At 59.6% G+C, this 57,671-nt stretch carries 47 protein-coding genes (1 of these 47 running past the window's edge); 24 read left to right on the forward strand and 23 right to left on the reverse strand.

The window, feature by feature from the left end; genetic code table 11:
- The 3 genes from AOA62_RS32205 to AOA62_RS07620 all read left to right on the forward strand — a co-directional run.
- The coding region (locus AOA62_RS32205) for a hypothetical protein (protein WP_218244100.1) at positions 1 to 212 on the forward strand (212 nt) is incomplete at its 5' end.
- A gap of 126 nt (positions 213 to 338) precedes the next feature.
- A complete protein-coding gene (locus AOA62_RS07615) occupies positions 339 to 2,369 on the forward strand; it encodes a methyl-accepting chemotaxis protein (RefSeq protein WP_099548336.1) in 2,031 nt (676 codons plus the stop codon).
- Between the two features lie 126 nt (positions 2,370 to 2,495).
- Entirely contained in the window at positions 2,496 to 2,924 is a 429-nt protein-coding gene (locus tag AOA62_RS07620) for a hypothetical protein (RefSeq protein WP_017138307.1), read from the forward strand.
- Here the strand turns inward: AOA62_RS07620 and AOA62_RS07625 are convergent.
- On the reverse strand, positions 2,871 to 3,647 hold the full coding sequence (locus AOA62_RS07625; protein ID WP_017138306.1) for a TatD family hydrolase: 777 nt from the start codon (positions 3,645 to 3,647) through the stop codon (positions 2,871 to 2,873). The two genes, AOA62_RS07620 and AOA62_RS07625, sit on opposite strands and share 54 nt — an antisense overlap.
- A gap of 2 nt (positions 3,648 to 3,649) precedes the next feature.
- Positions 3,650 to 4,645, reverse strand: coding sequence for a catabolite repressor/activator (gene cra / locus AOA62_RS07630; protein ID WP_017138305.1), 996 nt, complete (start codon positions 4,643 to 4,645; stop codon positions 3,650 to 3,652).
- A 294-nt stretch (positions 4,646 to 4,939) separates the two neighbouring features.
- Here cra and ptsP point away from each other — a divergent pair, with 294 nt between their 5' ends.
- The 4 genes from ptsP to AOA62_RS07650 all read left to right on the forward strand — a co-directional run bounded on the left by ptsP (position 4,940) and on the right by AOA62_RS07650 (position 12,203).
- Positions 4,940 to 7,798: a phosphoenolpyruvate--protein phosphotransferase gene (ptsP, locus tag AOA62_RS07635; RefSeq protein WP_099548339.1), complete on the forward strand. Its 2,859-nt coding sequence runs from the start codon at positions 4,940 to 4,942 to the stop codon at positions 7,796 to 7,798.
- Complete coding sequence (gene pfkB, locus AOA62_RS07640; RefSeq protein WP_099548341.1) at positions 7,799 to 8,740, forward strand: 1-phosphofructokinase; 942 nt, start codon at positions 7,799 to 7,801, stop codon at positions 8,738 to 8,740.
- 11 nt (positions 8,741 to 8,751) lie between these two features.
- Positions 8,752 to 10,470, forward strand: coding sequence for a PTS fructose-like transporter subunit IIB (locus tag AOA62_RS07645; protein WP_099548343.1), 1,719 nt, complete (start codon positions 8,752 to 8,754; stop codon positions 10,468 to 10,470).
- 191 nt (positions 10,471 to 10,661) lie between these two features.
- The gene (locus AOA62_RS07650; protein ID WP_099548346.1) at positions 10,662 to 12,203 is read left to right on the forward strand and encodes an alkaline phosphatase; all 1,542 of its coding nucleotides are present in this window, start codon (positions 10,662 to 10,664) and stop codon (positions 12,201 to 12,203) included.
- Positions 12,204 to 12,334: 131 nt separating this feature from the next.
- Here the strand turns inward: AOA62_RS07650 and AOA62_RS07655 are convergent, their stop codons facing one another.
- Positions 12,335 to 14,860: a sulfite reductase flavoprotein subunit alpha gene (locus AOA62_RS07655; RefSeq protein WP_099548349.1), complete on the reverse strand. Its 2,526-nt coding sequence runs from the start codon at positions 14,858 to 14,860 to the stop codon at positions 12,335 to 12,337.
- Positions 14,861 to 14,996: 136 nt separating this feature from the next.
- Entirely contained in the window at positions 14,997 to 17,282 is a 2,286-nt protein-coding gene (locus AOA62_RS07660; RefSeq protein ID WP_017138299.1) for a TonB-dependent siderophore receptor, read from the reverse strand.
- A 206-nt stretch (positions 17,283 to 17,488) separates the two neighbouring features.
- Between AOA62_RS07660 and AOA62_RS07665 the strand changes: the two genes are divergently transcribed.
- The 4 genes from AOA62_RS07665 (at position 17,489) to AOA62_RS07680 (ending at position 19,564) form a co-directional block, all read left to right on the forward strand.
- Positions 17,489 to 18,169 carry a Fe2+-dependent dioxygenase gene (locus AOA62_RS07665; protein ID WP_099548350.1) on the forward strand — a complete coding sequence of 227 codons (681 nt, stop codon included), beginning with the start codon at positions 17,489 to 17,491 and terminating at the stop codon, positions 18,167 to 18,169.
- Positions 18,170 to 18,171: 2 nt separating this feature from the next.
- Complete coding sequence (locus AOA62_RS07670; RefSeq protein WP_099548352.1) at positions 18,172 to 18,957, forward strand: tetratricopeptide repeat protein; 786 nt, start codon at positions 18,172 to 18,174, stop codon at positions 18,955 to 18,957.
- Positions 18,958 to 19,022: 65 nt separating this feature from the next.
- Complete coding sequence (locus tag AOA62_RS07675) at positions 19,023 to 19,289, forward strand: CopG family ribbon-helix-helix protein (protein WP_017138296.1); 267 nt, start codon at positions 19,023 to 19,025, stop codon at positions 19,287 to 19,289.
- The gene (locus AOA62_RS07680; protein ID WP_099548354.1) at positions 19,289 to 19,564 is read left to right on the forward strand and encodes a type II toxin-antitoxin system RelE/ParE family toxin; all 276 of its coding nucleotides are present in this window, start codon (positions 19,289 to 19,291) and stop codon (positions 19,562 to 19,564) included. Before AOA62_RS07675 ends, AOA62_RS07680 begins: the two co-directional genes overlap by 1 nt.
- Before the next feature lie 59 nt (positions 19,565 to 19,623).
- Here the strand turns inward: AOA62_RS07680 and AOA62_RS07685 are convergent, their stop codons facing one another.
- From AOA62_RS07685 to AOA62_RS07705, 5 genes are all read right to left on the reverse strand, one after another.
- Positions 19,624 to 20,787, reverse strand: coding sequence for a type III PLP-dependent enzyme (locus AOA62_RS07685; RefSeq protein WP_017138295.1), 1,164 nt, complete (start codon positions 20,785 to 20,787; stop codon positions 19,624 to 19,626).
- Between the two features lie 494 nt (positions 20,788 to 21,281).
- Entirely contained in the window at positions 21,282 to 22,439 is a 1,158-nt protein-coding gene (locus AOA62_RS07690) for a betaine/proline/choline family ABC transporter ATP-binding protein (protein ID WP_053131666.1), read from the reverse strand.
- The gene (locus tag AOA62_RS07695) at positions 22,436 to 23,089 is read right to left on the reverse strand and encodes an ABC transporter permease (RefSeq protein ID WP_017138293.1); all 654 of its coding nucleotides are present in this window, start codon (positions 23,087 to 23,089) and stop codon (positions 22,436 to 22,438) included. The genes AOA62_RS07690 and AOA62_RS07695 overlap by 4 nt, the downstream gene beginning before the upstream one ends.
- An 11-nt stretch (positions 23,090 to 23,100) precedes the next feature.
- Positions 23,101 to 23,997: a glycine betaine ABC transporter substrate-binding protein gene (locus AOA62_RS07700; RefSeq protein WP_017138292.1), complete on the reverse strand. Its 897-nt coding sequence runs from the start codon at positions 23,995 to 23,997 to the stop codon at positions 23,101 to 23,103.
- Between the two features lie 20 nt (positions 23,998 to 24,017).
- Positions 24,018 to 24,734: an ABC transporter permease gene (locus AOA62_RS07705; protein ID WP_017138291.1), complete on the reverse strand. Its 717-nt coding sequence runs from the start codon at positions 24,732 to 24,734 to the stop codon at positions 24,018 to 24,020.
- Positions 24,735 to 25,066: 332 nt separating this feature from the next.
- Here AOA62_RS07705 and AOA62_RS07710 point away from each other — a divergent pair, with 332 nt between their 5' ends.
- Together AOA62_RS07710 and AOA62_RS07715 are read left to right on the forward strand one after the other, a co-directional pair.
- Positions 25,067 to 26,650, forward strand: a complete 1,584-nt coding sequence (locus tag AOA62_RS07710) for a peptide chain release factor 3 (protein WP_017138290.1) — start codon at positions 25,067 to 25,069, stop codon at positions 26,648 to 26,650.
- Positions 26,651 to 27,120: 470 nt separating this feature from the next.
- Positions 27,121 to 27,384, forward strand: a complete 264-nt coding sequence (locus AOA62_RS07715; protein WP_017138289.1) for a hypothetical protein — start codon at positions 27,121 to 27,123, stop codon at positions 27,382 to 27,384.
- A 205-nt stretch (positions 27,385 to 27,589) separates the two neighbouring features.
- Here the strand turns inward: AOA62_RS07715 and AOA62_RS07720 are convergent, their stop codons facing one another.
- The 11 genes from AOA62_RS07720 to AOA62_RS07770 all read right to left on the reverse strand — a co-directional run bounded on the left by AOA62_RS07720 (position 27,590) and on the right by AOA62_RS07770 (position 43,957).
- Positions 27,590 to 28,561 (reverse strand): peptide ABC transporter ATP-binding protein, encoded by a 972-nt coding sequence (locus AOA62_RS07720; protein WP_017138288.1) that lies wholly within the window; start codon positions 28,559 to 28,561, stop codon positions 27,590 to 27,592.
- Positions 28,561 to 29,529, reverse strand: a complete 969-nt coding sequence (locus AOA62_RS07725; RefSeq protein ID WP_017138287.1) for an ABC transporter ATP-binding protein — start codon at positions 29,527 to 29,529, stop codon at positions 28,561 to 28,563. The genes AOA62_RS07720 and AOA62_RS07725 overlap by 1 nt, the downstream gene beginning before the upstream one ends.
- 10 nt (positions 29,530 to 29,539) lie before the next feature.
- Positions 29,540 to 30,451 carry an ABC transporter permease subunit gene (locus AOA62_RS07730; RefSeq protein ID WP_017138286.1) on the reverse strand — a complete coding sequence of 304 codons (912 nt, stop codon included), beginning with the start codon at positions 30,449 to 30,451 and terminating at the stop codon, positions 29,540 to 29,542.
- A gap of 10 nt (positions 30,452 to 30,461) precedes the next feature.
- Positions 30,462 to 31,472, reverse strand: coding sequence for an ABC transporter permease subunit (locus AOA62_RS07735; protein WP_026013789.1), 1,011 nt, complete (start codon positions 31,470 to 31,472; stop codon positions 30,462 to 30,464).
- Between the two features lie 77 nt (positions 31,473 to 31,549).
- The gene (locus tag AOA62_RS07740) at positions 31,550 to 33,148 is read right to left on the reverse strand and encodes an ABC transporter substrate-binding protein (RefSeq protein WP_017138284.1); all 1,599 of its coding nucleotides are present in this window, start codon (positions 33,146 to 33,148) and stop codon (positions 31,550 to 31,552) included.
- An 80-nt stretch (positions 33,149 to 33,228) separates the two neighbouring features.
- A complete protein-coding gene (locus AOA62_RS07745) occupies positions 33,229 to 34,623 on the reverse strand; it encodes an OprD family porin (protein WP_017138283.1) in 1,395 nt (464 codons plus the stop codon).
- A gap of 170 nt (positions 34,624 to 34,793) precedes the next feature.
- Entirely contained in the window at positions 34,794 to 36,398 is a 1,605-nt protein-coding gene (locus tag AOA62_RS07750; protein WP_017138282.1) for an ABC transporter substrate-binding protein, read from the reverse strand.
- 304 nt (positions 36,399 to 36,702) lie between these two features.
- Entirely contained in the window at positions 36,703 to 38,331 is a 1,629-nt protein-coding gene (locus tag AOA62_RS07755; RefSeq protein ID WP_017138281.1) for an ABC transporter substrate-binding protein, read from the reverse strand.
- A 258-nt stretch (positions 38,332 to 38,589) separates the two neighbouring features.
- Positions 38,590 to 40,191, reverse strand: a complete 1,602-nt coding sequence (locus tag AOA62_RS07760) for an ABC transporter substrate-binding protein (protein ID WP_099548357.1) — start codon at positions 40,189 to 40,191, stop codon at positions 38,590 to 38,592.
- A 142-nt stretch (positions 40,192 to 40,333) separates the two neighbouring features.
- A complete protein-coding gene (locus AOA62_RS07765; protein ID WP_099548359.1) occupies positions 40,334 to 42,478 on the reverse strand; it encodes a hypothetical protein in 2,145 nt (714 codons plus the stop codon).
- 765 nt (positions 42,479 to 43,243) lie between these two features.
- Positions 43,244 to 43,957, reverse strand: coding sequence for an SIMPL domain-containing protein (locus AOA62_RS07770; protein WP_017138278.1), 714 nt, complete (start codon positions 43,955 to 43,957; stop codon positions 43,244 to 43,246).
- 205 nt (positions 43,958 to 44,162) lie between these two features.
- Here AOA62_RS07770 and AOA62_RS07775 point away from each other — a divergent pair, with 205 nt between their 5' ends.
- The 3 genes from AOA62_RS07775 (at position 44,163) to AOA62_RS07785 (ending at position 47,802) form a co-directional block, all read left to right on the forward strand.
- A complete protein-coding gene (locus AOA62_RS07775; RefSeq protein WP_017138277.1) occupies positions 44,163 to 45,425 on the forward strand; it encodes an ATP-binding protein in 1,263 nt (420 codons plus the stop codon).
- Entirely contained in the window at positions 45,418 to 45,978 is a 561-nt protein-coding gene (locus AOA62_RS07780) for a response regulator transcription factor (RefSeq protein WP_003171731.1), read from the forward strand. The genes AOA62_RS07775 and AOA62_RS07780 overlap by 8 nt, the downstream gene beginning before the upstream one ends.
- 99 nt (positions 45,979 to 46,077) lie before the next feature.
- Entirely contained in the window at positions 46,078 to 47,802 is a 1,725-nt protein-coding gene (locus AOA62_RS07785; protein ID WP_099548362.1) for an ABC transporter ATP-binding protein/permease, read from the forward strand.
- Between the two features lie 193 nt (positions 47,803 to 47,995).
- On the opposite strand, the gene AOA62_RS07795 is transcribed toward AOA62_RS07785, so the two are convergent.
- Entirely contained in the window at positions 47,996 to 48,433 is a 438-nt protein-coding gene (locus tag AOA62_RS07795) for a YhcB family protein (protein ID WP_017138275.1), read from the reverse strand.
- A gap of 147 nt (positions 48,434 to 48,580) precedes the next feature.
- Between AOA62_RS07795 and AOA62_RS07800 the strand changes: the two genes are divergently transcribed.
- The 3 genes from AOA62_RS07800 (at position 48,581) to zapE (ending at position 51,764) form a co-directional block, all read left to right on the forward strand.
- Positions 48,581 to 49,210 carry an alpha/beta hydrolase gene (locus tag AOA62_RS07800; RefSeq protein ID WP_099548364.1) on the forward strand — a complete coding sequence of 210 codons (630 nt, stop codon included), beginning with the start codon at positions 48,581 to 48,583 and terminating at the stop codon, positions 49,208 to 49,210.
- A 24-nt stretch (positions 49,211 to 49,234) separates the two neighbouring features.
- Positions 49,235 to 50,590 carry a tryptophan--tRNA ligase gene (locus AOA62_RS07805; RefSeq protein WP_099548366.1) on the forward strand — a complete coding sequence of 452 codons (1,356 nt, stop codon included), beginning with the start codon at positions 49,235 to 49,237 and terminating at the stop codon, positions 50,588 to 50,590.
- A 79-nt stretch (positions 50,591 to 50,669) separates the two neighbouring features.
- Positions 50,670 to 51,764 carry a cell division protein ZapE gene (gene zapE, locus AOA62_RS07810; protein ID WP_099548367.1) on the forward strand — a complete coding sequence of 365 codons (1,095 nt, stop codon included), beginning with the start codon at positions 50,670 to 50,672 and terminating at the stop codon, positions 51,762 to 51,764.
- 364 nt (positions 51,765 to 52,128) lie between these two features.
- On the opposite strand, the gene AOA62_RS07815 is transcribed toward zapE, so the two are convergent.
- Entirely contained in the window at positions 52,129 to 53,049 is a 921-nt protein-coding gene (locus AOA62_RS07815) for a GlxA family transcriptional regulator (protein WP_170875816.1), read from the reverse strand.
- Positions 53,050 to 53,269: 220 nt separating this feature from the next.
- On the opposite strand from AOA62_RS07815, the gene AOA62_RS07820 reads away from it, so the two are divergent.
- The gene (locus AOA62_RS07820; RefSeq protein WP_099548369.1) at positions 53,270 to 54,406 is read left to right on the forward strand and encodes an acyl-CoA dehydrogenase family protein; all 1,137 of its coding nucleotides are present in this window, start codon (positions 53,270 to 53,272) and stop codon (positions 54,404 to 54,406) included.
- A gap of 134 nt (positions 54,407 to 54,540) precedes the next feature.
- On the opposite strand, the gene AOA62_RS07825 is transcribed toward AOA62_RS07820, so the two are convergent.
- Complete coding sequence (locus AOA62_RS07825) at positions 54,541 to 55,581, reverse strand: NADP(H)-dependent aldo-keto reductase (protein ID WP_099548370.1); 1,041 nt, start codon at positions 55,579 to 55,581, stop codon at positions 54,541 to 54,543.
- A gap of 248 nt (positions 55,582 to 55,829) precedes the next feature.
- Here AOA62_RS07825 and rplM point away from each other — a divergent pair, with 248 nt between their 5' ends.
- From rplM to AOA62_RS07845, 4 genes are all read left to right on the forward strand, one after another.
- Positions 55,830 to 56,258 carry a 50S ribosomal protein L13 gene (gene rplM, locus AOA62_RS07830; RefSeq protein WP_003171742.1) on the forward strand — a complete coding sequence of 143 codons (429 nt, stop codon included), beginning with the start codon at positions 55,830 to 55,832 and terminating at the stop codon, positions 56,256 to 56,258.
- A gap of 14 nt (positions 56,259 to 56,272) precedes the next feature.
- Positions 56,273 to 56,665: a 30S ribosomal protein S9 gene (gene rpsI / locus AOA62_RS07835; protein ID WP_003216038.1), complete on the forward strand. Its 393-nt coding sequence runs from the start codon at positions 56,273 to 56,275 to the stop codon at positions 56,663 to 56,665.
- A gap of 265 nt (positions 56,666 to 56,930) precedes the next feature.
- Entirely contained in the window at positions 56,931 to 57,527 is a 597-nt protein-coding gene (gene petA, locus AOA62_RS07840; RefSeq protein ID WP_099548371.1) for a ubiquinol-cytochrome c reductase iron-sulfur subunit, read from the forward strand.
- Positions 57,527 to 57,671, forward strand: partial view of a cytochrome bc complex cytochrome b subunit gene (locus AOA62_RS07845; RefSeq protein WP_017138268.1) — the 5' end (the start) only. It continues 1,067 nt past the right edge of the window; 145 of the gene's 1,212 nt are visible here — the first part of the coding sequence; it begins with the start codon at positions 57,527 to 57,529; the stop codon falls past the right edge of the window. The genes petA and AOA62_RS07845 overlap by 1 nt, the downstream gene beginning before the upstream one ends.

The following is a 57,671-nucleotide window of genomic DNA, read 5'->3' on the forward strand; positions in this document are numbered from 1 at the left end:
GATTTCAGATCAAGATCAAGATCAAAAGCGTAGATCAAAAGACCGCTGACTTCGTCATCGAAAAGGATGTAAGGGCCAGAGCAACAGCAACAGCAACAGCAACAGCAGAGTCATACTCGGTCAACTGTGGGAGCTGGCTTGCCTGCGATGGCATCAACTCGGTATGCCTGATACACCAAGGTGCCTGCATCCCCACATTGGGTCTGTGGTGAATTTCCAAGCCATTAACCTTACGTTACAAAACTCCCTTTCAAATTGAGCTATACAGTCAGAGCGCCAAATAGTGGCTATCTGCCGCCGCCCTGCGCCTCAATAAAAATAAGAAAGGGAGCTCACCCGTGAAGCGCTTGCTCTATCCCGCTGTCGCCCTGATGAACCGCCTGAGTTTTGGCATGAAGTTCAGCCTGATCAGCGTGCTGTTCCTGCTGCCGATGCTGGCGACCAACTATTTTCTGGTGCGTGACTCCTGGTCGCAATTCCAGGGCACCCGCATTGAACTGCAAAGCCTCGATTTGCTCGGCAGCAGCCTGGCCCTGCGGCGCGATCTGGAGACCCTGAACAATCAGGTGCAGATCAACGCGGTGCTGGGGCAATCAGGTAAGGCCGGCGACCTCGAAGGCAAGATCAGTGCCCTTGAGCAGAACGTACTGAGCCGCCTGCAAAGCCTCAACGCCATGACCGTCGACCCTGAGCAAGCCAGCGCCTTCGAGGGCAAACGCGACGAGTTGATCGCCGCCTTCAAGGCCCAGCAGCAGGAAACCTCGCTGCTGAGCAAAAGCGCGCTGATCGGCAAATTACTCAACAAGGCGCAGATGTTGAGCCAGATCATCGCCAGCCAGTCCGGCTTGAGCCGCGACCCTCAGAGTGATTTGCGCCAGCTCAGTGAGCTGCTCACCAGCGTCACCGCGCAAGTCACCCAAACCCTCGGCGAGGGGCGGGCCATGGGCGCGTACTCCCTCGGCCAGGGCTTTCTCAATTCATCCTCCAGCACGCGCTTTGACGAACTGTTGCAACAGTTGGAAAAACTCCAGGCTGAATACGCCTTGAAGCTGCAGGATGCCCTGGGCGCCAGTACCGCCGCGCACACGGCGCTCGACAGCTTGGCCCAGGCCAGCAGTGCCAGCCTCAAACAAGGCAGCGAGTTGTTTGAAGAGCAGGTCGTCATGGCGCAAACCCTCGACACGCCGTGGCAGGGGTTCTACGACGATGTCAGCCGACTGATGGCCCAGACCTACCAGCTTAATGACGCCACCCTGACGTTCCTTGAGCAGCAACTGCAGCAGCGCTTGGCGCAAAACCGCACGCACATGGTGGTGCTGGTGTGCGCCCTGGTGGCGGTGTTCTTGCTGATCTTCTATTTGTATGCAGGCTTCTATGCCTCCACGCGCACTACCTTGCGCCGATTGGGCGCGATGATGGACAAAGTGGCGGCCGGCGACATGACCGTCACGTTTGTGGCCCACAGTCGCGATGAACTGGGCGACCTGGGCCAAGTGTTCAACGGCACCGTGGCCAAGATTCACGACTTGATCGAACGCGTGGGGCACACCGTTAGCCAGGTCGAGCTGCAAGCCGGCCAGGTGCAGGCCGTGTCTTCGCAAAGCAATCAGGCGGTGTCCGGCCAGCGCAGCCAGATTGAACAGGTGGCGACGGCGATGAACCAGATGTCTTCCACGGCTCAGGAAGTGGCACGCAGCGCGGCGGCGGCGGTCAACAGCGCCCATAGCGTCAACGACGAAACCGTCACCGGCCGTGGCCTGGTGCAATCCCAGCAGGGCAGCATTGCGCGCCTGGCGTCGGAGATTGATGAATCGGTGCGGGTGATCAATCAACTGGCCGCCGACAGCCAGTCCATCAGCAGCGTGCTGGAAGTGATCAAAAGCATCGCCGAGCAAACCAACCTGCTGGCGCTCAATGCGGCGATCGAGGCGGCGCGCGCCGGTGAGCAGGGGCGCGGTTTTGCGGTGGTGGCCGATGAGGTGCGCACCCTGGCCCGGCGCACGCAGCATTCCACCGAAGAAATCGAACAGATGATCAGCCGTTTGCACAGCGGTGTAGGCGCAGCGGTGAAGGCCATGGGCACCAGCCATACCATGGCCGATGGCACCGTGGCTCAGTCGGAAAAGGTCCAGCAGGCCCTGGAAAATATCCTTGGCGCCGTGGGCATGATCGTCGATCAGAACCAGCAGATCGCCGCCGCCGTCGAGCAGCAAACCGCAGTCGCGCAGGATATCGACCAAAACATCGTCGAAATCAATCGAGCCGGCGAACATGCGGCCCAGGGCGCGCAGCAGACCGAGGCCGCCAGCCGGCAGCTGTCGTTGCAGGTCATTGAACTGAAGCACTTGATCGGGGCGTTTCGTGTGTAAGACCTGCGCGTAGGAATAGGCTTGATGGTTTGTGGTGCCTGTCCTTATTTTTCGGTGTGCCTGTTTTGATCATGTGATTGGGTGAGAATTTGTTTCACCCAATCCGGGTACTCGGGAGGCAACGCGATGACGGCGGTTATCGGCATCAAAGGGCACTGCGCCCATTGCGACATCACCTTCGAACTCAAGCCCTGGCAATTGAACGCCATTGCCATCCGTGAGCCGTTTGATTGCCCGTATTGTCAGCGGGTCCTGGAGTTGAACTGCCCCAGGCAACTGCGCCAGTTCAAATCCTTGGACCACTGGGCCATGGTGCACCCCAGCATGATGGTACTGACCAGCGCGGTGCTGATCGTGGCGATGGTGGCCGAGTGGCTCGGCCTGATCAGTATGGTCGGGCAGCTCAACGTTTCATTGATAGTGGTACTTATGCACTTTCTGACACTGCGTTACGTGCGCCACCGGCAGCGACTGACCTTGGATTTGCAGGTGGTCAACGTGCTACCAGTTGAACAGCTCGCACGCGTTGCGTGTGCTCGTTTCGGCCAGCACTGAAGGGCTGATGCCCATGCGTTCGGCCAAGGCGTCGCAGATAGCCGGCAGATGTTGCGGGCTGTTGCGCTGGCCGGGGTACATGGCCGGCGCCATGTCCGGCGAATCGGTTTCCAGCACCAGCGCCTCAAGCGGCAGCTGGGTCAGCACCTTGTGCATACGCAGCGCCTGGGGCCAAGTGGCCGCGCCGCCCAGGCCCAGTTTAAAGCCGAGTTTGATGTATTCGCGGGCCTCCTCAACGCTGCCGGCAAACGCATGAATGATGCCGCCGCGCGGCAGGCGGATGCGTTTGAGGGTGGCGATCACTGCCGCGTGGCTGCGGCGCACGTGCAGCAGGGCTGGAAGCTGGAAATCCACAGCCAGTTTCAGCTGCGCTTCAAACAGGCTTTGCTGACGTTCGCGGTCCAACTGTTCGAGGAAGTAATCCAGCCCGATCTCACCGACGGCGCACAGTTGCCGATGGCCCTGTAGACGGGTCAGCCAATCACCCAACTCGATCAGGTCGGCGGGGCGATGATCCTCCAGATACACCGGGTGCAGGCCGAAGGCGGCAAATAAACTTTCATCGTCCTGCACCAGATCCCACAGCCGTTGCCAGTTCTGCTGATACACACCCAGCACCACCATGCGCTGCACGCCGAGTTGGCGGCTGTGGGCGAGGACTGCCCGGCGATCCGTGTCGAAATCCGGGAAGTCCAGGTGGGTGTGGGTGTCGATCAGCTCCACGCTCAAGCCTCGTGAATGCGCTGCTTGAAGGTCCGGCCGATGGCATGCACGCCGGGCTCATACTGTTCTTCTTCGATGGCCGCCAGGGCCAGGCGCAGGGCGGTGTCGGCGATCAGTTGATGTTGCTGGGCCATGGCGTTGACCGGCAAGGGCAGGAAGTCGAGCAGTTGGGTGTCGCCGAACGTGCCCAGGCGCAACGGCCGGGACTTGAGCGGGAAGTCATGCAACGCGTCGAACACACCTTGCAGCAGCACGTAGGAAGTCGTCACCAGCGCGTCAGGCAAATGCCCCAGGCGTTGCAGGAGTTCTTCCATCAGTTGGCGGCCACAGTCACGGCTGAAGGCTTCACCCTGCTCGATCAGCACGTCGCCCTTGAAGTCTCTCAAGGCTTCACGGAAACCGGCAGCGCGTTCCTGGCTGATGCTCAGTTCGGGGTGTGCGCCGATCAGCGCGATCTGCTTGGGCAGCGGCTGCAACAGGCTGCTGGTGAGTTGCTGGCAGGCCTGGCGGTCGTCGCTGACCACCGAGCAGAACTGCCCGGGTTCCATCACCCGGTCGATGGCGATCACCGGCAGGCCCTTGGCTTGCAGCTCACGGTAGCTGTCATCGCTGGCCGGCAAACAACTGGCCACGAACAGTGCATCGCAGCGCCGCGCGCGGAACAGTTGCAGCAGTTGGCGTTCGCTGTCGGCTTCATCATCGGAGCTGGCGATCAGCAGTTGGTAGCCGCGCGCCCGCGCGCCTTGTTCCAACAGCTTGGCGATGCGTGCGTAGCTGGGGTTTTCCAGGTCGGGCAAGATAAAGCCCAAGGTGCGCGTGTGCCGACTGCGCAGCCCGGCGGCCTGAGGGTTGGGCGTAAAGCCATGGGCTTCGACCACAGCACGCACACGCTCGACGGTGGCGCTGCTGATGCGTTGCTGTTCGGCCTTGCCGTTGATGACATAGCTGGCGGTGGTAACGGACACACCGGCCAGACGTGCGATATCACTGAGTTTCAAACCGGGATTTCCTTGTTTTTTAGAGCTTGCCCCGACATTTTGTCCAATCGTAACCGATTCCTGCACACGACTATTGTCTGAGCTCAAGTGCCGAGTGGTCCTTCAAGCTTGCATAATTAGCGCATAATCTGCCATAAATTCTAGATTAAACGTTTCAGCAAGCGTATTTTTACGATGTTCGCCACTGAGTGACTACTGCCAATTGACCACTCAGTCAGTTATTTATGAACGCGCCTGCGCTGATTTATTCAAAACAATACCTAGTGCCCACAGTGCACTAACTAGGAGAACGGCATGCTTGAGCTCACTGTAGAGCAGATTTCCATGGGCCAGGTGGCTGTGGATAAATCTGCTGCCTTGCACCTGCTCGCGGACAAACTGGTGGCCGATGGCCTGGTCGCCGAGGGTTATCTGAGCGGCTTGCAAGCCCGTGAAGCCCAAGGCTCGACTTTTCTCGGCCAAGGTATTGCCATCCCCCACGGTACGCCGGAAACCCGTGACCAAGTGTTTTCCACGGGCGTACGCCTGCTGCAATTTCCCGAAGGGGTGGATTGGGGCGACGGCCAGATCGTCTACCTGGCGATCGGCATCGCGGCCAAATCCGATGAACACCTGCGCCTGCTGCAACTGCTCACCCGCGCCCTCGGAGAAACCGACCTGGGCCAGGCGCTGCGCCGTGCCGGCTCCGCCGAAGCCTTGCTGAAACTGCTGCAAGGCGCACCACAGGAACTGGCGCTGGACGCGCAGATGATCAGCCTGGGCGTATCGGCCGACGATTTTGAAGAGCTGGTCTGGCGTGGCGCACGCCTGTTGCGTCAGGCCGATTGTGTCAGTAATGGTTTCGCCGCCGTGTTGCAGCAAGTCGACGCGCTGCCGTTGGGCGATGGCCTGTGGTGGCTGCACAGCGAGCAGACGGTGAAGCGCCCAGGCCTTGCGTTCGTGACGCCGGACAAACCGATGCGTTACCTCGGCCAGCCCCTGAACGGCCTGTTCTGCCTGGCCAGCCTGGGTGAGGCGCATCAAACCTTGCTCGAACGCCTGTGCGCCTTGTTGATTGAAGGTCGCGGCCAGGAATTGGGCCGCGCTACCAGCAGCCGGGCGGTGCTTGAAGTATTGGGCGGTGAACTGCCGCCGGACTGGCCGAATGCGCGCATCACCCTGGCCAATGCCCATGGTTTGCATGCGCGGCCGGCGAAGATCCTCGCGCAATTGGCGAAAAGTTTTGACGGCGATATCCGCGTGCGCATCGTTGATGGCCCGGTGGGTGCCGTCTCGGTGAAAAGCCTGAGCAAGTTGCTGAGCCTCGGCGCCCGTCGCGGCCAGGTGCTGGAGTTTGTCGCTGAACCTGCGATTGCCGGTGATGCATTGCCCGCGCTGCTGGCAGCGGTGGAGCAAGGGCTCGGTGAGGAAGTCGAGCCGCTGCCGACCGTGAGTGCCCAACCTGCCATCCTTGATATTGAACCGGCGATCAGCGCGCCTGTGTCCGGCAGCCAGGTCCAGGCCATCGCCGCCGCGCCCGGCATTGCCATTGGCCCGGCGCATATCCAGACCCAGCAGGTCTTCGATTACCCGCTGCGCGGCGAATCTGCGGCCATTGAGCGCCAGCGCCTGCACGCCGCGCTCACCGACGTGCGCGCTGATATCCAGGGCTTGATCGAGCGCAGCCAATCCAAGGCGATCCGCGAGATTTTCATCACCCACCAGGAAATGCTCGACGACCCGGAGCTGACCGACGAGGTCGACACGCGCCTCAAGCAGGGCGAAAGCGCCGAAGCTGCGTGGATGAGCGTGATCGAAGCCGCGGCCAAACAGCAGGAGTCGCTGCAGGATGCCTTGCTCGCTGAGCGCGCCGCCGACCTGCGCGACATTGGCCGCCGGGTGCTGGCGCAATTATGCGGCCTGGAAACCGCCCAGGAGCCAAGCGAGCCTTACATTCTGGTGATGGACGAAGTCGGCCCCTCTGACGTTGCCCGCCTGGACCCAACCCGCGTTGCCGGCATCCTCACCGCCCGTGGCGGCGCCACGGCCCACAGTGCCATCGTTGCGCGTGCCTTGGGCATTCCTGCTTTGGTAGGCGCCGGCGCGGCGGTGTTGTTGCTGGCCGCTGGCACACAGCTATTGCTCGACGGCCAGCGCGGCCGCCTGCATGTCGACCCCGACGCGGCCACGCTGCAACGCGCCACGGTCGAGCGCGACACCCGCGAACAGCGCCTGCAAGCGGCCTCGGCCCAGCGTCATGAACCGGCACTGACTCGCGACGGCCATGCCGTGGAAGTGTTCGCCAATATCGGTGAAAGCGCAGGCGTTGCGGCGGCAGTGGAGCAGGGCGCCGAAGGCATTGGGCTGTTGCGCACCGAACTGATTTTTATGGCTCACCCGCAAGCACCGGATGAAGCCACCCAGGAAGCCGAATACCGCCGTGTGCTCGACGGCCTTGGCGGTCGCCCGCTGGTGGTGCGCACCCTGGATGTGGGCGGCGACAAACCGCTGCCGTATTGGCCGATTGCCGAAGAAGAAAACCCCTTCCTCGGTGTGCGCGGCATTCGCCTGACCTTGCAGCGCCCGCAGATCATGGAAGCGCAATTGCGTGCGCTGTTGCGCTCGGCGGACAACCGCCCGCTGCGCATCATGTTTCCCATGGTCGGCAGTGTCGATGAATGGCGAGCCGCCCGCGATATGACCGAGCGCCTGCGCCTGGAAATCCCGGTGGCCGACCTGCAACTGGGCATCATGATCGAAGTACCGTCTGCCGCTTTGCTCGCGCCGGTACTCGCCAAGGAAGTCGACTTTTTCAGCGTCGGCACCAACGACCTCACCCAGTACACCCTGGCCATCGACCGTGGCCACCCAACCCTGTCGGCCCAGGCCGATGGCCTGCACCCGGCCGTGTTGCAACTGATCGACATCACCGTGCGCGCCGCCCATGCCCATGGCAAATGGGTCGGCGTGTGTGGCGAACTGGCGGCGGACCCGCTGGCGGTGCCTGTGCTGGTCGGGCTGGGTGTGGATGAGTTGAGTGTGTCAGCCCGCAGCATTCCCGAAGTGAAGGCGCGGGTGCGTGAATTCAGTCTGAGCGAGGCCCAGGGCCTGGCGCAAAAAGCGCTTGCGGTGGGTTCGCCCGCGCAAGTGCGAGCCCTAGTGGAGGCCGTGTAAATGGCGAAGATTCTGACCCTGACGCTGAACCCGGCGTTGGACCTTACGGTACGCCTGGCACACCTGGAACCCGGTGCAGTCAACCGCAGCGAAACCCTGTTGACCCATGCTGCCGGCAAGGGTGTGAATGTCGCCCAGGTGCTGGCGGACTTGGGGCATGAAGTCACCGTCGGTGGCTTTCTGGGGGAAGACAACCCGCAAGCGTTTGACGCGCTGATCGCACGGCGTGGTTTTGCCGATGCGTTTATTCGCGTACCGGGCGAAACCCGCAGCAATATCAAGATCGCTGAACAGGATGGCCGGGTGACCGACATCAATGCGCCGGGGCCGCAGGTCAGTGAGCAGGCACAATTGGCCTTGCTCAATCAATTGACCCTGATCGCCCCGGGGCATGCTGCCGTAGTAGTCGCTGGCAGTTTGCCGCGCGGCGTCAGCGCGCAGTGGTTTCAGAGTTTGCTTGTGCATTTGAAAAGCCTCGGCCTGAAAGTCGTCCTCGACACCAGCGGCGAAGCCTTGCGCGCGGGCATCAAGGCCGGCCCGTGGTTGATCAAACCCAACACCGAAGAACTCGCCGAAGCCCTCGATTGCGCCACCGACTCCATCGCACAGCAGGCCCAGGCCGCCGAGCGTTTGCATGCTCAAGGCGTGGAGCATGTGGTGGTCTCCCACGGCGCCGAGGGCGTGAACTGGTTCAGCCCAGGCACCGCGCTGCATGCCACGCCGCCCAAGGTCAGCGTCGCCAGCACCGTGGGTGCGGGCGATTCGTTGCTGGCCGGAATGCTGCACGGTCTGCTCAGGTTTGATCTGCCGGAAACCACCTTGCGCCGGGCCACGGCGATTGCCGCCATGGCGGTCACGCAGATCGGTTTTGGTATCAGCGATGACGCGCAGTTGGCGCGCCTCGAAAGCGGCGTCCATGTGCGCGCGCTGACAGAACAATAAGAGGGTTTGTGATGAAGTTAGCCATTGTTACCGCCTGCCCGAACGGCATGGTCACCAGTGTGCTGTGCGCCCGCTTGTTGGACGCCGCCGCGCAGCGCCAGGGCTGGAGCACCAGCACCGAAGTCGTGGATGTGCAGCACCCGGAGCGGGCGTTGTCCCAAGCGACTATCGACGCGGCCGAGTGGGTGTTGCTGGTCAGCAGCACGCCGGTGGATATGCAGCGGTTTGTCGGCAAGCGTGTATTCCAGAGCACGCCGGCCCAGGCGCTGGCGGATGTCGACGCGGTGCTGCGCCGTGGTGCCGAAGAGGCCCAGGAATACGTCGCCAGCCAAGCGCCGGTGTCGGCGAAGAATGCCCCGCGTATCGTCGCGATCACGGCCTGCCCGACCGGCGTGGCCCACACCTTCATGGCCGCCGAAGCCTTGCAGCAAACGGCCAAGCGCCTGGGCTATGACTTGCAGGTCGAGACCCAGGGGTCGGTGGGCGCACGCACGCCGTTGAGCGCGCAGGCCATCGCCGATGCCGATGTGGTGTTGCTGGCGGCGGATATCGAAGTCGCCACTGAGCGTTTTGCCGGCAAAAAGATTTACCGCTGCGGTACCGGCATCGCCCTCAAGCAGTCCGAGGCCACGCTCAACAAGGCGCTGGCCGAAGGCGCGGTAGAAAACGCCGCCAGCGGTGCGGTCGGCAAAAAAGAAAAAACCGGCGTGTACAAGCACTTGCTCACCGGCGTGTCGTTCATGTTGCCGATGGTGGTGGCGGGCGGGCTGTTGATCGCCTTGTCGTTTGTGTTCGGCATCCATGCTTTTGAAGAAAAAGGCACCTTGGCTGCCGCCCTCAAAACCGTCGGCGACCAGGCCTTTATGCTGATGGTGCCGTTGCTGGCGGGCTACATCGCTTATTCGATTGCCGACCGTCCGGGCCTGGCGCCGGGCATGATCGGCGGCTTGCTGGCGGGCACCTTGGGCGCCGGGTTTATCGGCGGCATCCTCGCCGGTTTCCTTGCCGGTTACTGCGTCAAGCTGATCACCCGCGCGGTGCAATTGCCGCAAAGCCTGGAGGCGCTCAAGCCGATCCTGATCATCCCGCTGCTGGCAAGCCTGTTCACGGGCCTTGCGATGATCTATCTGGTCGGCCCGCCGGTGGCGCGGTTGCTCACGGGGCTGACGGATTTTCTCAGCACCATGGGCACCACCAATGCGGTGCTGCTGGGCATTTTGTTGGGCGGCATGATGTGTGTGGATTTGGGCGGGCCGATCAACAAGGCGGCGTATGCGTTTTCTGTCGGCCTGCTGGCCGCGTCCAGCGGTGCACCGATGGCGGCGACCATGGCCGCTGGGATGGTGCCGCCGATCGGCATGGGCATCGCCACCTTGCTGGCGCGGCGCAAGTTCGCCCAGACCGAGCGCGAGGCGGGCAAGGCCGCAATGATCCTGGGCCTGTGCTTTATCTCTGAAGGCGCGATTCCATTTGCCGCCAAAGACCCGCTGCGGGTGATCCCGGCCAGCATCGCCGGTGGCGCGTTGACCGGCGCGCTGTCGATGTATTTCGGCTGCAAACTCGCCGCACCCCATGGTGGTTTGTTTGTGTTGGTGATTCCGAATGCAATGAACCATGCGCTCCTGTACTTGCTGGCGATTGTGGCGGGCAGCTTGGTGACCGGGTTGGTGTATGCGCTGATCAAGCGTCCCGAGGCGGCGGAGCTGTCGATCACTTCAGCCAAGGCCTGACACTGTTCAAAATGTGGGAGCTGGCTTGCCTGCGATTGCTTTCTGTCAGTCACCCTTTCAGTGACTGATTCACCGCTATCGCAGGCAAGCCAGCTCCCACCTTTGATCTCCAGTGTTCTTACGGTCGGTGTCACATCCGCTTCATGCTCCCGTGTTTAAGTTGCCCTTTTGATACTCAAGAGGGCACCTGCATGAGCCACTTCGATCTCGGCCGTCGCCGCGTGATGCAAGCCGTTGGCGCCGGTTTGTTGCTGCCGGGCCTGGCGCCGGCAGTGATCGCCTCGGTCAAGGACCGCCCGCAACTCACCGACGGCGTGCAGTCCGGCGACTTGCTGGGCGATCGGGCGATGATCTGGAGCCGCAGCGACCGCCCGGCGAAGATGGTGGTGGAGTGGGACACCCGCAGTGTGTTCAGCAACCCGCGCAAATTTATCTCGCCCCTGGCCGACAGCCGCACCGACTTTACCGCCCGCGTCGAACTCACCGGGCTGCCGGTCGATCAGGCGATTTTCTACCGTGTGCACTTTGAAGACGCCCAGACCGGCGTGGCCAGCGAGCCGTGGTTCGGCCACTTGCGCAGCGTGCCGCAGCAGCGTCGTGATATCCGTTTTGTGTGGAGCGGCGACACTGTCGGCCAGGGCTTCGGCATCAACCCGGACATAGGCGGCATGCGCATTTACGAAGCCATGCGCCTGCGCCTGCCGGACTTTTTTATCCACAGCGGTGACACCATCTACGCCGACGGCCCAGTGCCGGCCCAGCTGACCGTTGAAGACGGGCGCATCTGGCGCAACATCACCACTGAAGCCAAGAGCAAAGTCGCCGAAACCCTCGACGAATATCGCGGCAATTATCGCTACAACCTGCTGGATGAAAACGTGCGCCGCTTCAATGCCGAAGTGCCGCAGATCTGGCAGTGGGACGACCACGAGGTGATCAACAACTGGTCGCCGAGCAAGGTGCTCGATGAGCGTTACCAGACCAAGGACATCAACACCTTGGTCGGCCGCGCACGCCAGGCCTGGCTGGAGTATTCACCGATGCGCCGCCAGAGCGCCGATGGCGGTGGGCGCATCTATCGCAAGCTCAGCTACGGGCCGTTGCTGGATGTGTTCGTGCTGGACATGCGCAGTTATCGCGGGCCTAACGATGACAATCTGGGCGGCGAAAAGCCCTTTATGGGCCGTGAGCAACTGGACTGGCTCAAGCGCGAACTCAAGGCCTCCCAGGCGCAGTGGAAAGTCGTGGCCGCCGACATGCCTATCGGCCTCGGCGTGCCTGACGGCGAAGTCAGCCCCGGCGTGCCACGTTGGGAAGCCATCGCCAACGGCGACCCAGGCCCGGCCCAAGGTCGTGAGTTGGAGATCGCCGAACTGTTAGGCTTTTTGCGCGCGCAGCAGGTGCGCAACCATGTGTGGCTGACGGCGGATGTGCATTACTGCGCGGCGCATCATTACCACCCGGACCGCGCGGCGTTTCAGGACTTCGAGCCGTTCTGGGAGTTTGTGGCCGGGCCGCTGAATGCGGGGAGCTTCGGGCCTAATCAACTGGACAAGACCTTTGGGCCGGAGGTGGTGTTCCAGAAGGCTCCGCCTGCGCAGAACACTTCGCCGTTTGCCGGTTTTCAGTTTTTTGGTGAAGTGCAGATTGACGGGCAGACGGCGGAGTTGACCGTGATCTTGCGGGACTTGGATGGGGTCTCGGTGTTCGAGCAAAAGCTGCAGCCCGCCTGACCTGCAATGCACGTAAAACTGTGGGAGCTGGCTTGCCTGCGATGGCATCACCCTGGTGTCACTGATACACCGAGGTGCCTGCATCGCAGGCAAGCCAGCTCCCACAGTTGCTCCTCGGTGTTTATGAGGGCTTAGTACACATCCCGACGATAGCGGCCCTGCTCAATCAAACGCTCCACCGCTTCGCTGCCCAGCACCTCGTGCAGCACTTGATCCACACCCGTGGCCATGCCCTGCAAGCTGCCGCACACATAAATCGCGGCGCCTTCGGCCAGCCATCTACGCAATACGTCTGCTGATTCGCGCAGGCGGTCCTGTACGTAGATTTTCTCTGCCTGGTCGCGGGAAAACGCCAGGTCCAGCAGGGCCAGGTCACCGCTGGCCAGCCAGCCTTGCAGCTCGTCCTGGCACAGGTAGTCGTGGGCAATATTGCGTTCGCCGAACAACAGCCAGTTGCGCTGCTGGCCATCGGCGATGCGCGCTTTAAGCAAACTGCGCAGGCCGGCCAGGCCGGTGCCGTTGCCCAGCAGGATCAGCGGCACCGGCGCTTCGGGCAAGTGGAAGCCACTGTTGCGGCGCAGACGCAGGCTGACGCCGGAGCCGATGGCGGCGTATTCGGTCAGCCAGCCCGAGCCCAGGCCCAGGCTGCCGTCGGGGTGGCGCTCCTGGCGTACGATCAGCTCCAGCACGCCGTCGCTGGCGATCGAGGCGATGGAGTATTCGCGCATGCCCAAGGGCACCAGCGCGTTGACCAGCGCTTGTGCGTGCAGGCCCACCAGATGCGCGCGGTTGTCCGGCAGTTGGCGGGTGGCCAAAGCCTGGTTGAGGGTTTGCGCCAGGCCGTCGATCAACACACCATCGCTGCCGACCAGGCCCAGGCCTGCGAGGAAATGCTCGATGGCCCACGGGCAATTGCGCGGCAGCACTTCCACCAGGTCACCGGCCAGCCAGCTTTGCGGCGCAGGCGGCGTGAGGCCCAGCAGGTAGATGTCTGAGCCAACGCTGTCGCGGTTAAGCAGGGTGCGATGGGTGAGGGTCCAGATTTCAAACTGAGGCGCCTGCCAGGCCGCTGCCGGTGCTTGGCCGGTGATTTGGCCCAGTTGTTGTTGCCACATCAGCAGCGCTTCGCTGTCGCCGCTGTCGACTTCCACCGGCGCGAATAACGGCGTGCCGCCCTGGTGGGTCAGCCAGAAGTGCAGGCGCCGGGCAAAGCCGCAGAAGTGTTCATACTGGCGATCACCGAGGGCCAGCACCGAGTAGTTCAAGCCTTTGAGCGACAGATCCTGGCCGAGCACGCTGCGCTCAAACCCCCGGGCGCTGTCTGGGGCTTCGCCGTCGCCGAAGGTGCTGACCACGAACAGCGCATGCTGCGATTGGCTCAGGTCGTGCTGGCTGACGCTGCCCAGCGGCTGCACTTTCACCGGCAAGCCGGCGGCCTGCAATTGCCCGGCGGTTTGCCAGGCCAACTGCTCGGCAAAACCGCTCTGGCTGGCAAAGCCGATCAGCCAGGCCGGCGCATCGCTGTGGTTGGCGCCGAGGCCGTTGCGGGCGTCGCGCACCTGGCGCTTTTTGCGGCGACGGTCCAGGTACAGCAGCCAGCCGGTGATAAAGAACAACGGCATCATCAGCGAACTGAGGGTGAGGAGGATGCGCCCGGTCCAACCGAAGTAGCTGCCGGTGTGCAACGCATAAATGCTAGTGAGCAATTGGGACTTGAGCGTCTTGCTGGCGTACGGGGCGTGGGTTTTGACCTCGCCGGAGGACGGGTTCAGGTTGATCTGGTTTAGCGCGCGGTCGTGGGGCGATGTGTTGAGCAGGTAATACACAATGGCTGGCTGCCCGGCGACGGCCGGCATGCGAATGTTGTAGGCGATCAAACCGGGGCCGGCGTTGGCGTAGATGCTGCTCCATATGGCGTCGTAGTTGGCCACCGGCGCCGGGCCTTCGGGCGGCGGGCCGCGTTTGCGCAGGCGCTCGTTTTGCGGCGCGTCGGACAGCAGTTTGTTCAGGCCCTGGCTGTACCAGTCGTAGGACCAATACAGGCCGGTGAGCGCCGAGAACAGATAGAACAACAGGCACCAGGTGCCGAACACCGAGTGCAGGTCCCAGTTGAAGCTGCGGCCTTTCTTGCGCCAGTCCAGCGTCAGCCAGGCGCGCCAGCTTGCCACTTGGCGCGGCCAGCGCAGGTACAGGCCCGAGAGGCAGAAGAACACCAGGATGAGGCTGCAGGCGCCGGTGATGTTACGCCCGGTTTCGCCCATGGCGAGGAAGCGGTGCAGCTGCAAGATAAAGCCGAGCACATCCTGGCCGACGGCGTCGCCCATGTAGTCGCCGGTGTAGGGGTCGAAGTAGCGCATCTGGCCACGCCGTTCGCCCGGCGGGGCGGTGAAGAACACACGCGCGGCGTTGCCGCTGTCGCTTTCCACCCACAGCATCGATACGGTCTTGCCTTCGGTGGCCTCAAGCTTGCGCACCAGTTCGGCAGGCGGCAGCACACCGGCTTCGCGTTTTTCGACCTTCAAGACTGTGGGGTTGAGCGCCCGCAGGATTTCATCCTGAAACGAGACCGCAGCCCCGGTCATCCCCATCAACGCCAGCACCAGCCCGGCAGTGATGCCGAAGAACCAGTGCAATTGGAACAGGGTTTTTTTCAACACGTCGGACCGCCTCGCTCATCTGGATGTCGTTGTCACGGCGCGCATTATGCCGTGGGTTAACGAGAAAAATTCTGTTTTACACGCAAAAGCCCCACGCATCCGATGCGTGGGGCTTTTGGCTGAACGTTGACCGGGTTTAGAAGTGGAAACTGGTGGTCAACAGCGCCGTACGCCCGGCGGCCTGGTTGGCAAAGTGCGCCGCGTAGGCTTTGTCGTAGTAGGTCTTGTCGGTCAGGTTTTGCACGTTCAATTGCAGGTCGACGTTCTTGGTCAGCTTGTAGCTGGCCATCGCGTCGTAGCGGGTGTAAGCCGGCACGTACACGGTGTTGGCCGGGTCGCCGTACACCTGATCGACGTAGAACGCGCCGCCGCCGATGGTCAGTTTTGGCGTGATGTCGTAAGTGGTCCACAGGCTGAAGGTGTTCTTCGGCGTGTTGGGCATTTGGTTGCCTTTGTTGGAGCCGGCAGATACTACGTTTTGACGGTTGCCGATCTTGCCTGGGTCGACCAGTTCGCTTTTCAGGTAGCTGTAGCCGGCAAACACTTGCCATTGGTCAGTGAGCTTGCCGCTGGCCGACAGTTCCAGGCCATCGACACGGGATTCGCCGCCGTTTTCGAAGGTGTTGGAGTCCACCAGGATTCGCGTGTTTTTCTTCTCGGTACGGAACACTGCTGCAGTCAACGACAGGCGGTTGTGGAACAGGTCCCACTTGGTGCCCAGCTCGTAGTTGACGGTCTCTTCGGGTTTCAGGTCGCTGGTGTTGATGCCGGTGACGAAACCATTGGTTTCTTGCCCTTCACCCACCAGCCCGCCGACTGGCTGCGCCGAGGTGGCGTAGGAGGTGTAGATGCTGCCGTTTTCCAGCGGCTTCCAGACCAGACCCGCCTGCCAGTTGAAGAACTGGCTGTCGTCCTTGAGCTTGCTGCGCCCGGCTACGGCGTTGGTGTTGGCTTGGGTATCAAAGGTGTCGTAACGCACGCCGACGTTCAGCAGCCATTTCGGGTCCAGCTCGATGGTGTCGAACACATAGGCTGCGCGGCTGGTGGCCTTGGTGTTGGTGCCCATGTAGTTGCGTGCCACGCTGCCGGTCCAGGCGTCATCCGGTGTCGGGTTGCTCAGCGAGGTGCACTGGCCGCCCAGGCTGCCTTTGGCCACGGTGCAGGTCGGGTTGCTGTTCGGGCTGACGGTGTAGCTGCTGACGCGGGTTTCTTCACCGGTGAGTTCCAGGCCGGTGGAGTACGAGTGTTTCATGCCCGCCAGTTGGAAGTTGCCGAACAGATCAGTCTGGTTGGTGGTGGTGTCGGTGGTTGACACGCGGGTGTTGGCGCGGCGCCACACGGTGCCGAAACGGCTGACGTTGCGCTGGCTGTCGTCCGGCTGAGTGAGTACGTAATCCTGGCCGGTGCTGCCATGGCGCAGGGTGTTTTTCAGCGTCATGTTGTCGTTCAGGTCGTGCTCGATGGAGAACGTGCTGATGTCGGCGCGGGTCTTGCGGAAATCGCGGTCTTTCAAACCGTAGAAGTTGTTGCTGTCGCCGCCGTCGGTGGGTTTGTCATGCCCGTGGGCAGTGGCGGTCGGCGAGCTGTAGCCATACGGAATGCCCGAGTCCGGGAGGTCGTCGCTTTCCATGTGGTAGTAGCTGAAGTTGACGCGGGTCGGTGTGCCCAGGCCGAAAGTCAGCGACGGTGCCACGCCCCAGCGGTCGTAGTTGATGGTGTCGCGGCCGGCCACATTCTGCTCGTGGCTCATCAGGTTCAAACGGAACGCGGCGTTGTCGAGGAACTGACGGTTCACGTCGAGTACGTAGCGGCGGGTCTGGTCGGAGCCGTAAGTGAAACCGCCGTTGGTGAAGTCACGCGCCTGTGGCGTCTTGCTCACCAGGTTGATGCTGCCGCCGGCCGAGCCACGGCCTCCGAACGAGGAATTGGGGCCTTTGCTGACTTCGATCGACTCGATGTCGAAGATCTCGCGGCTCTGGCCGCCGGTGTCGCGCACGCCATCCAGGTAGGTGTCGCCCTGGGCGTCAAAACCACGGATGAACGGGCGGTCGCCCTGGGGGTTGCCGCCTTCGCCGGCGCCAAAGGTGATGCCCGGTACGGTGCGCAGGGCATCCTGCAGCGACGTGGCGGCAGTGTCTTTCAACACTTGCTGCGGCACCACGGTGACCGAGCGCGGGGTGTCCACCAGCGGCGCGGTGTATTTTTGCGACGAGGCTTTTTCGACCTGGTAGGAGGTGTTGTCCTGTTCCTGGCCGGTGATGCTGGTGGCGCCGAGGGAGATGCTGTTGCGCTCGCCTTTTGGTTCGGTGCTTTCGGCCGCTTGCGCCAGTTGGGCGGCAGAGCTGGCACTGAGTGCAACGCCGATGGCCGAAGCCAGCATGCGCGGTGAACTGGCAGGTGTTTTTAGCGTAGTGCGCGACATAACAAGTCCTTTCCCCAAGGAGGTGAGGCCGCGGAATATAGGGTCAACAAGACTTTCTATCAATTGCGATACATTACTATTCGCACTGAATTTACATTCTTTACACTTTTGCCTTACGGTTTTTACCCACTCATTCGTCCGCCGCGTTTTACAGGGCAGATAAGAATCAATACCATTAGCGCCTCTCTGTTTTCAGGTATTGCCCCATGTTGCTGCATATTCCCGGCCTGTTCTCTCGCGAGGAGGTGCTGCGCATTCGCCAAGCCCTGGAAAACACTGAGTGGGCCGACGGTAAAATCACCGCCGGGCACCAATCCGCCAAGGCCAAGCACAACCTGCAATTGCCCGAAGGCCATCCGCTGGCCAAGGAAATCGGCGCGGCAATGCTGGAGCGTTTGTGGAACAACCCGCTGTTTATGTCGGCGGCGCTACCGCACAAAGTCTTCCCGCCGTTGCTCAACTGCTACACGGCCGGTGACAGTTTCGATTTTCATATCGACAATGCCGTGCGCCAGGCGCGCGGCAGCCACGAGCGGGTGCGCACGGATCTGTCGTCCACGCTATTCTTCAGCGACCCGGAGGAATACGACGGCGGCGAACTGGAAATTCAGGACACTTTTGGCCTGCAACGGGTAAAACTGCCGGCGGGCGATATGGTGCTGTACCCCGGCTCCAGCCTGCACAAAGTCAACGCCGTGACCCGTGGCACGCGCTACGCCTCATTTTTTTGGACCCAAAGCCTGGTGCGCGAAGACAGCCAGCGAACGTTGCTGTTCGAAATGGACGGCGCTATCCAGCAACTGACCACGGACGTACCCGACCACCCGGCGCTGATCCAGCTTACCGGCACCTACCACAACCTGCTGCGCCGCTGGGTTGAGGTGTAAGCATGGGCTTTTTATTGCGCCGTGAAGAAGTGCTCAATGTCGAGCAACTGCAAAGCATGCTCGACGACTCCCCGGTGCGCGCTGCGCAGGCGATTTTGATGGCGGCGAAGGAAGGCGTGGTCGACGCTCAAGCGTTGCTCGGGCAAATCCTGCTGGAAGGGCGCGGCATTGCATGCGATGAAGCGCTGGCACTGCGCTGGTTCCAGATCGCGGCCCATGGCGGGCATTGGATGGCGCGCAATATGACCGGGCGTTGCCTGGAGCATGGTTGGGGTTGCGCCGTCGATGAAGCAGCGGCTGCGCGCAATTATCGTCTGGCGGCAGAAGCTGGATTGGATTGGGGGCAGTACAACTACGCCAACTTGCTGGCGACCGGCCGCGGTGTTGCGCAAGACCGGGCGCAAGCGTTTGCGTTTTACCGGCTGGCCGCAGAGCAGGGCCATGCCAAGTCGATGAACCTGCTGGGGCGTTATCTGGAAGACGGCCAGTATTGCCCTCAGGATCTGGATGCGGCCGTAGCGTGGTATCGCCGTTCAGCCGAAGGCGGGGATTTTCGTGGGCAGTTCAGCTATGCGGCGGTGTTGGCTGATAGGGGCCAGATCGAGGAGGCGCTGGGTTGGCTGCGCCAGGCACTGGCTGGAGGGAACCTCAAGTTTTTGCGCACCGCGCACAAGGCGCTGTTAAATGCAGCGCAGCCGGAAATCAGGTCTTTGGCTAAAGATTTCGAGCAGCGAGTGGCTCAATTAAACGATGAGCGGCATGGGTTAGCAGTTGCCGCACCGATCTAAATCACTATGATTGAAGCTGATTCAGATTTAATCATATGTTTCGCAATGCTGCGAAGAGAGGATTTATGGGCGCCGACACTAAAGTACTGACCGCTCACGTCCCCACCGCCTTGGCGCAAAAAGTCGATCAGATGGCGGCACGGATGGATCGTTCGCGGGGCTGGATCGTTAAGCAAGCGCTCGCCGATTGGGTCGATATGGAGGAAGCACGCAGCCGGCTGACACGAGAGGCCATGGCCGATGTCGATGCCGGTCGGGTGATTGATCAGCAAGCGGTTCAAGCCTGGGCGGATAGTTTAAGCACTGATTCGCCGCTGCCGGTACCTCGCTGATGGAGTTGAAGTGGACCAGTAAGGCCTTATCGGATCTGGCTCGACTTTTCGACTTCCTGGCCGTCGTAAATCGCATGGCGGCGGCGCGTACGGTGCAGTCACTTTCCCAAGCACCTTTGAGCTTGTTAAGTAACCCGCGCATCGGTGAACGCGTTGAAGAATTTGAACCGCGGGACGTAAGACGACTGTTGGTTGGTCATTACGAAATGCGCTACGAAATTCAAGAATCAACACTCTATATTTTGCGTTTATGGCCCGTGCGCGAAGATCGCTGAAACGTAGCCCCCCATAAAAAAACCCATGACATGTCATGGGTTTTTTGTGTGCAGCGTTCTTACACGTAGTAAGACTTCAGCGGCGGGAAGCCGTTGAACTCAACCGCGCTGTAGCTGGTGGTGTAGGCACCGGTCGACAACCAGTACAAACGATCACCAATCGCCAGGTTCAGCGGCAGGCCGTACTTGTAGTTTTCGTACATGATGTCGGCGCTGTCGCAGGTCGGGCCGGCGATGACCACTTCTTCCATCTCGCCTTTCTTCTCGGTCCAGATCGGGAACTTGATGGCTTCGTCCATGGTTTCGATCAGGCCGGAGAATTTGCCCACATCCGTGTACACCCAGCGCTCGACGGCGGTGCGCGATTTACGTGCAACCAGTACCACTTCGCTGACCAGGATACCGGCGTTGGCGATCAACGAACGGCCCGGTTCCAGGATGATTTCCGGCAGGTCGTCGCCGAAATCTTCCTTGAGGAAGCGGATGATTTCTTCGGCATAGGTTTCCAGGCTGTTGGTACGGGTGATGTAGTTGGCCGGGAAGCCGCCGCCCATGTTGATCAGCTTGAGGTGGATGCCGTCTTCTTCCTTCAGGCGTTCGAAGATCACTTTGACCTTGGCGATGGCGGCATCCCATACGCTGATGTCGCGCTGTTGCGAGCCGACGTGGAAGGAAATGCCGTAAGGCACCAGGCCCAGGTCGCGGGCGAGGATCAGCAGGTCCATGGCCATGTCGGTCTGGCAGCCGAATTTGCGCGACAAAGGCCAGTCAGCCGTGGTCGAGCCTTCGGTGAGGATACGCACATACACTTTGGAACCCGGCGCGGCCTTGGCGATGTTGCGCAGGTCGGCTTCGGAGTCGGTGGAGAACAGGCGCACGCCTTTATCAAAGAAGTAGCGGATGTCCTTGGATTTCTTGATGGTGTTGCCGTAGCTGATACGGTCCGGGCTGACGCCACGGTCCATCACTTTATCCAGCTCGTAGATCGAGGCGATGTCGAAGCTCGAACCCTTGTCTTTCAACAGGTCGATGATCTCGACGGCCGGGTTGGCCTTGACCGCGTAATAGACTTTGGCGAATTCGAAACCGGCGCGCAGGTCATCGTAGGCCTGGCTGATCATCGCGGTGTCGATCACCACGAACGGGGTTTCTTGCTTGTCGGCGAACGCCTTCATTTTGTCAAAAGTGGCGCGCGCGAAATAATCTTCGACGTTGATCGACATGCTGGGAACTCCTAAGGGCAAACTGTAGTAATCAATGGGTGCAACTGAACGTCCTCCGTATCCCCACTTTGGTTCGCCTACTTCCCAAGGCATGTCGCCGAAAGCAAAAAGGCCATGGGATAACCGCGTCCCTTGGCCTTGCTGTCTCGTCGTCAGTACTTGAGCCGGATGGATCGTTTCCAGCATGGACGTTCGGCGCGAACTTTAGGACGTGAGGGGCCATAGATCAACTAAAAATGTCGCGTTTTTGCACGCGTTCGTCGCGGGACCCGGTGCAGCTACTTATGTAACCGACAGGTGTGACGGATTGATGTTCCCCCGGGAGTGTTATTTGAGGGGAATTTGGAGCGCTTTGTTGCGAGGGAGCTTGCTCCCGCTGGGGCGCGAAGCGGCCCCAAAATCAGTCAACCCCGTTTACCTGAAACTATTGAGTCGTCTGTTCTGGGGCTGCTGCGCAGCCCAACGGGAGCAAGCTCCCTCGCCACAGAAGTTAATCAGGCCAGTGCTGTCTCGGCAGGCGACACGATACTGGTCTTGCCCCCGCGCGACTTACCGGAACTCAGGTACTCGGCAATCGACTCTTGCGTCACTTCACCGAGGAACACCCGCTCCGCATCCATCACCGGCAACCACGAACGGTTGAACTCATACATACGCGACAACAGGATGCGCAAATGCTCGTCGTACGCCGCCGTGGCGTTGAACTCTCGCAGGTACTGCCCGCAGGTACCGGTCTGACGGTGCAGGTCGCGACGTCGAACATAACCCAGCGCCTTGTTCTCGGCGCAGGTGACCACCACATAACGGCGGTCCGTCTCGTCCATCAACTCCAGCGCTTCGGCCACCGGGGTTTCCGGGCTTACTGACGGGGCGTTGTCCGCGGCATCTTCGGCTTTCACCAGGAGCAGGCGCTTGAGGGTGCTGTCCTGACCGACAAAGTTACTCACGAACTCGTCAGCCGGGTGCGCCAGCAGTGTGTCCGGATGGTCGATCTGCAGCAGCTTGCCGGCGCGGAAGATCGCAATCTTGTCGCCCAGCTTGATGGCTTCATCGATGTCGTGGCTGACCATGATCACGGTCTTGTTCAGCGCCCGTTGCATCTCGAAAAACTCGTTCTGGATCATCTCGCGGTTGATCGGGTCGACCGCACCGAACGGTTCGTCCATCAGCAGCAGCGGGGCATCGGCGGCCAGCGCGCGGATCACGCCAATGCGCTGTTGCTGGCCACCCGACAGTTCACGCGGGTAGCGATGCAGGTACTGCTTGGGTTCCAGCTTGATCATGCTCATCAATTCGCGGGCGCGGTCGTGGCATTTCTGCTTGTCCCAGCCGAGCAGCTTGGGCACGACCACGATGTTTTCCTCGATGGTCATGTTCGGGAACAGGCCGATCTGCTGGATGACATAGCCGATGTTGCGACGCAGGGTCACTTCGTCGAGGTCGGTGGTGTCCTCGCCGTTGATCAGAATCTTGCCCGAGGTGGGCTTGATCAAGCGGTTGATCATTTTCAGCGTGGTGCTCTTGCCGCAGCCCGACGGGCCGAGGAATACGCAAATTTCGCCTTCGTTGACGGTCAGGCTTACGTCGTTCACGGCGGAGACAGTCTTGCCGTTGCTTTGAAAAGTCTTGGTCAGGTTTTGAAGTTCGATCATTTGAGCAGTCCTTTTGGAGTCAGCGAGCGTTGCAGCCATTGCAGAAGCAGGTCGGCGAAGATGGCCAGGAGACTGACCAGCACGGCGCCCACGATCAGCATCGACATGTCGCTGCGGCTGATGGAAGCCAGAATAAGTACACCCAGGCCACCGGCGCCGATGGTAGCGGCGATGGTCATTACACCAATGTTCATCACCACGGCGGTGCGCACACCGGCGAGGATCACCGGCACGGCAATCGGCAGTTCTACCATGCGCAGGCGCTGGCCGAAGGTCATGCCGATGCCTTTGGCGGCTTCGCGAATGCCCGGCTCCACGCCCGTGAGGGCGAGGTAGGTGTTACGCATGATCGGCAGCAGTGAGTAGAGGAACACCGCGGTAATCGCCGGCATCGGCCCCAGGCCCTGGCCGAACTTGGAGTAGAACGGCAGCAGCAGGCCGAACAGCGCGATGGACGGCACGGTCAACAGCACCGTGGCGCTGGCTTGCAGCGGGCCGGCCAGGGTCGGGAAGCGGGTCATCAGCACGCCGAGGGGCACGCCGACGACAATCGCCAGGATTACCGCAATGCCGACCAGGGTGATGTGCTGCCAGGTCAGTTGCAGGACAAGTGCCCAATCAAGATGGGAAAAGGCGTTCAGGAATTCCATGTCTTCTCCTCTTATTGGCTGATGGGATGTTGGCGCAGAAAATCTGCGGCCACGGCGGATGGGCTTTCATGGTCGACGTCGACCCGTGCGTTCAACTGGCGCATGGTGGCGTCGTCAAACAGCGCAGCCAGCGGCTTCAGGTCGGCGGCCAATTGCGGGTGGGCGTCGAGATAAACCTGACGCACCACGGGCGCTGCGGTGTAGTCCGGGAAGTAGTGCTTGTCGTCTTCCAGCAGCTTCAATTTGAAGGCGTTCAGGCGACCGTCGGTGGTGTAGACCAACCCGGCAAACACCTGGCCATTACGCAGCGCGGTGTAGACCAGGCCGGCGTCCATCTGCCGAGTGTTTTTACGCGTGAGGTTCATGTCATACAGCTTGACCATGCCGGCCATGCCGTCGGAACGGTTGGCGAACTCGGTGTCCAGGGCTACCAGGCGGTTTTCCTTGGTTTTTTCCGCCAGGGCTTGGGTCAGGTCGCTGATGCTATTGACCTGCGGGAACTCCTTAGCCACGTTCTCCGGCAATGCCAGGGCGTAGGTGTTGCTGAATTTCGACGGCGACAGCCAGACCAGGCCTTTTTTCGCGTCGAGTTCTTTCACCCGAGCGTAAGACTGTTCGCTGTCGAGCTTCTCGTCGATATGGTTGTAAGCCACCAGCGACACGCCGGTGTACTCCCAAATTAAATCAAGCTGCCCGCTTTCCTGGGCACTGCGCGCCAGGTTACTGCCCAGGCCGCCGGTCACACGGGTGTCGTAGCCCTTGGTGCGCAGGTACTGGGAAGTGATTTCGGCGAGCAGGGTCTGTTCGGTGAACACCCGGGCGCCGATGCGAATCACCGGTTTTTCGGCGGCTTGCGCAATGCCTGCAAACAGCAGGACGCAGCTCAATATCAAAGTCAGTTTTTTCATGTGATTTCCTTTGCCAAGCCTTAAGACGCACGCACTCCGCGTTCCAGCCAGAGGCGGCTGGCCATGGTCACCAGACCGTCGAGCAGCAATGCCAGCAGCGCGGTGCACGCGGCGCCGAGCAGCAGTTGCGGCTGATTGTTCAGGGCGATGCCGGGGAAAATCAGGCTGCCCAGGCTGTTGGCACCAATCAGGAACGCCAGCGGTGCGGTGCCGACGTTGATCGCCAGGGCCACGCGCACGCCGCCGATGATGATCGGCACGGCGTTAGGCAGCTCCACGCGAAACAGCACCTGGCGCGGCGTCATGCCGATGCCGGTGGCAGCTTCTTTGAGTGAGCCTTGAACGTTTTTGAGGCCTTCGTAGGTGTTGCGCACGATGGGCAGCAACGAGGCGAGGAACAACGCGAAGATGGCCGGGCCACTGCCGATGCCGAGGACGCCGAGGGCGATGGCCAGTACGGCCAGGGGAGGGACGGTGTTGCCGATGTTGAAGATCTGCATGAAGCGTTCTGCGCGCCCGACCATGTTCGGTCGGCTGAGCAGGATGCCGGCGGGGATGCCCACAACGAGGGCGGCCAGCATGGAGACTAGAACGAGGATCAGGTGTGCTTGCAGGTAAAACAACAAATCGTCGCGGTACAGTTCGATCGTGTTGATGCCGATCCAGTGGACCAGCAGGGCCAGGAGTGCGACGACAACCGCACCTCCTATCAGCCCTTTGCCATAGCGAATAGCCACAGGCGGACTCCTTTTTTTCTTTTGTCGGCGAACACATTCTCCGGCGGCAATGCCATTGCTGGCTGCCTTCGAATGTGTTCGCGAAAAGCAGCTCGCCGATACCGGCAACGCGGTATGCGATCGAGCCATGAGCGCAGCCTCGTCAGGCTAACTTGCTGATTTTTCAGCCCCTGTTCCGAGTGCGGTAGCAGGGGAGTGGACGTCTCTACCTTTTAAAAGGTTCCATACTTGGCAGCATTTAGCCACCCCCAATCGGGTGAACGGTGGTCCGGCGCCTGGGGTTTGCGCTATACTCGCCGCCCTTTTTTGACTCACCTGCCAGGCGATTTCCCATGACCCACCAGGCCGCCGAAGTCGCGAAACGCCGCACTTTCGCCATTATTTCCCACCCCGATGCCGGTAAAACCACCATCACCGAGAAGCTGTTGCTGATGGGCAAGGCAATCGCTGTGGCCGGCACGGTGAAATCCCGCAAATCCGACCGCCATGCGACATCCGACTGGATGGAAATGGAAAAACAACGGGGTATTTCCATTACCACGTCGGTCATGCAGTTCCCGTATCGCGACCACATGGTCAACCTGCTCGACACCCCCGGCCACGAAGACTTCTCCGAAGACACCTACCGCACCCTCACCGCGGTGGACTCGGCCTTGATGGTCCTCGACGGCGGTAAAGGCGTTGAGCCACGGACCATCGCGCTGATGGACGTCTGCCGCCTGCGTGACACGCCCATCGTCAGCTTCATCAACAAACTCGACCGCGACATTCGCGACCCGATCGAGTTGCTGGATGAAATCGAAGCCGTCCTGAAGATCAAGGCCGCGCCGATCACCTGGCCGATTGGTTGCTACCGCGACTTCAAGGGCGTTTATCACCTGGCCGACGACTACATCATTGTCTACACCGCCGGCCACGGTCACGAACGCACCGAAACCAAGATCATCGAGAAGCTCGACTCGGACGAAGCCCGCGCCCACCTGGGTGACGAGTACGACCGTTTTGTCGACCAGCTGGAACTGGTGCAGGGCGCCTGCCACGAGTTCAACCAGCAGGAATTCCTCGACGGCCAGCTGACGCCGGTGTTCTTCGGTACTGCACTGGGCAACTTCGGTGTCGACCACGTGCTCGACGCCGTGGTGGATTGGGCGCCGAAACCCCTGGCCCGGGTTGCCAACGAGCGCACCGTGGAACCGGTCGAAGAGAAATTCACCGGCTTCGTGTTCAAGATCCAGGCGAACATGGACCCCAAACACCGCGACCGTATCGCCTTCATGCGCATCTGCTCCGGTAAATACGAAAAAGGCATGAAGATGCGCCACGTGCGCACCGGCAAGGACGTGCGCATCGGCGACGCCCTGACGTTCTTCTCCTCCGAGCGTGAACAGCTGGAAGAGGCGTTTGCCGGCGACATTATCGGCCTGCACAACCACGGCACCATCCAGATCGGCGACACCTTCACCGAAGGCGAAGCCCTGGGCTTCACCGGCATCCCGCACTTCGCCCCGGAACTGTTCCGCCGCGTACGCCTGCGTGACCCGCTCAAATCCAAGCAACTGCGCCAAGGCCTGCAGCAGCTGGCGGAAGAGGGTGCCACCCAAGTGTTCTTCCCCGAGCGCAGCAACGACATCATCCTCGGCGCCGTCGGTGTGCTGCAGTTCGATGTGGTCGCCAGCCGCTTGAAAGAGGAATACAAGGTGGAGTGCTCCTACGAGCCGATCACGGTGTATTCGGCGCGCTGGATTGATTGCAGCGATAAGAAGAAGTTGGAAGAGTTCTCCAACAAGGCCGTGGAAAACCTGGCGATCGACGGCGGTGGTCACCTGACCTACCTGGCACCGACGCGGGTCAACCTGGCGCTGATGGAAGAGCGCTGGCCGGATGTGAAATTCCGGGCGACCCGCGAACACCACTAAGGTCTGTGCGGTACACCAAAGGGCGAAGCTGTCATGGCTTCGCCCTTTTTTGTGTGCGCGACGCTGGTCCATTGTGGGAGCTGGCTTGCCTGCGATGGCGGTCTGTCAGTAACCCTATCAGTGGCTGGCCCACCGCTATCGCAGGCAAGCCAGCTCCCACATTTTGATCTTCATCTGTCCGGGCCATTGGCGCGAATCCCGCATCCGGTCTAGCGTTTTCAAATACTTCACCCACTCACCGACGGATCCGGAGGCGACCTTGCGTATAACTCAACGTGCCGTCCAGCTGATGCTGCTGGCAGCCCCAGGCTCAGCCAGCGCCCAAGGAATATCAAGAAAACCCCTACAATGACGGTGAGGACAGGATACGTGAGGCCTGATTGGCATAAACCCGAGAACGGAACTAGCTTCATTCACAGCGCCGGTCGAACGCTGGCGCACGTGTTTCACTGACTGGACGGAAATCGACCATGACTATCTTTCAACGTTTGGTGCTGTTGCTGAAAGTGTTGGTGATGTTATCGCTGGGCGCTTCTTCGGCGTGGGCCAGTACGGCTGTGCAGAGCCAGGCCCCAGGCTATGTGGCGGCGAAGACGGCGCAGGTGGGTGGTTTGCAGTTGGCCAAGAGCGAGTCTGAGGCCGGTGATGAGGACCAGGGCGGTTCCAAGGATGATGATGACCAGCAAGCGCCGCCAGATGACGATGACAACTCTGAAGGTGACAGCGATACCTGAGTCGAGATGAAAAAAAGCCCCGCCTGCCGGACTGATGCGCAATCCGACGGGTGGGGCGGTAGAACTCCTCTAAGTCGATCGTTCCCACGCTCCGCGTGGGAATGCATCCTGTGACGCTCTGCGTCACGCCTTAATCGAGCGACGGGACGCAGAGCGTCCTGGGCGGCGTTCCCACGCAGAGCGTGGGAACGATCCAGCGATCTCGTCAGGCCACGAATTGCTCCGCATAGTGGCAAGCCACCTGACGGTTATCCAACGCTCGCAACTGCGGCTCCTCACTGCTGCACCGCGCCGTGGCATACGGGCAACGTTTGTGGAAAGCGCAGCCAGGCGGCGGGTTCAGCGGGTTGGGCAGTTCGCCGACGATCTTGATCTTCGGCTTGTTCGGGTCCGGGTGGATGGTCGGGGTGGCCGACAGCAGCGCCTGGGTGTAGGGGTGCAGCGGGCGCGCGTAGATGTCTTCCTTGGGGCCGACTTCCACGGGGCGGCCGAGGTACATCACCATCACGTCGTCGGCGACGTGTTGCACCACCGCCAGGTTGTGGGAGATGAACACGTAGGCGGTGTTGAATTCCTGCTGCAGGTCCATGAACAGGTTGAGTACCTGGGCCTGGATCGACACGTCCAGCGCCGAGGTCGGCTCATCCGCCACCAGCACTTTAGGCTGCAACATCATGGCGCGAGCCAGGGCGATGCGCTGGCGCTGGCCACCGGAGAACATGTGCGGGTAGCGCTGATAATGCTCAGGGCGCAGGCCCACTTGCTTCATCATGGCCTGCACTTTCTCGCGGCGTTCGGCGGCGGACAGGTTGGTATTGATCAGCAGCGGCTCGCCGAGCTGGTCACCGACCTTCTGGCGCGGGTTCAACGAGGCGTACGGGCTCTGGAACACCATCTGCACGTCTTTGCGCAATTGCTTGCGCTGGGCCTTGTCGGCGCCGGCGACTTCCTGGCCGGCGATTTTCAAGGAGCCGGACGACGGCTCTTCAATCAGCGTGAGCGCACGGGCCAGGGTGGATTTACCGCAACCCGACTCGCCTACCACGGCGAGGGTCTTGCCGGCTTCCAGTTCAAACGACACACCATTAAGCGCGCGCACCAGTGCATGGCCCTTGAACAGGCCACGGGACACTTCGTAGTGACGGGTGAGGTCGCGGGCGGTAAGAACGACGGCCATTACGCCACCTCCTGGTTCAAGGGGTAGAAGCAGCGCGCGAGGCTGTTGCTTTTCGGGTCAAGGCCGGGGCGCTGGGCACGGCAGGATTCCTGCACGTACGGGCAACGTGGCGACAGCAGGCAACCCTGCGGGCGGTCATAACGACCAGGCACGATACCCGGCAGCGTGGCCAGGCGCGTGGCGCCCAGGCTGTGCTCGGGAATGGCCTTGAGCAGTGCCTCGCTGTACGGGTGCGCCGGAATGTCGAACAGTTGCGGCACCTGGCCGACTTCCACGGCCTGGCCGGCGTACATCACGCACACGCGCTGGGCGGTTTCAGCCACGACCGCGAGGTCGTGAGTGATCAGCACCAGGCCCATGTTCTGCTCTTTTTGCAGGGCCAGCAGCAGTTCCATGATCTGCGCCTGGATGGTCACGTCCAATGCCGTGGTCGGCTCATCGGCGATCAGCAGCTTCGGCTCGCCGGCAATCGCCATGGCGATTGCCACGCGCTGGCTCATACCGCCGGACAGTTGGTGCGGGTAAGCATCCATACGGCTGGCGGCGCCTGGGATTTCTACCTTTTCGAGCAGTTCGATAGCGCGTTTGCGGGCTTGCTTGCCGGACATTTTCAGGTGCAGGCGCAGCACTTCTTCGATCTGGAAACCCACGGTGTAGCTGGGGTTCAGCGCGGTCATCGGGTCCTGGAACACCATCGCCAGGTCTTTGCCGACGATCTGGCGACGCTGGCGGTTGCTCAGCTTGAGCATGTCCTTGCCGTCAAAGTTCAGCGCGTCGGCAGTAACGATACCGGGGTGCTCGATCAGGCCCATCAGCGCCATCATGGTCACGGATTTACCCGAGCCCGACTCGCCAACGATCGCCAGTACTTCGCCTTTGTCGACGGAAATGTCGAGGCCATCGACCACCGGCACGGCGGTCTTGTCGCCGAAGCGCACGTTGAGATTCTTGATTTCTAACAGTGACATGGGAATCTCCTCAGGCGGCGTTCTTGAGTTTCGGGTCCAGCGCATCGCGCAGGCCGTCACCCATCAAGTTGATTGCCAGCACGCTGAGCAAAATGGTCAAACCCGGCAGGCTCACCACCCACCAGGCGCGTTCGATGTAGTCACGGGCCGAAGCCAGCATGGTGCCCCACTCAGGGGTTGGCGGTTGTACGCCAAGGCCAAGGAAGCCCAGGGCGGCAGCATCGAGGATCGCCGAGGAGAAGCTCAAGGTGGCCTGTACGATCAGCGGTGCCATGCAGTTGGGCAGCACGGTGATGAACATCAGGCGTGGCAGGCCGGCGCCGGCGAGGCGGGCGGCAGTCACGTAGTCGCGGTTCAGTTCGCCCATTACCGCAGCGCGGGTCAGACGGACATAAGACGGCAGCGACACGATAGCGATGGCGATGACGGTGTTGATCAGGCCAGGGCCGAGGATTGCGACGATGGCAACAGCCAGCAGCAGCGATGGCAGGGCCAGCATGATGTCCATCAAGCGCATGATGGTCGGGCCAAGCACGCGTGGGAAGAAACCGGCGAACAGGCCCAGCAGGATGCCCGGGATCAGCGACATCACCACCGACGACAAGCCGATCAGCAACGACAGGCGCGAACCCTGGATCAGCCGCGAGAGCAGGTCACGGCCCAGCTCGTCAGTACCCAACAGGAACTGTATTTGCCCACCTTCCAGCCAGGCCGGTGGGGTGAGCAGGAAGTCGCGGTATTGCTCGCTGGGGTTATGTGGCGCAACCCACGGGGCGAAAATCGCGCAGAACACGATCAGCAACATAAACAGCAGGCCGGCAACCGCGCCTTTGTTTTTGGAAAAGGCTTGCCAGAATTCTTTGTACGGGGACGGGTACAGCAGGCTTTGATCGACTGCTACCGCTTGAGTAGGTGTGCTCATGGTCATGATCTCAGCGCTGGTGACGGATGCGTGGGTTGGCGAAGCCGTAGAGGATATCCACCACGAAGTTCACCATGATCACCAGGCAGGCGATCAGCAAGATGCCGTTTTGCACCACCGGGTAGTCCCGCGCGCCAATGGCTTCGATCAGCCATTTGCCGATGCCGGGCCACGAGAAGATGGTTTCGGTCAGGACCGCACCGGCCAGCAGGGTGCCGACTTGCAGGCCGACCACGGTCAGTACCGGGATCAGCGCGTTACGCAGGCCGTGCACGAATACCACGCGCGCCGGCGACAGGCCTTTGGCCTTGGCGGTGCGGATGTAGTCTTCACGCAGTACTTCGAGCATCGACGAACGGGTCATGCGCGCAATCACCGCCAGCGGGATGGTGCCGAGCACGATGGCCGGCAGGATCAGGTGGTGCAGGGCATCCCAGAACGCGTCCGGCTCGTCAGCCAGCAAGGTGTCGATCAGCATGAAGCCGGTGCGCGGCTCGATGTCGTAGAGCAGGTCGATACGCCCGGAAACCGGGGTCCAGCCCAGGCTCACCGAGAAGAACATGATCAGGATCAGGCCCCACCAGAAGATCGGCATCGAATATCCCGCAAGGGAGATGCCCATCACCCCATGGTCGAACAGGGATCCTCGTTTAAGGGCCGCGATCACCCCGGCCAACAGGCCCAGGATACCGGCGAACAACAGGGCGGCCATGGACAGTTCCAGGGTCGCAGGGAAGAGGGCGGTGAATTCGGTCCACACGCTGGTGCGCGTGCGCAGGGATTCGCCGAGGTCGCCGTGGGCGAGCTTGCCTACATAGTCAAAGTATTGCGCATAGAGTGGCTTGTTCAGGCCAAGGCGTTCCATTGCCTGTGCGTGCATCTCGGGGTCGACACGGCGTTCGCCCATCATGACTTCTACGGGGTCGCCGGGAATCATGCGAATCAACGCAAACGTCAGCAACGTGATGCCGAAAAACGTGGGGATCAATAACCCCAATCGGCGGGCAATAAAACTAAACATCTTGTTGTGTACCTCAATCAGCCGGTTAGGCAGGTTCGGCACCGTCAATGTCGACGGTGCCGAGCGTCTTCTCTTATTTACTTCACCTGGGTGGTGGCGAAGTTATTTGTGGTCAGAGGGCTTTGGGTAAAGCCTTCGACGTTTTTGCGCATGGCGGTGAACATTTTCGGGTAAGCCATGGGAATCCATGGTTGGTCTTTTTCGAAGACATCCATGGCTTGTTCGTAGAGTGTGGCCCGTTTCGAGGGTTCCTCGATGGCGCGCGCTTTGTCGATCAAGTCTTGAAACTCTTTGTTACACCAGCGGGCGTAGTTTTCGCCGTTTTTCGCTGCATCGCAACTCAGGTTTGGCGTGAGGAAGTTATCCGGGTCCCCGTTATCCCCTGCCCAACCGGCGGAAACCATGTCGTGCTCGCCGTTTTTGGCACGCTTGAGCATCTCGCCCCATTCCATCACTTTGATGTTCACTTTCAGGCCGATCTGCGCCAGATCCGCCTGCATGCGCTGGGCGCCGAGCATCGGGTTGGGGTTGGTCGGGCCGCCGCCATTACGGGTGAACAGAGTGAACTCGGTGCCTTCCGGTACGCCGGCTTCCTTGAGCAGGGCGCGGGCCTTGTCGAGGTCACGGGTTGGGTTTTTCAGCTTGTCGCTGAAACCCAGCAGCGTTGGCGGGTACGGGCCGGTGGCATCAATGGCATTGCCTTTGCCGTACAGGGATTCGTTGTAGCCTTTTTTGTCGAACGCGATGTTGATCGCGTGACGCACCCGCGCGTCGCTCATGTACTTGTGAGTGGTGTTCAGCGCAGTGTAGGCGGTGGTCATCGCCGCCAGCTCCGCAACCTTCAGGTTCGGGTCAGCCTTCATGCTCGGCACGTCATCCGGTTTCGGATACAGCGCGATCTGGCACTCGTTGGCCTTGAGCTTCTGCAGGCGCACATTGTTGTCGGTGGTGATCGCTAGGATCAGCGGGTCAGCTGGCGGTTTGCCACGGAAGTAGTCCGGGTTGGCCTTGAAACGCACCTGGGCGTCTTTGGCGTAACGGGTGAAGATGAACGGGCCGGTGCCGATGGGCTTGGCGTTCAGGTCATCGGTCCTGCCGGACTTGAGTAACTGGTCGGCGTATTCGGCGGAGTGAATCGAGGAAAACGCCATGGCCAGGTCGGCCAAAAACGGTGCTTCAGGACGGGTCAGGGTAAAGACGACGGTGTGATCGTCGGTCTTCTCTACGCTCTTGAGCAGTTCCTTGAAGCCCATGCTTTCAAAGTACGGGTAGCCCACGAGGGACTTGTTGTGCCAAGGGTGATTCGGGTCCAGCTGGCGCTGAAAGCTCCAAAGCACGTCGTCGGCGTTCATGTTGCGCGTGGGTTTGAAGTAGTCGGTGGTGTGGAACTTTACATCGTCACGCAGGTGGAAGGTGTAGGTCAGGCCATCAGCGCTGATCTCGGGCAGGGCCTTGGCCAGTGCCGGTACAACTTCGGTGGTGCCGGGCTTGAAGTCCACCAGGCGGTTGAACATGGTTTCAGCGGCGGCGTCAGCGGTTACTGCGGTGGTGTACAGAACCGGGTCAAAACCTTCCGGGCTGGCTTCGGTGCAGACCACCAGCGGTTTGGCTGAAACGCCGATCGCAACGCTCAACAGCGCAGCGGCAATGGCAGCTTGTAGCGGGAGCATTTTCATTCAGAGCCCTCTGCAATCGATTAAACCAGACAAGCGTAGACGGCGGGCTCGTGATGAGCCCGCCGTCTACCTGGCGCTAATTAAAGAATGTTGAACGGGATGGTGGTGACCAGGCGGAACTCACGGATGTTGCCGTCAGCCTGGTTGGCGCTGGCACGGTGAGTCACGTAGGTACCACGGATGGTGGTGGCCTTGAGTGGGCCGCTCTGCAGGGCGTAGGAAGTACCGATGCCGTATTCCTGGTGTTTCTCGCCATCCTGATTCTGGATGCCGTTGTAAGCGAAGCCTTTCACGCCGCCGTCGCCGGTGTAGTGAGTGCCGTCGATGCCCCAGCCGCGAGCCGAGTAGATGTTGAACTTCAGGCCCGGCACGCCGTATTCGGCCATGTTGAGGCCGTAAGCGACCTGGAACGATTTCTCGTTCGGGCCGTTAAAGTCGGACGTCAGGGAGTTGGCCAGGTAGATGCCGTTGGTTTCGTGCAGGTAGTCGAAGTACTCGTTACCGTTAACTTCCTGGTACGAGAAGGTCAGGCTGTGAGCCTGGTGAGTCAGGCCCAGCGACAGCGAGTAGGTGTCGTTGTCGATCTTGCCCATCAACTTTTTGCCTTCGTCGACGGTCTTGTAGTAGTTCAGGCCGGTGGTCAGGGCCAGGGTTTGAGCATCACCCAGTTCGTGGGTGGCGCCGAAGTAGTACTGGTTCCAGAAGTCTTTGACTTGAGCGCCAAAGAAGCTGGTTTTCAGGCTCTTGAACGGCTGGTAGTTCACGCCGGCGGTGTAGACGTGATCCGCTTCCTGGCCATTGCCGTATTCACTGCGGAATTTCGACAGGCTCTGTTCGGTACGTGGCGACACGCGGTCGAAGTAAGCGCCCTGGAACGACAGGTTGCTGAACTCTTCGCTGTTCAGGGCGAAACCTTCGAAGCTCGATGGCAGCGCACGGTTGCCGATGGTGTCGACGATGCCGCTGCTGAAGTTCTGGCGACCGGCGGTCAAGGTGGTGTTCGACACACGGAACTTCACGTTGGCCAGGCCCAGTTTGCTCCACTGGTCGACTGCATCACCGTTGGAGTCGGCCAGGGTACGGTTGGAACCACCCTTGATGTCGCGCTTGCTGCGGTCCAGAACCAGAGCGTTGTAGGCCGCGACTTCGGTAGCGACGCCCACGGTGCCTTGGGTAAAGCCCGAGCTCAGGTTGAGGATGGTGCCCTGTACCCAGTTGGTACGGTAAGCGTCAGTGCGCGCTTCGCCGTGCTTCTGGTAGGTGAACTTGCCGCCACGGAACTTCTGTTCGTTGGAGAACCAGTTACGGGTGGTACCGCCCAGGCTTGCGCCGTCGACAAAGCCTTTGGCCTCGCTTTGGGCACTGGTGCCGGCCAATGTGGTTGGAACGAAGTCCTGGCTCTGGGTTTCAGCGAAGGCGGTTGCCGTGATGCTGCTGATGGCCAGGGCCAGAAGCGCTTTGCTGCTCAGTTTCATGGGTGGAGCTCCTTTGGTTCTCTTTTTAATGCCGGTCTTTTTAGGTGAACCGGCTATTGGGTGTGTAACTCGTTCAAGCTATTGCAAACGTTTGCCGTAGGATAAATCCCAACAAAAGGCGGCACGTTTGCTACGGAGCCGATTTGGCTCCGCACCATCCGGTTATTTTCTTATGGGTTGAAACTGACGCCCGAGAACACGTTGCGGCCGAAGGGGCTGACTTTGAAACCTTCGACTTTGGCGCTTAACGGCTGGTTGACCGTCGAGTGGGCGACTGGCGTGATTGGCACTTGCTGTTTAAGCAATTGCTGCGCCTGTTTGTACAGAACAGTCCTTTGTTCGCGGTCGGTCACGACCTTGGCTTGCTTGATCAGCTTGTCGTACGCCGGGTCACACCACATGGAGTAGTTGTTCCCGCCGATGGCGTCGCAGCTGTAGAGGGTGCCCAGCCAGTTGTCCGGGTCACCGTTGTCGCCGGTCCAGCCGATCAGGCTGATATCGTGCTCGCCGTTTTTGGTGCGCTTGATGTACTCGCCCCATTCGTAGCTGACGATCTTGACCTTGAGGCCGATCTTGGCCCAATCGCTTTGCAGCATTTCGGCCATCAGCTTGGCGTTGGGGTTGTACGGGCGCTGCACCGGCATGGCCCACAGGGTGATCTCGGTGCCTTCTTTAACGCCGGCGGCCTTGAGCAGTTGCTTGGCTTTTTCCGGGTTGTAGGCGGCGTCCTTGATGCTGTCGTCGTAGGACCACTGGGTCGGCGGCATGGCGTTGACCGCCAGTTGGCCCGCGCCCTGGTACACGGCATTGAGGATGCTTTGCTTGTTCACCGCCATGTCCAGCGCCTGGCGCACTTCGAGCTGGTCGAAAGGTTTGTGGCGCACGTTGTAGGCGATGTAGCCGAGGTTGAAACCTGGCTTGGTCAACAGTTGCAGGTTCGGGTCGGCCTTGAGCGCGTCGACGTCAGCGGGGCGCGGGTGCAGGGTCACCTGGCACTCGCCAGCCTTGAGCTTCTGCACCCGCACCGAGGCGTCGGTGTTGATGGCGAAAATCAGTTGGTCCAGCTTGACGCGGCTCGGGTCCCAGTACTGCTTGTTGCCCACATAACGGATCTGCGAGTCTTTCTGGTAGCGCTGGAATACGAACGGGCCTGTGCCGATCGGCTTCTGGTTGATGTCGCTGGGTTTACCTTGTTTAAGCAACTGTTCGGCGTACTCGGCCGACAGGATCGAGGCAAAGCTCATGGCGATGTTTTGCACAAACGCGGCATCAACCGTGTTCAGGGTCATCACCACGGTGTAAGGGCCGGTCTTCTCGACCTTGGCGATGTTCTTGTTCAGGCTCATCCCGTTGAAGTATGGAAACTCGGTGGGGTAGGCCTTGCGAAACGGGTATTCAGGGTCGAGCATGCGGTTGAAGGTGAACAGCACGTCGTCGGCGTTGAAGTCGCGCGTCGGCTTGAATTCCTTGTTGCTGTGGAACTTCACCCCTTCACGCAGGTGAAAGGTGTAAGTCAGGCCGTCTTCGGAAATATCCCACTTGGTTGCCAGCCCAGGCACCACGTCAGTCGCGCCTTTTTCGAATTCAACCAGGCGGTTGTACAAGGGCTCCGCCGCGTCGTTGTCGGTGGCGGTGGTGTACTGCGCGGTGTCGAACCCGGCCGGGCTGCCTTCAGAGCAGAACACCAGGCTCTTCTTTTCGGCGGCTTGGCCCATCGTGGCCACAGCCAGCAGGCTGGTGCCAAAAATTGCGGATAGAACAGTGGTATGGCGCATGACGATCCCGATCCTTGTTTGTTGTTGTCACCAGCGAACAATCACCCAGGCGTCAGGCCTGGGAGACATCACTGATCCCACATACAGCAAGTGCCTTTCCTAGGTTGGAGCCTCTGCTGTCCTACGACGGTATGGGTCGCGGAGCTTGCAGTAAATGCGCCAAAACGGATTGACCTTGTAGGCAACGGATGCACATGTCGCAGTTCATTGCTGTAGGACGGCAATGTTGCGGATGTGGTCTGTTTCCTACGGTCTGGGCGGATGCAATAACGGCGACGTTATGAAACGTCGCCGCTACTGAGCCTTACTTGCCGCTTACGCTAACGCCGTAGAAGGAGTTCAAGCCAAACGGGCTGATCTTGAAGTCCTGCACGGTGTTGCGCATGGGTTGATACACCGTCGAGTGCGCGATAGGTGTCATCGGGACTGCATCTTTGAGGATATGTTGCGCCTGCTTGTACAGCTCGGTGCGTTTGGCGACATCCGATGTGGCTTTGGCTTCTTTGACGATGCCGTCGAATTTCTTGTCGCACCATTTGGAGAAGTTGTTACCGGACAGCGAGTCGCAGCCGAACAGCACGTTCAGCCAGTTGTCCGGGTCACCATTGTCACCGCTCCAGCCAATGATCATGGCCTGGTTCTCGCCGCCTTTGGAACGCTTGATGTACTCGCCCCACTCGTAGCTGACAATGTTGACCTTCAGGCCGATCTGTTTCCAGTCGTTCTGCAGCATCTCGGCCATCAGCTTGGCGTTCGGGTTGTACGGACGTTGAACCGGCATGGCCCACAGGGTGATTTCGGTGCCTTCCTTGACGCCCGCTTCCTTGAGCAAAGCCTTGGCTTTGGTCACATCATGCGGGGCATCCTTGATGGTGGTGTCGTAGGACCACTGGGTCGGCGGCATGGCGTTGACGGCCAGTTGGCCTGCGCCCTGGTACACGGAGTCGATGATCTGCTGCTTGTTCACCGACATGTCCAGCGCTTCACGTACACGCAGGTCAGACAGTGGGTTGGCGGCGGTCTGGCCCTTGAGCACCGGCATAACGTTGTAAGCGATGTAGCCCAGGTTGAAACCGGCCTGGTGCGGCAGTTTCAGGTCCTTGTCTTCACCCAGCGCCTTGAGGTCGGCTGGACGCGGGAACAGGGTCACCTGGCATTCGTTTTTCTTCAGCTTCTGGATACGCACCGACGGGTCAGTGGTGATGGCGAAGATCAGGTTGTCGATCTTCACGTCTTCAGGCTTCCAGTAATCCTTGTTGCCGGTGTAACGGATGTTGGAGTCTTTCTGGTAGCTCTTGAACACGAACGGGCCAGTGCCGATTGGCTTCTGGTTGATGTCCTGTGCCTTGCCTTCTTTCAACAGTTGGGCGGCGTATTCAGCCGACTGGATCGACGCGAAGCTCATCGCCAGGTTCTGGATGAAAGCGGCGTCCACAGTGCCAAGGGTGAACTTGACGGTGTGGTCATCGACTTTCTCGATGTTCTTGATGTTGGTGTCCATCCCCATGTCCGTGAAGTACGGGAACTCGGTGGGGTAGGCTTTGCGGAACGGGTCGTCCTTATTGATCATGCGGTTGAACGTGAACAGCACGTCATCAGCATTGAAGGTACGGGTCGGCTTGAAGTACGAGGTGGTGTGGAACTTCACGCCATCACGCAGGTGGAAGGTGTACGTCAGGCCATCCGGGGAAACGTCCCAGCTGGTGGCCAGCCCAGGAATCACAGCAGTGCCGCCGCGTTCGAACTGGGTCAGACGGTTGAACATGGTTTCGGCCGAGGCATCGAAGTCTGTTCCGGTGGTGTACTGGCCTGGGTCGAAACCGGCCGGGCTCCCTTCGGAGCAGAACACCAGGTTAGTCGCCGCTTGGGCGAATGGAGCTGCGGCCATAAGGCCAGCACTCACTAAAAGCGGAAGGACTGCGTGTTTAAGCATGTTGGCCTCATGATTTGTTGTCATTTTTGGTGGTGAGGGCGACCTCGTGAGTCGGCCTGCGGATACTTATGCAGGGGCCATACCCATTGCAAGATGCTGAACCGTTGCGAGAGGCAAACTGTGGTACGAACGTACAGGAATGTCGCATTTATGAAAGTTTGTACATAAATGCATATATATAGAGGGTTTTTTCGGTGCATTGTGCGCACCAAAAAGGCCCAGCCGAGGCGTCTGGCGCACTCGGTTGGGGCGATGATGTTACTTATCTAGACTGACACCATAGAACGGCGTAAGCCCAAACGGGCTGATCTTGAAGTTTTGCACTTCCTTACGCAGTGGCTGGAAAACCGTCGAGTTCGCAATAGGTGTTATAGGTACTTGTTCCTTAAGTATTTTTTGCGCCTGTTGATACCACTTGATGCGTTGATCGCGGTCGTTGCTGACCTTGGCCTGTTGCACCAGCTTGTCGTAGGCCGGGTTACACCATTTGGCGTAGTTACTGCCCTTGACGGCGGCACAACTGTAGAGCACGCCGAGCCAGTTATCCGGGTCGCCGTTGTCGCCGGTCCAGCCATAAATCATGGCGTCATGCTCGCCATTTTTGGCGCGCTTGATGTATTCGCCCCATTCGTAGCTGATTATGTTGGCCTTGATACCGACCTTCGCCCAATCCTGCTGGATCATTTGTGCCGACATGCGTGCGTTGGGGTTTGAAGCACGCTGTACCGTCATGGCCCACAAATTGATGGTGGTACCTGGTGCAACCCCTGCTTCTTTTAGTAGCGCCCGGGCCTTGGTCGGATCGTAGGGCGCGTCCTTGATAGTGGGGTCATAAGACCACTGCGCCGGTGGCAGTGCGTTCTGCGCCAATTGTCCGGCGCTCTGGTAAACGGCCTTGATGATCGCGGGCTTGTCGATGGCCATGTCCAGCGCCTGGCGCACTTTGAGCTGGTCCAGCGGCGGATGCGTCACGTTGTAGGCCAGGAAACCCAAGTTGAAACCGGCCTGTTGCAGCACGCGCAGGTTGGGGTCTTGTTTCATTATTTCAATGTCGGACGGACGCGGGTAACCGCTGACCTGGCATTCACCGGCCTTGAGTTTCTGCAGGCGCGCGGCGGCGTCCGGGGTGATGGCGAATACCAGATTGTCGAGCTTCACATCCTCGGGCTTCCAATACTGCTTATTGGCCACGTAGCGAATCTGCGAATCTTTCTGGTAGCGCTTGAACACAAACGGGCCCGTGCCCACCGGCTTCTGATTGATCTGCTCGGCTTTGCCTTCTTCTAACAGTTGGGCGGCGTATTCGGCTGATTGCACCGAAGCGAAGCTCATGGCCAGGTTCTGTACGAACGAGGCATCGACATTGTTCAGGTTGAACTGCACGGTGTGGTTGTCGAGTTTCTCGACGTTTTTGATCGTGGTGTTCAAACCCATGTCAGTGAAGTAAGGCGATTCTGACGGGTAAGCCTTGCGAAACGGGCTGTTGGCATCGAGCAAGCGATTGAACGTGAACAGCACATCATCCGCATTGAAGTCACGGGTAGGGGTGAAGTAGTCGGTGGTGTGGAATTTGACGCCATCGCGCAGGTGGAAGGTGTAGGTCAGGCCGTCTTTGGAGACCTCCCAGCTTGTTGCAAGGCCAGGCCCTACCTCGGTGCCACCGCGCTTGAACTGGGTCAGGCGGTTAAAGACGGTTTCGGCTGAGGCATCGAAATCGGTGCCGCTGGTGTACTGGCTGGGGTCGAAGCCGGCGGGGCTGGCTTCGGAGCAGTAGACCAGGGTAGTCGCCGCCTGAGCGGTCGGCATCAAGGCCAGGAGGCCGGCGGCAAGGAGCAACGGTTTTAAGGTGATTCTTTCCATGGAGACCCCTGAAGTGGTGGGCATATAAAAGCTGCCCAAACGGAAACGACGGTCACCGAGGTTACCGCCGTTCAGGGTTATCAGGTAGAGACTCTGGTTCACTTAAAGCGGTCAGATGATGCCCTTCGGCAGGTTCTCGCTGTTATGGTTGTGGGAAGGTCATTGGCTTATAAGTAAATGCCCACCATGAAAACGGATTCCAATAGGGATTTTTCTTTACGGGTTTGAAGTTTATGGTTTTCGCCAATTCTTTGGCGACGTATTTTTCAGCTTCGTCTCTGGCCAATGCCCTATCGGCATCAGTCAGCGGGGAGTTCTGAGTTTGTTTTAGGGCTTTCAAATATTCTTTTTCTACTTTTTCAATCGCGGCATTTATTTCTTCCGGCACGAGGTTGCCTGTGAGCGTGCCACGATAGCCTTTGACAGGGCGCTGTATGAGCCTCTGAAACTCAGCCGCGAAGGAGGCATCTCCACCACTTGCAGAGTCACATGTCAGCAGCCGTATATTGTCAAACGTCTCCGGGTGAATACCTGCGTCTTTAAGTGTCTGAAGTAGCTCTTCCTGCGTATGGAGTTTTCCGGCATATGAAACTTTCGCGATACCAGTAGCAGGGTCGACGCTCCCATGGACGAGTATGTTGAGTCGTTCTGCACTGCCTTTTTTGTTGAAATCGGTAAATGTGTAGAGTTTTTTGTCAAGGATGTTTAGGTTATTGAGTTCTCCACTCAGAATTACGTTTTTTTCAGGCGTAGAAAAAAGAGCCTCGCCGGTCGGTAAGTCTTCAATGGACCTTAGAATCGAACGTTTACTGTTTTGCGCTTCGATTGTCGGGGGCACGCCTTCTGTCTCAATGGCCGGTGGCGTACTCGGTTCGCTTGGCGCGGCGTGGGTGGCGGGGTGTATATCGCTTTCGCTCGACACTTTTATGTTTCGCTCAAAATTAAAACTCTTGGTCTGCTCATTGTATTTCCAGCCGTAAACTTCGCTGCCCGCGGTAGTAGGTCCGATGGGGGCTTCACCCAACCCTGCATCCGTCCCAATTTGTGCAACTTCGTGCGCGAGTTGCAGGGCAGATATCACCGCGGCAGCAGTGCCGCCAACGCGATCGCTGGCTGTCATACCCGTGGCGGCGTCATGAATGCCAAACACGATATTGCCCGTATTGCCGACAACGGGGACGTAACCGAAGGTATTGCCCCACGCCTCTTTCGCGGCCTTCCACGATTGCTTCGAGGCACCAAACACCTGCGTCTGATCGTCCGATTTTGCATTGTTGGTGTTCATCTCCTGATAGGCGTGGGCAATACCGGAGTTAAGGCTTCCAAACTTTAAATAATAGTGTGAATTTCGCGACTGGGTATAATTAAAGGTCTCCTCCACCGGTACAACTTTTTCGCTGGTTTTACCGGCACGCCCCGGGTAGGTGGCACCTTTACCGATAATCAAATTTTCGAGTACATCGCCCGCCGGGGGCCAATGGGTATTTTGGCCGCCCTGCCTGTCCTTGGAGTTGAAACTCCGTAGCAACTCATTGCGGTTTTCTTTTGCCCAACTGGCAAATTCATTATCTCCGTCTATTTTACTGACCTTGCCGTTCTTCAAGTCAATCATCAGGCCTCTATTGGGCCGGTGATCATAATCGCCATGGTAGTTTTTGTAAGGGATAAACGCATACCCGGCCAGCGGATAGCCGTAGATATTTGGAATAACCACGTTGCCGTTTTTGTCTAGTGTTCGGTCGATGGCTTCTTGTGCCTCAGCCCCGAGCGCCTTATAACTTTCCTTGTCGTTGCGCAGACTGTGCAAGGTGCCCCGCACTACATAGGCATCGGCCAACCCTGAGCGCTTCGCCAGTGCGCCCGAATGATCCGCCATGGGCTTGATTATCTCGTTTTTCCAATGATGCTGAAGCTTGGCGCCCATCGACTCCAAGTCGTTAATTTTATTTCGGTCTTCTGGCCTGATTTGCATGCTTTGGGCATTAATCACGCCGCCTCCCGCGGGCCTATCGTGCTTAAGGGCTCCGGCTGCAATCTCCCATGCAAAGTAGGTGCGCTCGTCTTTGCTGGTCAGGTGAGAAGCACCATTAAGCTCCTTGGTGTAAGCGGTGAACGTCACCGTGATTGTTTCATGCGGGTCATACCCGGCTGCCAGCAAACCGCCACTGAAGTAACCTGCGGGTTCCATGTATTGACGGGCATCTTGGAATTTAATATTCCTTTCGCCTTCGCTACCGTGTTCCACAAGCTTTAACTTCCACCTTACGCGATCCGCATAGTCACCCATACGTGCCTCCCGTTCTTGCAGGGAGGCGTTCGCCGCGGGTGGAGTGACGCTCCATCCATAAATGACTCCCGGGATATTACCCGGTTTAAGATCGTCGAAGGGCGAGTGTCCATGAAACCCACCGCTATAAAACGGCTGGCCCCTCGGTAAACCTCTTGAATTTCTATCCGGAGGGGATAGATCGCGAGTGACGCGATTGCCCATGTGTGCTTGTTCTGGATAGTTTGAATCCAAGGGAGTAGTTGGTGTAGCGCAAGCGTGCAGCGAAGAGGGTGCCATTGTGTGCATGGTCGGCTCGATTTACTGAGTGGGTTGTGAACTTAACTGTCGATCCTCACTGGGCAGCAGGCGGCCGCAAGTTTACGCTGCGGTGCAATAGCAGGCATCGCACAGAGAACGTCGAATAAACACGTTGCTTGTTAAGTCAAGGCAGCAGTGATGATCACTCAGTGGGGGGCTGGACGCGTCGAGTTCCACTTTACACCCTGGTTGAGCACGTAAAGTTGATGCTTAAACTTATTCCGACTGTGCAGAAGAAAAGTTTTACATGAAGGTACTGTCAACTGTTGCATGGCAGTTTGAGTGGGAAAGCGTTCCACTTGAAATTTTACGGTCGTCGTTAATGAAATGTTGCTGTATAGCGTTCGAGCGCGGCGATGTGAGTTGTGATTTTGCGCTGTTGGTGTGGGGCTGTTGGGCGACATAAGCGCGGTCAAAAAAAAGCGCAGCCTGTCAGGCTGCGCCGTTTCTAATATCGCAAAGGGTTTAGTGCAAGACCTCAATCACCCCATCAGCGCTCATGTTGACCTGGCTGGTGCCGGCTTCTACTTCTGGCGTTGGCGCCGAATCCGCCATGGCCGCCTTCATCATCATCCCGCCATTGCGGGCGTAAGGCATCGGGTAACCATTGGTGTTGAAGTTCAGGTTGACGATCTTGTAGCCCTTGCCACCCAACGCGTCAGTTGCGAGCTGGGCACGGGCCTTGAACGCGGCGACCGCATCCTTGAGCAACGCATCTTCGCTGGCCTTGCGCGTGGTGTCGGCGATGGCGAAGTCCATGTTTTCCATTTTCAGGGTGTTCAACAGCTCGCCAGTGAGTTTGGACAGTGCCGGGAAGTCGGCGCTTTCCAGACGCAGTTCGGCGCGTTCGCGCCAACCGGTGATCTTCTGGTTCTTGCTGTCGTAGATCGGGTAGCTGTTGCGGCTGCCTTGGCGCAGGGTTACGGCTTTGACTTCACGTGCCTGGCCCAACGCCTTGTTCATGGTGTTGGTGATTTCGGCAGCAAGCTTGGCCGGGTCGGCATTTTGCGATTCGGTGTACAGCGTGACGATCATCTTGTCGCGGGCAACCTCCTGGCTGACCTCGGCGCGCAGGGAAATCTGGTTGTAGTTCAGCCCTTCGGCTGCCAAAGCGGGGAGGCTGGCAAGGGTGGCCACGCCCAGGGTGATAACAGCTGCACTGCGAGTGAAACGAGACATGGAAGCTCCTTAAGGTGTTCGTATCGGGTATGACTGTAGACGGTGGTATCGGGTTCTTCGGGTTTACACATTCGCTACAAGTTGTGATGGCGCCGACGAACGGTCGTTTGGCCGGCCTGCGTCAAAGAGCCACACGCGCCGTGCCAGCGGGTCTGCTTCGTTTATACTCGTGCCGATCCGCCTGCAGCGCTCACCGGGAGAGCTCATGCTCGCCGCCGTAAAACTGACTTCCGCCACACGCCAGAACCTCTGGCGCCTGACGTTCATCCGCACCCTGGTACTGGCCGCACAGGCCGGCTCCGTCGGGCTTGCCTATTGGTTCGACCTGCTGCCGCTGCCGTGGCTGCAACTGGGTGTGACCCTGGCGTTTTCCACTGTGCTGTGCGCGTTCACGGCCATCCGCCTGCGTACCACGTGGCCTGTAACCGAGTTGGAATACGCACTCCAGTTGGCCTGCGATCTGTTTATCCACAGTGTGTTGCTTTATTTCTCTGGTGGTTCCACCAACCCGTTTGTTTCTTACTACCTGGTGCCACTGACCATCGCCGCCGTGACCTTGCCATGGCGCTATTCGGTAGTGCTGTCGGGTATTGCGCTGACGCTCTATACCTTGCTGCTGGCGCAGTTCTATCCGTTGCAAACCTTTCCCATCGCCCGCGAAAACCTGCAGATCTACGGGATGTGGCTGAGCTTCGCGCTGTCTGCTGCAGTGATCACGTTCTTCGCTGCACGCATGGCCGAAGAACTGCGCCGTCAGGAAGAACTGCGCGCCATTCGCCGCGAAGAAGGCCTGCGTGACCAGCAATTGCTGGCCGTCGCCACCCAGGCCGCGGGTGCCGCCCACGAGTTGGGCACACCACTGGCGACCATGAGCGTGCTGCTTAACGAAATGACCCAGGACCATCACGACCCGGTGTTGCAAGAAGATCTCGGCGTGCTGCGCGAACAGGTCAAACAATGCAAGCAGACCTTGCAGCAACTGGTGCGCGCCGCCGAAGCCAATCGCCGCCTGGCGGTGGAGATGCAGGACGTGACCCAGTGGCTCGACGAAGCCCTGAATCGCTGGCACCTGATGCGCCCCGAAGCCAGTTACCGTTTTCATCTATTAGGGCAGGGCAGTGTGCCGCGCATGGCGCCGCCGCCGGACCTGACCCAGGCCTTGCTCAACCTGCTGAACAACGCCGCCGACGCTTGCCCCGAAGGCTTGGGCGTGCAGCTGGACTGGGACGCCGAAAACGTCACCATCAGCATTCGTGACCACGGCGCGGGCGTGCCGCTGGCCATTGCCGAACAAATCGGCAAACCCTTCTTTACCACCAAGGGCAAAGGCTTCGGCCTCGGCCTGTTTTTGAGCAAGGCCAGCGTGACCCGCGCGGGCGGCTCAGTGAAGCTCTATAGTCATGAGGAAGGTGGCACGCTCACCGAGCTGCGCCTGCCCCGTGTCGCACGAGGAGATATCGATGAGTGACGAGATCCAAGTCGAAGGCGAAGAACTGCCGCACCTGTTGCTGGTAGATGACGACGCCACCTTTACCCGCGTGATGGCGCGCGCCATGAGCCGTCGTGGCTTTCGCGTGAGCACCGCAGGTTCGGCTGAAGAAGGCCTGACCATCGCCCAGGCCGACCTGCCGGACTACGCCGCGCTCGACCTGAAAATGGATGGCGACTCCGGCCTGGTGCTGCTGCCCAAGCTGCTGGAGCTCGACCCGGAAATGCGCGTGGTGATCCTCACCGGTTACTCCAGCATCGCCACCGCCGTCGAGGCCATCAAGCGCGGCGCCTGCAACTACCTGTGCAAGCCGGCGGATGCCGACGACGTGCTGGCTGCGTTGCTCTCAGAGCACGCCGACCTCGATACCCTGGTGCCGGAAAACCCGATGTCGGTGGACCGCCTGCAGTGGGAACACATCCAGCGCGTGCTCACCGAACACGAAGGCAATATCTCCGCCACTGCCCGTGCCCTGGGCATGCACCGTCGCACCCTGCAACGCAAGCTGCAGAAGCGTCCTGTACGGCGCTGAACAAAGTCTGAACAATCTGCTTCAGGCTGCACAGCGCGCTGAACCGATCGTCTATGATCGGTTCAAACGCCTGTCACATTTTCTTACAGAGCCTGAACGATGAATCAGAACGCTGAGTATTCCGCGGTCAACGACGCGGTGCGTGGGCAATTCTTGCGCCGAACCTGGGCGATGATCACACCGTATTGGCGTAGTGAAGAGAAGGGCAAGGCCTGGTTGTTGCTGGCTGTGGTGATTGGTCTGACGCTGTTCAGCGTGGCGATTTCCGTGTGGCTTAACCACTGGTACAAGGATTTCTACAACGCCCTGGAAAAAAAGGACACTGCGGCCTTCTGGCAACAGATCATCTATTTCTGCGGTATCGCTGCAGTGGCTATTCTCGGCGCGGTCTACCGCCTCTATCTGACCCAGATGTTGACCATTCGCTGGCGCGCGTGGCTCACCGAAAAGCACTTTGCACGCTGGCTTAACAACAAGAACTACTACCAGTTGGAGCAGGGCGGCTACACCGATAACCCGGACCAGCGGATTTCCGAAGACCTCAATAGCTTTACCTTGAACACATTAGCTCTGGGTTTGGGCCTGCTGCGCAATGTGGTCAGTCTGGTGTCGTTCTCGATTATCTTGTGGGGCGTGTCGGGCAGCATCGAAGTCTTCGGTATCACCATCCCCGGCTACATGTTCTGGTGCGCATTGCTGTATGCCGCCGTCGGCAGTTGGCTGACGCACCTGATCGGCCGTCGTTTGATCGGCCTTAGCAACCAGCAGCAACGGTTCGAAGCAGACTTGCGTTTCTCCATGGTGCGCGTGCGGGAAAATGCCGAAAGCATTGCTTTGTACAATGGCGAGTCAAACGAGAATCAACGTTTGAGTGCGCGGTTCGGCAAGGTCTGGCACAACTATTGGGACATCATGAAGGTGTCCAAGCGCCTGACATTCTTCACCGCAGGCTATGAGCAGATCGCGGTTGTCTTTGCATTTATCGTGGCGGCACCGCGCTATTTCGCCGGCAAGATCGAACTGGGCGAGCTGATGCAAATCAACTCGGCGTTCGGCAATGTGCAGGGCAACTTCAGCTGGTTTATCACCGCTTACTCCGACCTCGCCAGCTGGCGTGCCAGCAGTGACCGTCTGCTGAGTTTCCATGAGGCCATGAGCCACAACGAACAACGTGCTCCGGCCATCGATGTGCGCCCGCAAGGCGAGCAACTGGTGGTCAAAGACCTGGGCATGGACCTGGCCGACGGCCGCCACCTGCTCACCGACGCCGACATGACGGTAGAGCCTGGCCAGCGTGTGATGCTCAGTGGGCGTTCCGGTAGCGGTAAAAGTACGTTGCTGCGCGCCATGGGCAACTTGTGGCCGGCGGGCCACGGCAGCATTTGCCTGCCGGCGGCGCGTTATCTGTTCCTGCCGCAAAAGCCTTACTTGCCGATTGGCAGCCTGAAGGCCGTGTTGAGTTATCCACAAGACGACAGCACCTACCCGGCCGAACGTTATGCACAGGTCCTGGAAACTTGCCGCTTGCCGCATCTGGTCAGCCGTCTGGATGAGGCCAACCATTGGCAACGCATGCTCTCGCCCGGTGAGCAGCAACGTCTGGCCTTTGCGCGTGCCTTATTGTTCGCGCCGCAGTGGCTGTACATGGACGAAGCCACCTCGGCGATGGATGAAGAGGATGAAGCGAACCTGTATCAAGCGCTGATCGATGAACTGCCGGGCCTGAGCATCGTCAGTGTCGGCCATCGCAGCAGCCTCAAGCGTTTTCATGGGCGGCATGTGCGGATTGAAGGCGGGCTGTTGCAGGAGCAACAACCGGCTTAAGGTCTTACGCGGTCAATGTGGGAGTCGGGCTTGCCCGCGATGGCGGTGTGTCAGGCAATGGAAGCTTTGCTGATACACCGCTATCGCAGGCAAGCCAGCTCCCACAGTTGACCGGTGTCGCCTGCTTGATTGAGGCCCACAAAAAAGCCCGGCTGATCATCGATCAGCCGGGCTTTTTAGTGTTTGAAAAAACTTACTTCTTCAAACCGTAATGCTCATCCAGCATGCCTGGGGCGTTCGGCGTTTTTGGCGCGTAGTCCCGTGGCGGCTCCTGGTTTTCCCGCGGTGGCGTCAGGCGCTCCCGTGGGGCTTGCGGTGCATCGGAATGCAACGCGGCCAGCAGGCGCTGGCGGGTGATGTCGTCGAGGGCGAGGCGGTTGGCGCCATCGGCGAGATGATCCTGTACTTCCTGGTAGCTCTGGGTGAGCTTCTTGACCAGGGTCGCGGTGCTGTTGAAGTGGGTAACAACCTCGTTCTGATAACTGTCAAAACGTTCCTGAATGTCATCCAGCTGACGCTGCGTGCGGTTAGGCGCGGCATTCGGCAGCAGGCGGGCAACCAGGAATCCAATGGCGACACCGGCAACCAGGGCAAGAGTCGGCAACAACCAAACTAAGAGCGAGTGTTCCACGAGTCCTTCCTCTATAAACGGCTTTGCTTTACGTTAACGGCTCAAACCTGCGCTGTATACCGCGATTAAGCTCGCAATGATGCCATGCACAGACTTTTAGCTAGACGAGTCGACCCTTTGAGAGGTCACGGAGTTCATTCCTTGCTCATGCGTGAAACCCCCGTTTTGATCGCTGGCCCGGTGGGCCAATTGGAAGCCTTGTACCTGGATCACCCCGAGCCACGTGGCCTGGCGCTGATCTGCCACCCTAACCCGGTGCAAGGCGGGACCATGCTCAATAAAGTCGTTTCGACCCTGCAACGCACTGCCCGCGATGCTGGTTTGATTACTTTACGTTTCAATTACCGTGGCGTCGGCGCGAGTGCCGGAACTCACGACATGGCTACCGGTGAAGTAGACGATGCCGAAGCGGCGGCCACCTGGCTGCGGGAAAAGCACCCCGACCTGCCGATCACCCTGCTCGGGTTTTCGTTCGGCGGTTATGTTGCAGCCAGTCTCGGCGGCCGCCTGGAAGCCAAGGGCGAAAAACTCGCGCACCTGTTCATGGTCGCCGCTGCCGTGATGCGCCTGCGCGATAGCGACGTGCTGCCCCAAGGCTGCCCGTTAACCCTGATCCAGCCGGAAACCGACGAAGTGGTCGACCCACAGACCGTGTACGACTGGTCCGCCGCCCTGAAACGCCCCCATGAGCTGCTGAAAGTGGCAGAATGCGGACACTTTTTTCATGGCAAGCTCACCGACCTCAAGGATCTGGTGCTGCCGCGCCTCTCGAATTGATAGCAGTCTGATAAGCGATTACCCATGACGACTCGTACCCGTATTCTCACCGGCATCACTACCACCGGCACGCCGCACCTGGGCAACTACGCCGGTGCGATCCGCCCTGCGATCCTCGCCAGCCAGGACGCGAATGCCGATTCCTTTTACTTCTTGGCCGACTACCACGCCCTGATCAAGTGCGATGACCCGCAGCGCATCCAGCGCTCGCGCATGGAAATCGCCGCGACCTGGCTCGCCGGTGGCCTGGATGTGAACCGGGTGACCTTCTATCGCCAGTCCGACATCCCGGAAATCCCTGAACTGACCTGGCTGCTGACCTGTGTTGCCGCCAAGGGCCTGCTCAACCGCGCCCATGCCTACAAGGCCTCGGTGGACAAGAACGTTGAAGCCGGCGAAGACCCGGACGCGGGCATCAGCATGGGCCTGTACAGCTACCCGGTGCTGATGGCGGCGGACATCCTGATGTTCAACGCGCACAAGGTGCCGGTCGGCCGTGACCAGATCCAGCACGTGGAAATGGCCCGCGACATCGGACAGCGCTTCAACCACCTGTTCGGCAACGGTAAAGAATTCTTCACCATGCCTGAGGCGTTGATCGAAGAAAGCGTCGCCACTTTGCCGGGCCTCGATGGCCGCAAGATGTCCAAGAGCTACGACAACACCATCCCGTTGTTCACCAGCGCCAAGGACATGAAAGACGCGATCTCGCGGATCGTCACCGACTCGCGTGCGCCCGGCGAAGCCAAGGACCCGGACAATTCGCATCTGTTCACCTTGTTCCAGGCGTTTGCCAGCAAGGCTCAGGAACAAGAGTTCCGCGCCGATCTGCTGCAAGGCCTGGGCTGGGGCGAGGCGAAGAGCCGCCTGTTCCAACTGCTCGACAGCCAACTGAGCGAGCCGCGTGAGCGTTACCATCAGTTGATGTCGCGCCCCTCGGACATGGAAGACCTGCTGCTGATCGGCGCCAAGAAAGCCCGCGCCGTGGCCGCGCCGTTCCTTGCCGAGCTGCGTGAAGCCGTGGGCCTGCGCTCGTTCGTCAACCAGGCCGCCGCGCCGGTGGTGGCCAAGAAGAAAGCCGCGAAGGCTGCGCGCTTCGTGAGCTTCCGTGAAGACGACGGCAGCTTCCGCTTCCGCCTGCTGTCGGCCGATGGCGAGCAATTGCTGTTGTCGCGCAACTTTGCCGACGGCAAAGCGGCGGGCGCAGTGACCAAGCAACTGCAAAGCGGCGACGCGCTGGACGTACGCACTGAGGCCACAGGCTTCAGCGTATGGCTGGACGGTGCTGCCGTGGCCGACAGCGCTGAATTTGCCGACGAAACGTCGCGTGATGCTGCCATCGCCGCCTTGCGCGTTGCGTTGACCCCCATCGAGGATTAACCCGACCAAGGGTTGATTGCCATTATCCAGGGCCGTCGTTACAGTGACGGCCCGTTTTTGTTGCCTTGCTAACGAAATTATGACGCCCCTAGAACGATATCAAGCTGATCTGAAACGCCCTGAATTCTTCCATGACGCGGCCCAGGAAAATGCGGTGCGTCATTTGCAGCGCCTGTACGACGACCTGGTCGCGGCCTCGCACAACAAGCCAGGGATGTTCAGCAAGCTGTTTGGCAAGAAAGACCACACGCCGGTCAAAGGCCTGTATTTCTGGGGTGGCGTGGGCCGCGGCAAGACTTATCTGGTCGACACCTTCTTCGAAGCGCTGCCGTTCAAGGAAAAGGTCCGTACGCACTTCCACCGCTTCATGAAGCGTGTGCACGAAGAGATGAAGACCCTGCCGGGCGAGAAAAACCCGCTGACCATCATCGCCAAGCGCTTCTCCGAAGAGGCAAGGGTGATCTGCTTCGATGAGTTCTTCGTCTCCGACATTACCGATGCCATGATCCTCGGCACCTTGATGGAAGAGCTGTTCAAGAACGGCGTGACCCTGGTCGCCACCTCGAACATCGTTCCCGACGGCTTGTACAAGGACGGCCTGCAACGCGCACGTTTCCTGCCGGCCATCGCGCTGATCAAGCAGAACACCGAAATCGTCAACGTCGACAGCGGCGTCGACTACCGTTTGCGTCACCTTGAGCAGGCCGAGCTGTTCCACTTCCCGCTGAACGAAGTGGCGCATGAAAGCCTGAAAAAGAGCTTCCGCGCGCTGACGCCGGAATGCACCCAGGCGGTGGAAAACGACAAGCTGATGATCGAGAACCGCGAAATCATCGCCCTGCGTACCTGCGATGACGTGGCCTGGTTCGAGTTTCGCCAGCTCTGCGACGGCCCGCGTAGCCAGAACGACTACATCGAGCTGGGCAAGATCTTCCACGCGGTGATCTTGAGCGGTGTGGAGCAAATGAGCGTTACTACCGATGACATCGCGCGGCGGTTCATCAACATGGTCGATGAGTTCTACGACCGTAACGTGAAGCTGATCATCTCGGCGGAAGTCGAGCTCAAGGACCTCTACACGGGCGGTCGCTTGAACTTCGAATTCCAGCGCACCCTGAGCCGCTTGCTCGAAATGCAGTCCCACGAGTTCCTGTCGCGTGGGCACAAGCCGTAAGCGATGTGCATGAAATGACCAAGGCCTGCAGTGATGCAGGCTTTTTTTATGGATGTTCTCCAGAACAGTGGAGATCACCTGTGGGAGCCGGGCTTGCCCGCGATGGCGGTGGGTCAGGAACAAATGTACTCACTGATACACCGCTATCGCAGGCAAGCCAGCTCCCACATGGGTTTGTGGTTACCTTGGCTTACGCGGCCTGCAGTGATGCAGGCCTTTTTTATGGGTGTTCTCCATAACAATGGAGATCACCTGTGGGAGCCGGGCTTGCCCGCGATGGCGGTGGGTCAGGAACAAATGTACTCACTGATCCACCGCCATCGCAGGCAAGCCAGCTCCCACATGGGTTTGTGTTTACTTTGGGTCAGGCGGCTTGCTGGAACTGCTGGCGATACTGGTTCGGCGACAGCTCGGTGTGCTGCCTGAACAGCCGCGCGAAGAAGCTCGCATCGTCGTAACCCACCTCGTAGCTGATGGTCTTGATGCTCTTGCGGCTGCCTGAAAGCAGGCCTTTGGCCGTCTCGATGCGCAGCCTTTGCAGGTAATGCAGCGGCTTGTCACCCGTGGCCGTCTGGAAGCGGCGCATGAAGTTGCGGATGCTCATGCCGTGTTCCCGGGCGACGTCTTCGAAGCGGAACTTGTCGGCAAAGTGCTCTTCCAGCCAGTGCTGGATCTGCAGGATGATCACGTCCTGGTGCAGCTTCTGCCCACCAAAACCGATGCGCCCTGGCGCGTAGTTACGCTGCACTTCGTAAAGGATGTCGCGGGCCACGGCCTGGGCGATGTTGGCGCCGCAGAAGCGTTCGATCAGGTAGATGTAAAGGTCGCACGCTGAGGTAGTGCCGCCGGCGCAGTACAGGTTGTCGGCGTCGGTGAGGTGCTTGTCCTGGTTGAGCTGTACCTTGGGGAAACGCTCGCTGAAGGCGTTGAAGAAGCGCCAGTAAGTGGTCGCCTCCTTGCCATCGAGCAGCCCTGCTTCGGCCAGCCAGAACACCCCGGTGGCTTCGCCGCACAGCACCGCGCCACGTGCATGTTGCTCGCGCAACCAGGGCAGCACTTGCGGGTAGCGGGTGCACAGCGCTTCGAAGTCATCCCAGAAGGCCGGCAACACAATGATGTCGGCGTTTTCCAGGCCGCCGTCCACCGGCATGATCACATCGCTGAAGCTGCGTACCGACTGCCCGTCGGGGCTGACCAGGCGCGTCTCGAATGCCGGGGTAAGGCCCAGGCCTTGCTGCTTGCCGTAACGCAGGCTGGCGAGGTGGAAGAAATCCTTGGCTTGCATGAGGGTGGAAGCGAATACCCGATCAATGGCCAAAATGCTGACGCGCCGCAACGGCGTGGAGATTTGGTTAGACATAATTTCATTTATTCTTATAGGGGAAAGTGGTCACCAGACGGCTGGATCGTCTTATTTTTTGTCGCATGTGTCCAGTGTCCTGTGACGCCTTCGCGGCATAGGCTCTGTGGTCTGGTCTTTGTCCGACAATCCACACAGGTGACCCATGATCCCCAGAACCTTGTTCAGCTCGGAGCACGAACTCTTCCGCGAGAGCGTGCGTACCTTCCTCGAAAAACACGCTGCGCCGTTCCATGGAGAGTGGGAAAAGCAGGGTTACATCGACCGTAACCTGTGGAGCAAGGCGGGGGAAGCGGGGATGCTGTGCTCCCATCTGCCGGAAGAATATGGCGGGCTGGGCGCGGACTTTTTGTACAGCGCGGTGGTGATCGAAGAGATCAGCCGCCTGGGCCTTACCGGCATTGGCTTTTCCCTGCATTCGGACATCGTCGCGCCGTACATCCTGCATTACGGCAGTGAGGCACTGAAGCAAAAGTACCTGCCCAAATTGATCTCCGGCGAGATGGTCACGGCCATTGCGATGACCGAACCGGGCGCCGGCTCTGACTTGCAGGGCGTCAAGACCACCGCCGTGTTGGACGGCGACGAGTATGTGATCAACGGCTCCAAAACCTTCATCACCAACGGCTACCTCGCCGAGCTGGTCATTGTCGTGGCCAAGACCGACCCCAAGGCCGGCGCGAAGGGCACCAGCCTGTTTCTGGTAGAAGCCGATACGCCGGGCTTCGACAAGGGCAAGCGCCTGGAGAAGGTCGGCATGAAGGCCCAGGACACCTCGGAACTGTTCTTTCAGGACGTGCGCGTGCCCAAGGGTAACCTGCTGGGCCAGGCAGGCATGGGCTTCGCCTACCTGATGCAGGAGCTGCCTCAGGAGCGCCTGACGGTAGCGATTGGCGCGCTGTCATCCGCCGAAGCCGCGCTGGCGTGGACCCTGGACTACACCCGCGAGCGTAAGGCGTTCGGCAAGGCGATTGCCGACTTTCAGAACACTCGATTCAAACTGGCGGAGATGGCCACCGAGATTCAGATCGGCCGCGTGTTTGTCGACAAATGCATGGCGCTGCACCTGGAAGGCAAGCTTGATGTGCCCACCGCCGCGATGGCCAAGTACTGGGCCACGGACCTGCAGTGCAAGGTACTCGACGAGTGCGTGCAATTGCACGGTGGCTACGGCTTTATGTGGGAATACCCGATTGCGCGGGCTTGGGCGGATGCGCGGGTGCAGCGCATTTATGCGGGGACCAATGAGATCATGAAGGAGATTATTGCGCGGGCGCTTTGACGCCCATCGGATCGTTCCCACGCTCTGCGTGGGAATGCATCCGGTGACGCTCTGCGTCATACCTTCAAGCGCGGACGCGGAGCGTCCAGGGCGGCATTCCCACGCAGAGCGTGGGAACGATCATTTCGGCTCAATCAAGGCGCTGGGTTCGGATGATCCTTCTGAATCGCCTCAATCCCTTCCAGCACTTCCTTGGACAGCTTCAAATCAGCACTGGCAATGTTGCTGTCCAGCTGCTCCAGGCTCGTGGCCCCAATAATATTACTGGTCACAAACGGCTGTTGCGTCACAAATGCCAGCGCCATCTGCGCCGGGTCCAGGCCATGTTCCCGCGCCAGGGCCACATAACGGCTGCACGCGGCTTCCGACTGCGGGTTGAAGTAGCGGCTGAAACGGCTGTACTCGGTGAGGCGCGCCTTGGCCGGGCGAGCGCCATTTTCGTATTTGCCGCTGAGCATGCCGAATGCCAGCGGCGAATAGGCCAGCAAGCCGCATTGCTCGCGAATAGCCACTTCCGCCAAACCCACTTCAAAGCTGCGGTTGAGCAGGTTGTAGGGGTTCTGGATCGACACGGCGCGGGTCCAGCCACGGGCTTCGGCCAGGGCCAGGAACTTCATGGTGCCCCACGGGGTTTCGTTGGACAGGCCGATGTGGCGGATCTTGCCGGCTTTTACCTGCTCGTCCAGCGCCTCGAGGGTTTCTTCCAGCGGGGTCAGGTCGTCTTCGTCCTTGTGCTTGTAGCTCAATTGGCCAAAGAAGTTGGTGCTGCGCTCCGGCCAGTGCAACTGGTAGAGGTCGACCCAGTCGGTTTGCAGGCGCTTGAGGCTGGCATCCAGGGCGTCGACGATGTGCTTGCGGTTGTGGCGCAGGTGGCCGTCGCGGATGTAGTCGATGGTATTGCCGGGGCCGGCGATCTTGCTGGCGAGGATCCAGTCGGCACGGTCGCCGCGGCTCTTGAAGTAATTACCGATATAACGCTCGGTGGTGGCATAGGTGTCGGCCTTGGGCGGCACCGGGTACATTTCTGCGGTGTCGAGGAAGTTGATCCCTGCGGCCTTGGCCCGTTCGATCTGTGCGAAGGCCTCTGCCTCGCTGTTCTGCTCACCCCAAGTCATGGTGCCCAAGGCGATCGCGCTTACGTTCAGATCGGTGCGGCCCAGCTGTCGATAATCCATCGGGTACTCCTTCGGGGAAAACAATCATAAAAGCAGGTTGAATTTTTTTTCGCAATCTGCATAATTGCCCACCTCTTTCTGCAGTGGAAGTGATGCGCCGCCTGCCGAAGAATCTTGCCGTTGAACGGACGCGCCGACCCGAGCCCCCGATAGCGTCTGTATCCGGCTGCCTTTGACTTGTCAAAGTACGCACTATTCAGTAAGATCCGCCGTCTAATTTACAGGGCGGCCCCTGAGGCTATTAAAGAATGACAACTTTTACTGCAAAACCGGAAACAGTTCAGCGCGACTGGTTTGTCGTCGACGCCGCTGGTCAGACCCTGGGTCGTCTGGCCACTGAAGTCGCCAGCCGTCTGCGTGGCAAGCACAAGCCTGAGTACACCCCTCACGTTGACACCGGTGACTACATTGTCATCATCAACGCCGAGCAGGTACGTGTTACCGGCAACAAAGCGCAAGACAAAATGTACTACCGTCACTCCGGTTTCCCAGGCGGTATCAAGTCTTCGAACTTCGAAGGCCTGATCTCCAAGAAGCCTGAAGCCCCGATCGAAATCGCGGTCAAAGGTATGCTGCCTAAGGGCCCACTGGGTCGCGATATGTTTCGCAAGCTGAAAGTCTATGCGGGCGCTGTACACCCTCATGCTGCTCAGCAGCCCCAAGAACTGAAGTTTTAACGGAATAGTTCATTATGTCGGCGACTCAAAATTACGGCACTGGCCGTCGCAAAACCGCTACCGCTCGCGTTTTCCTGCGTCCGGGTACTGGTAACATCTCGATCAACAACCGCACTCTGGAAAACTTCTTCGGTCGCGAAACTGCCCGCATGGTAGTTCGTCAGCCGCTGGAACTGACCGAGACTGTTGAAAAGTTCGACATCTACGTCACCGTTATCGGTGGCGGTGTAAGTGGTCAAGCTGGCGCAATCCGCCACGGTATCACTCGCGCTCTGATGCAGTACGACGAAACCCTGCGTGGCGCTCTGCGCAAAGCTGGCTTCGTAACTCGCGATGCTCGTGAAGTTGAACGTAAGAAAGTCGGTCTGCGTAAAGCGCGTAAGCGTCCGCAGTACTCGAAGCGTTAATTCGCTTTACGTTCCACAAAAACGCCCAACTCCTCACGGAGCTGGGCGTTTTTTATTGCCTGCGATTTATGCATAAATTTCGCCGTGACAACTTGCCACATCCGTAGACGCCCTATACTACAAGGCCTGGAGGCTGAGCCCAGGGCAATTCCCTTGTCATACGTGGGGCTTTTCATTACCATCCGACAAAATTTTTATAAGTAAAGATTCAACACTTAGTAGACGCCTGATTTAACAGGCCAAAAAGCTGATGGGAGAGGACTGAATGAGCAATGACGGCGTGAATGCAGGCCGGCGTCGCTTCTTGGTAGCAGCCACATCCGTGGTGGGTGCTGCAGGAGCGGTGGGGGCTGCGGTCCCGTTCGTGGGGTCATGGTTTCCCAGTGCCAAGGCGAAAGCCGCAGGTGCACCGGTGAAGGTGAATGTCAGCAAGATCGACCCAGGCCAGCAGATGATTGCTGAGTGGCGCGGTCAGCCGGTTTTCATTGTTCGTCGTACTGAGGAGATCCTGGGGAATCTGAAGAAAATCGAAGGTCAGCTGTCTGACCCGACATCCGAAAAGTCCGACCAGCCCACCTACGTCGATAAGGAAATTCGTTCGATCAAGCCAGAGATCCTGCTGCTGATCGGTATCTGCACCCACTTGGGTTGCTCGCCTACCTTCCGCCCGGAAGTTGCTCCTGCCGACCTTGGCAAGGATTGGGTCGGTGGCTACTTCTGCCCTTGCCACGGCTCCCATTACGACCTCGCCGGTCGCGTCTACAAGTCACAACCCGCACCACTGAACCTGCCAGTGCCGCCACATCACTACGAGACTGACAGTGTCATTGTCATTGGCGTCGACGAGGGGGAGAAAGCCTGATGAGCAAGTTCATGGATTGGGTGGATGCGCGCTTCCCCGCCACTAAAATGTGGGAAGACCATCTCAGCAAATATTACGCGCCAAAAAACTTCAACTTCTTCTACTTCTTCGGCTCGCTGGCCTTGCTGGTGCTGGTCAACCAGA

The organism is Pseudomonas sp. 2995-3, assembly GCF_002742565.1.
In the GTDB taxonomy this organism is placed as follows: domain Bacteria; phylum Pseudomonadota; class Gammaproteobacteria; order Pseudomonadales; family Pseudomonadaceae; genus Aquipseudomonas; species Aquipseudomonas edaphica.

Coding starts and splice junctions, on each gene's coding strand:
- AOA62_RS07820 (WP_099548369.1), top strand. CDS start 53,270: ATGATCCCCAGAACCTTGTTCAGCTCGGAGCACGAACTCTTCCGCGAG.
- zapE (WP_099548367.1), top strand. CDS start 50,670: ATGACGCCCCTAGAACGATATCAAGCTGATCTGAAACGCCCTGAATTC.
- AOA62_RS07770 (WP_017138278.1), bottom strand. CDS start 43,957: ATGTCTCGTTTCACTCGCAGTGCAGCTGTTATCACCCTGGGCGTGGCC.
- petA (WP_099548371.1), top strand. CDS start 56,931: ATGAGCAATGACGGCGTGAATGCAGGCCGGCGTCGCTTCTTGGTAGCA.
- pfkB (WP_099548341.1), top strand. CDS start 7,799: ATGGCGAAGATTCTGACCCTGACGCTGAACCCGGCGTTGGACCTTACG.
- AOA62_RS07715 (WP_017138289.1), top strand. CDS start 27,121: ATGACTATCTTTCAACGTTTGGTGCTGTTGCTGAAAGTGTTGGTGATG.
- AOA62_RS07660 (WP_017138299.1), bottom strand. CDS start 17,282: ATGTCGCGCACTACGCTAAAAACACCTGCCAGTTCACCGCGCATGCTG.
- AOA62_RS07710 (WP_017138290.1), top strand. CDS start 25,067: ATGACCCACCAGGCCGCCGAAGTCGCGAAACGCCGCACTTTCGCCATT.
- AOA62_RS07755 (WP_017138281.1), bottom strand. CDS start 38,331: ATGCTTAAACACGCAGTCCTTCCGCTTTTAGTGAGTGCTGGCCTTATG.
- AOA62_RS07665 (WP_099548350.1), top strand. CDS start 17,489: ATGTTGCTGCATATTCCCGGCCTGTTCTCTCGCGAGGAGGTGCTGCGC.
- AOA62_RS07650 (WP_099548346.1), top strand. CDS start 10,662: ATGAGCCACTTCGATCTCGGCCGTCGCCGCGTGATGCAAGCCGTTGGC.
- rplM (WP_003171742.1), top strand. CDS start 55,830: ATGACAACTTTTACTGCAAAACCGGAAACAGTTCAGCGCGACTGGTTT.
- AOA62_RS07735 (WP_026013789.1), bottom strand. CDS start 31,472: ATGTTTAGTTTTATTGCCCGCCGATTGGGGTTATTGATCCCCACGTTT.
- AOA62_RS07740 (WP_017138284.1), bottom strand. CDS start 33,148: ATGAAAATGCTCCCGCTACAAGCTGCCATTGCCGCTGCGCTGTTGAGC.
- AOA62_RS07750 (WP_017138282.1), bottom strand. CDS start 36,398: ATGCGCCATACCACTGTTCTATCCGCAATTTTTGGCACCAGCCTGCTG.
- AOA62_RS07800 (WP_099548364.1), top strand. CDS start 48,581: ATGCGTGAAACCCCCGTTTTGATCGCTGGCCCGGTGGGCCAATTGGAA.
- AOA62_RS07700 (WP_017138292.1), bottom strand. CDS start 23,997: ATGAAAAAACTGACTTTGATATTGAGCTGCGTCCTGCTGTTTGCAGGC.
- AOA62_RS07745 (WP_017138283.1), bottom strand. CDS start 34,623: ATGAAACTGAGCAGCAAAGCGCTTCTGGCCCTGGCCATCAGCAGCATC.
- AOA62_RS07785 (WP_099548362.1), top strand. CDS start 46,078: ATGAATCAGAACGCTGAGTATTCCGCGGTCAACGACGCGGTGCGTGGG.
- AOA62_RS07730 (WP_017138286.1), bottom strand. CDS start 30,451: ATGAGCACACCTACTCAAGCGGTAGCAGTCGATCAAAGCCTGCTGTAC.
- AOA62_RS07720 (WP_017138288.1), bottom strand. CDS start 28,561: ATGGCCGTCGTTCTTACCGCCCGCGACCTCACCCGTCACTACGAAGTG.
- AOA62_RS07680 (WP_099548354.1), top strand. CDS start 19,289: ATGGAGTTGAAGTGGACCAGTAAGGCCTTATCGGATCTGGCTCGACTT.
- AOA62_RS07690 (WP_053131666.1), bottom strand. CDS start 22,439: ATGATCGAACTTCAAAACCTGACCAAGACTTTTCAAAGCAACGGCAAG.
- AOA62_RS07670 (WP_099548352.1), top strand. CDS start 18,172: ATGGGCTTTTTATTGCGCCGTGAAGAAGTGCTCAATGTCGAGCAACTG.
- AOA62_RS07765 (WP_099548359.1), bottom strand. CDS start 42,478: ATGGGTGACTATGCGGATCGCGTAAGGTGGAAGTTAAAGCTTGTGGAA.
- AOA62_RS07725 (WP_017138287.1), bottom strand. CDS start 29,529: ATGTCACTGTTAGAAATCAAGAATCTCAACGTGCGCTTCGGCGACAAG.
- AOA62_RS07805 (WP_099548366.1), top strand. CDS start 49,235: ATGACGACTCGTACCCGTATTCTCACCGGCATCACTACCACCGGCACG.
- AOA62_RS07760 (WP_099548357.1), bottom strand. CDS start 40,191: ATGGAAAGAATCACCTTAAAACCGTTGCTCCTTGCCGCCGGCCTCCTG.
- AOA62_RS07620 (WP_017138307.1), top strand. CDS start 2,496: ATGACGGCGGTTATCGGCATCAAAGGGCACTGCGCCCATTGCGACATC.
- AOA62_RS07685 (WP_017138295.1), bottom strand. CDS start 20,787: ATGTCGATCAACGTCGAAGATTATTTCGCGCGCGCCACTTTTGACAAA.
- AOA62_RS07825 (WP_099548370.1), bottom strand. CDS start 55,581: ATGGATTATCGACAGCTGGGCCGCACCGATCTGAACGTAAGCGCGATC.
- AOA62_RS07645 (WP_099548343.1), top strand. CDS start 8,752: ATGAAGTTAGCCATTGTTACCGCCTGCCCGAACGGCATGGTCACCAGT.
- ptsP (WP_099548339.1), top strand. CDS start 4,940: ATGCTTGAGCTCACTGTAGAGCAGATTTCCATGGGCCAGGTGGCTGTG.
- rpsI (WP_003216038.1), top strand. CDS start 56,273: ATGTCGGCGACTCAAAATTACGGCACTGGCCGTCGCAAAACCGCTACC.
- AOA62_RS07675 (WP_017138296.1), top strand. CDS start 19,023: ATGGGCGCCGACACTAAAGTACTGACCGCTCACGTCCCCACCGCCTTG.
- AOA62_RS07695 (WP_017138293.1), bottom strand. CDS start 23,089: ATGGAATTCCTGAACGCCTTTTCCCATCTTGATTGGGCACTTGTCCTG.
- AOA62_RS07815 (WP_170875816.1), bottom strand. CDS start 53,049: ATGCAAGCCAAGGATTTCTTCCACCTCGCCAGCCTGCGTTACGGCAAG.
- AOA62_RS07780 (WP_003171731.1), top strand. CDS start 45,418: ATGAGTGACGAGATCCAAGTCGAAGGCGAAGAACTGCCGCACCTGTTG.
- AOA62_RS07775 (WP_017138277.1), top strand. CDS start 44,163: ATGCTCGCCGCCGTAAAACTGACTTCCGCCACACGCCAGAACCTCTGG.